General features: G+C 40.1%; 51 protein-coding genes (1 of these 51 cut by a window edge). 42 read left to right on the top strand and 9 right to left on the bottom strand.

The annotated features are described in order from the left end of the window. The 21 genes from P855_RS22580 to P855_RS0116680 all read left to right on the top strand — a co-directional run. Positions 1 to 474: M23 family metallopeptidase (locus P855_RS22580; protein ID WP_037986385.1), on the top strand; the 474-nt coding region annotated here is incomplete at its 5' end. Positions 475 to 489: 15 nt separating this feature from the next. Next, entirely contained in the window at positions 490 to 1,068 is a 579-nt protein-coding gene (locus P855_RS0116585; protein ID WP_028784617.1) for a hypothetical protein, read from the top strand. Continuing rightward, positions 1,065 to 1,928 (top strand): hypothetical protein, encoded by an 864-nt coding sequence (locus P855_RS0116590; RefSeq protein WP_028784618.1) that lies wholly within the window; start codon positions 1,065 to 1,067, stop codon positions 1,926 to 1,928. Before P855_RS0116585 ends, P855_RS0116590 begins: the two co-directional genes overlap by 4 nt. Before the next feature lie 251 nt (positions 1,929 to 2,179). After that, entirely contained in the window at positions 2,180 to 2,437 is a 258-nt protein-coding gene (locus P855_RS0116595) for a hypothetical protein (RefSeq protein WP_014641917.1), read from the top strand. Continuing rightward, a complete protein-coding gene (gene mobP2, locus P855_RS0116600) occupies positions 2,434 to 3,597 on the top strand; it encodes a MobP2 family relaxase (RefSeq protein ID WP_028784619.1) in 1,164 nt (387 codons plus the stop codon). Before P855_RS0116595 ends, mobP2 begins: the two co-directional genes overlap by 4 nt. A gap of 9 nt (positions 3,598 to 3,606) precedes the next feature. Next, entirely contained in the window at positions 3,607 to 4,035 is a 429-nt protein-coding gene (locus P855_RS0116605) for a hypothetical protein (RefSeq protein ID WP_028784620.1), read from the top strand. A 39-nt stretch (positions 4,036 to 4,074) separates the two neighbouring features. Continuing rightward, positions 4,075 to 4,356: a hypothetical protein gene (locus P855_RS0116610; RefSeq protein ID WP_028784621.1), complete on the top strand. Its 282-nt coding sequence runs from the start codon at positions 4,075 to 4,077 to the stop codon at positions 4,354 to 4,356. After that, positions 4,343 to 5,836 carry an ImmA/IrrE family metallo-endopeptidase gene (locus tag P855_RS0116615; protein ID WP_028784622.1) on the top strand — a complete coding sequence of 498 codons (1,494 nt, stop codon included), beginning with the start codon at positions 4,343 to 4,345 and terminating at the stop codon, positions 5,834 to 5,836. The genes P855_RS0116610 and P855_RS0116615 overlap by 14 nt, the downstream gene beginning before the upstream one ends. Positions 5,837 to 5,895: 59 nt before the next feature. Then, positions 5,896 to 6,816: a toprim domain-containing protein gene (locus P855_RS0116620; protein WP_028784623.1), complete on the top strand. Its 921-nt coding sequence runs from the start codon at positions 5,896 to 5,898 to the stop codon at positions 6,814 to 6,816. 312 nt (positions 6,817 to 7,128) lie between these two features. Beyond that, the gene (locus tag P855_RS0116625) at positions 7,129 to 7,650 is read left to right on the top strand and encodes a BrxE family protein (protein ID WP_051353288.1); all 522 of its coding nucleotides are present in this window, start codon (positions 7,129 to 7,131) and stop codon (positions 7,648 to 7,650) included. Continuing rightward, positions 7,640 to 8,431 (top strand): BrxA family protein, encoded by a 792-nt coding sequence (locus tag P855_RS0116630; RefSeq protein ID WP_028784625.1) that lies wholly within the window; start codon positions 7,640 to 7,642, stop codon positions 8,429 to 8,431. The genes P855_RS0116625 and P855_RS0116630 overlap by 11 nt, the downstream gene beginning before the upstream one ends. Continuing rightward, on the top strand, positions 8,418 to 8,990 hold the full coding sequence (locus tag P855_RS0116635) for a BREX protein BrxB domain-containing protein (RefSeq protein WP_028784626.1): 573 nt from the start codon (positions 8,418 to 8,420) through the stop codon (positions 8,988 to 8,990). Before P855_RS0116630 ends, P855_RS0116635 begins: the two co-directional genes overlap by 14 nt. Before the next feature lie 24 nt (positions 8,991 to 9,014). Beyond that, the gene (brxC, locus tag P855_RS0116640; RefSeq protein WP_028784627.1) at positions 9,015 to 12,638 is read left to right on the top strand and encodes a BREX system P-loop protein BrxC; all 3,624 of its coding nucleotides are present in this window, start codon (positions 9,015 to 9,017) and stop codon (positions 12,636 to 12,638) included. 5 nt (positions 12,639 to 12,643) lie between these two features. Continuing rightward, positions 12,644 to 16,783, top strand: a complete 4,140-nt coding sequence (gene pglX, locus P855_RS22150; RefSeq protein ID WP_028784628.1) for a BREX-1 system adenine-specific DNA-methyltransferase PglX — start codon at positions 12,644 to 12,646, stop codon at positions 16,781 to 16,783. A gap of 50 nt (positions 16,784 to 16,833) precedes the next feature. Then, positions 16,834 to 19,335: a PglZ domain-containing protein gene (locus tag P855_RS0116650; RefSeq protein ID WP_028784629.1), complete on the top strand. Its 2,502-nt coding sequence runs from the start codon at positions 16,834 to 16,836 to the stop codon at positions 19,333 to 19,335. A gap of 629 nt (positions 19,336 to 19,964) precedes the next feature. Continuing rightward, positions 19,965 to 20,318: an ArsR/SmtB family transcription factor gene (locus P855_RS0116655; protein WP_419177284.1), complete on the top strand. Its 354-nt coding sequence runs from the start codon at positions 19,965 to 19,967 to the stop codon at positions 20,316 to 20,318. A gap of 10 nt (positions 20,319 to 20,328) precedes the next feature. Next, positions 20,329 to 21,624 (top strand): arsenic transporter, encoded by a 1,296-nt coding sequence (locus P855_RS0116660; RefSeq protein ID WP_028784631.1) that lies wholly within the window; start codon positions 20,329 to 20,331, stop codon positions 21,622 to 21,624. Positions 21,625 to 21,653: 29 nt separating this feature from the next. Beyond that, on the top strand, positions 21,654 to 22,076 hold the full coding sequence (gene arsC / locus P855_RS0116665) for an arsenate reductase (thioredoxin) (RefSeq protein ID WP_028784632.1): 423 nt from the start codon (positions 21,654 to 21,656) through the stop codon (positions 22,074 to 22,076). 464 nt (positions 22,077 to 22,540) lie between these two features. Continuing rightward, on the top strand, positions 22,541 to 23,347 hold the full coding sequence (locus tag P855_RS0116670; RefSeq protein WP_028784633.1) for a 5'-methylthioadenosine/adenosylhomocysteine nucleosidase: 807 nt from the start codon (positions 22,541 to 22,543) through the stop codon (positions 23,345 to 23,347). A 412-nt stretch (positions 23,348 to 23,759) separates the two neighbouring features. Beyond that, the gene (locus P855_RS0116675; protein ID WP_028784634.1) at positions 23,760 to 25,013 is read left to right on the top strand and encodes a benzoate/H(+) symporter BenE family transporter; all 1,254 of its coding nucleotides are present in this window, start codon (positions 23,760 to 23,762) and stop codon (positions 25,011 to 25,013) included. Positions 25,014 to 25,230: 217 nt separating this feature from the next. After that, on the top strand, positions 25,231 to 26,082 hold the full coding sequence (locus P855_RS0116680) for a DegV family protein (protein ID WP_028784635.1): 852 nt from the start codon (positions 25,231 to 25,233) through the stop codon (positions 26,080 to 26,082). A 301-nt stretch (positions 26,083 to 26,383) separates the two neighbouring features. On the opposite strand, the gene P855_RS0116685 is transcribed toward P855_RS0116680, so the two are convergent. Continuing rightward, complete coding sequence (locus P855_RS0116685; protein ID WP_028784636.1) at positions 26,384 to 27,385, bottom strand: tRNA dihydrouridine synthase; 1,002 nt, start codon at positions 27,383 to 27,385, stop codon at positions 26,384 to 26,386. Positions 27,386 to 27,733: 348 nt separating this feature from the next. Here P855_RS0116685 and P855_RS0116690 point away from each other — a divergent pair, with 348 nt between their 5' ends. The 3 genes from P855_RS0116690 (at position 27,734) to proB (ending at position 32,158) form a co-directional block, all read left to right on the top strand. Continuing rightward, positions 27,734 to 28,255 carry a pyridoxamine 5'-phosphate oxidase family protein gene (locus P855_RS0116690; RefSeq protein ID WP_028784637.1) on the top strand — a complete coding sequence of 174 codons (522 nt, stop codon included), beginning with the start codon at positions 27,734 to 27,736 and terminating at the stop codon, positions 28,253 to 28,255. 319 nt (positions 28,256 to 28,574) lie between these two features. Then, positions 28,575 to 30,716: a type IA DNA topoisomerase gene (locus P855_RS0116695; RefSeq protein WP_028784638.1), complete on the top strand. Its 2,142-nt coding sequence runs from the start codon at positions 28,575 to 28,577 to the stop codon at positions 30,714 to 30,716. A 326-nt stretch (positions 30,717 to 31,042) separates the two neighbouring features. After that, on the top strand, positions 31,043 to 32,158 hold the full coding sequence (proB, locus tag P855_RS0116700; protein ID WP_028784639.1) for a glutamate 5-kinase: 1,116 nt from the start codon (positions 31,043 to 31,045) through the stop codon (positions 32,156 to 32,158). 169 nt (positions 32,159 to 32,327) lie between these two features. Here proB and P855_RS21220 read toward each other — a convergent pair whose 3' ends face one another. Beyond that, the gene (locus tag P855_RS21220; RefSeq protein ID WP_051353289.1) at positions 32,328 to 33,515 is read right to left on the bottom strand and encodes an ROK family transcriptional regulator; all 1,188 of its coding nucleotides are present in this window, start codon (positions 33,513 to 33,515) and stop codon (positions 32,328 to 32,330) included. 220 nt (positions 33,516 to 33,735) lie between these two features. Between P855_RS21220 and uxaC the strand changes: the two genes are divergently transcribed. Genes uxaC through P855_RS0116730 form a run of 5 tightly spaced genes read left to right on the top strand, consistent with a single transcriptional unit; the run spans position 33,736 to position 38,689 of the window. Next, the gene (gene uxaC / locus P855_RS0116710) at positions 33,736 to 35,133 is read left to right on the top strand and encodes a glucuronate isomerase (RefSeq protein WP_028784640.1); all 1,398 of its coding nucleotides are present in this window, start codon (positions 33,736 to 33,738) and stop codon (positions 35,131 to 35,133) included. A gap of 16 nt (positions 35,134 to 35,149) precedes the next feature. Continuing rightward, positions 35,150 to 36,184 (top strand): mannonate dehydratase, encoded by a 1,035-nt coding sequence (uxuA, locus tag P855_RS0116715; RefSeq protein ID WP_028784641.1) that lies wholly within the window; start codon positions 35,150 to 35,152, stop codon positions 36,182 to 36,184. A 4-nt stretch (positions 36,185 to 36,188) separates the two neighbouring features. Then, positions 36,189 to 37,040 (top strand): SDR family oxidoreductase, encoded by an 852-nt coding sequence (locus P855_RS0116720; protein WP_028784642.1) that lies wholly within the window; start codon positions 36,189 to 36,191, stop codon positions 37,038 to 37,040. Positions 37,041 to 37,053: 13 nt separating this feature from the next. Beyond that, positions 37,054 to 37,683 (top strand): bifunctional 2-keto-4-hydroxyglutarate aldolase/2-keto-3-deoxy-6-phosphogluconate aldolase, encoded by a 630-nt coding sequence (locus P855_RS0116725; protein WP_028784643.1) that lies wholly within the window; start codon positions 37,054 to 37,056, stop codon positions 37,681 to 37,683. Between the two features lie 4 nt (positions 37,684 to 37,687). Next, entirely contained in the window at positions 37,688 to 38,689 is a 1,002-nt protein-coding gene (locus tag P855_RS0116730; protein ID WP_028784644.1) for a sugar kinase, read from the top strand. Between the two features lie 55 nt (positions 38,690 to 38,744). On the opposite strand, the gene P855_RS0116735 is transcribed toward P855_RS0116730, so the two are convergent. Then, positions 38,745 to 39,938, bottom strand: a complete 1,194-nt coding sequence (locus P855_RS0116735) for a helix-turn-helix domain-containing protein (RefSeq protein ID WP_028784645.1) — start codon at positions 39,936 to 39,938, stop codon at positions 38,745 to 38,747. A 141-nt stretch (positions 39,939 to 40,079) separates the two neighbouring features. Between P855_RS0116735 and P855_RS21225 the strand changes: the two genes are divergently transcribed. The 3 genes from P855_RS21225 to rlmD all read left to right on the top strand — a co-directional run bounded on the left by P855_RS21225 (position 40,080) and on the right by rlmD (position 44,959). After that, on the top strand, positions 40,080 to 41,426 hold the full coding sequence (locus P855_RS21225; RefSeq protein ID WP_051353290.1) for a glycoside-pentoside-hexuronide (GPH):cation symporter: 1,347 nt from the start codon (positions 40,080 to 40,082) through the stop codon (positions 41,424 to 41,426). 28 nt (positions 41,427 to 41,454) lie between these two features. Beyond that, complete coding sequence (gene uidA, locus P855_RS0116745) at positions 41,455 to 43,272, top strand: beta-glucuronidase (RefSeq protein WP_028784646.1); 1,818 nt, start codon at positions 41,455 to 41,457, stop codon at positions 43,270 to 43,272. Positions 43,273 to 43,489: 217 nt separating this feature from the next. Beyond that, on the top strand, positions 43,490 to 44,959 hold the full coding sequence (gene rlmD / locus P855_RS0116750) for a 23S rRNA (uracil(1939)-C(5))-methyltransferase RlmD (protein ID WP_051353291.1): 1,470 nt from the start codon (positions 43,490 to 43,492) through the stop codon (positions 44,957 to 44,959). A 20-nt stretch (positions 44,960 to 44,979) separates the two neighbouring features. Here rlmD and P855_RS22425 read toward each other — a convergent pair whose 3' ends face one another. Next, the gene (locus tag P855_RS22425) at positions 44,980 to 45,144 is read right to left on the bottom strand and encodes a hypothetical protein (RefSeq protein WP_200865968.1); all 165 of its coding nucleotides are present in this window, start codon (positions 45,142 to 45,144) and stop codon (positions 44,980 to 44,982) included. A 142-nt stretch (positions 45,145 to 45,286) separates the two neighbouring features. On the opposite strand from P855_RS22425, the gene P855_RS0116760 reads away from it, so the two are divergent. Further along, positions 45,287 to 45,592 (top strand): monooxygenase, encoded by a 306-nt coding sequence (locus tag P855_RS0116760; protein ID WP_028784648.1) that lies wholly within the window; start codon positions 45,287 to 45,289, stop codon positions 45,590 to 45,592. A gap of 129 nt (positions 45,593 to 45,721) precedes the next feature. Here P855_RS0116760 and P855_RS0116765 read toward each other — a convergent pair whose 3' ends face one another. Continuing rightward, positions 45,722 to 45,946: a hypothetical protein gene (locus P855_RS0116765; RefSeq protein ID WP_028784649.1), complete on the bottom strand. Its 225-nt coding sequence runs from the start codon at positions 45,944 to 45,946 to the stop codon at positions 45,722 to 45,724. A gap of 118 nt (positions 45,947 to 46,064) precedes the next feature. Here P855_RS0116765 and P855_RS0116770 point away from each other — a divergent pair, with 118 nt between their 5' ends. Continuing rightward, positions 46,065 to 46,796: a hypothetical protein gene (locus P855_RS0116770; RefSeq protein ID WP_037986390.1), complete on the top strand. Its 732-nt coding sequence runs from the start codon at positions 46,065 to 46,067 to the stop codon at positions 46,794 to 46,796. Positions 46,797 to 46,921: 125 nt separating this feature from the next. After that, positions 46,922 to 47,509, top strand: a complete 588-nt coding sequence (locus tag P855_RS0116775; protein WP_028784651.1) for a hypothetical protein — start codon at positions 46,922 to 46,924, stop codon at positions 47,507 to 47,509. A gap of 234 nt (positions 47,510 to 47,743) precedes the next feature. Here P855_RS0116775 and P855_RS0116780 read toward each other — a convergent pair whose 3' ends face one another. Continuing rightward, the gene (locus P855_RS0116780) at positions 47,744 to 48,178 is read right to left on the bottom strand and encodes a hypothetical protein (RefSeq protein ID WP_327084788.1); all 435 of its coding nucleotides are present in this window, start codon (positions 48,176 to 48,178) and stop codon (positions 47,744 to 47,746) included. 238 nt (positions 48,179 to 48,416) lie between these two features. Between P855_RS0116780 and P855_RS0116785 the strand changes: the two genes are divergently transcribed. The 3 genes from P855_RS0116785 to P855_RS0116795 all read left to right on the top strand — a co-directional run bounded on the left by P855_RS0116785 (position 48,417) and on the right by P855_RS0116795 (position 51,439). Further along, positions 48,417 to 49,955 carry a BCCT family transporter gene (locus P855_RS0116785; protein WP_028784653.1) on the top strand — a complete coding sequence of 513 codons (1,539 nt, stop codon included), beginning with the start codon at positions 48,417 to 48,419 and terminating at the stop codon, positions 49,953 to 49,955. Between the two features lie 266 nt (positions 49,956 to 50,221). After that, complete coding sequence (locus tag P855_RS0116790; protein ID WP_028784654.1) at positions 50,222 to 50,437, top strand: DUF2187 family protein; 216 nt, start codon at positions 50,222 to 50,224, stop codon at positions 50,435 to 50,437. 225 nt (positions 50,438 to 50,662) lie between these two features. Then, on the top strand, positions 50,663 to 51,439 hold the full coding sequence (locus P855_RS0116795; protein ID WP_028784655.1) for an STAS domain-containing protein: 777 nt from the start codon (positions 50,663 to 50,665) through the stop codon (positions 51,437 to 51,439). Between the two features lie 111 nt (positions 51,440 to 51,550). Here the strand turns inward: P855_RS0116795 and P855_RS0116800 are convergent, their stop codons facing one another. From P855_RS0116800 to P855_RS22430, 3 genes are all read right to left on the bottom strand, one after another. Further along, positions 51,551 to 52,753 (bottom strand): MFS transporter, encoded by a 1,203-nt coding sequence (locus P855_RS0116800; RefSeq protein WP_028784656.1) that lies wholly within the window; start codon positions 52,751 to 52,753, stop codon positions 51,551 to 51,553. A gap of 6 nt (positions 52,754 to 52,759) precedes the next feature. Beyond that, positions 52,760 to 53,185, bottom strand: coding sequence for a MarR family winged helix-turn-helix transcriptional regulator (locus P855_RS0116805; protein ID WP_028784657.1), 426 nt, complete (start codon positions 53,183 to 53,185; stop codon positions 52,760 to 52,762). 116 nt (positions 53,186 to 53,301) lie between these two features. After that, entirely contained in the window at positions 53,302 to 53,445 is a 144-nt protein-coding gene (locus P855_RS22430; RefSeq protein WP_200865969.1) for a hypothetical protein, read from the bottom strand. 129 nt (positions 53,446 to 53,574) lie between these two features. Here P855_RS22430 and P855_RS0116815 point away from each other — a divergent pair, with 129 nt between their 5' ends. The 4 genes from P855_RS0116815 to P855_RS0116830 form a co-directional block, all read left to right on the top strand. Then, complete coding sequence (locus P855_RS0116815; protein WP_028784658.1) at positions 53,575 to 53,844, top strand: hypothetical protein; 270 nt, start codon at positions 53,575 to 53,577, stop codon at positions 53,842 to 53,844. A gap of 150 nt (positions 53,845 to 53,994) precedes the next feature. Further along, the gene (locus P855_RS0116820) at positions 53,995 to 54,960 is read left to right on the top strand and encodes an AAA family ATPase (RefSeq protein ID WP_028784659.1); all 966 of its coding nucleotides are present in this window, start codon (positions 53,995 to 53,997) and stop codon (positions 54,958 to 54,960) included. Continuing rightward, entirely contained in the window at positions 54,957 to 56,222 is a 1,266-nt protein-coding gene (locus P855_RS0116825; protein ID WP_028784660.1) for a DUF58 domain-containing protein, read from the top strand. The genes P855_RS0116820 and P855_RS0116825 overlap by 4 nt, the downstream gene beginning before the upstream one ends. A 62-nt stretch (positions 56,223 to 56,284) precedes the next feature. Continuing rightward, on the top strand, positions 56,285 to 57,671 hold the 5' portion of the coding sequence (locus tag P855_RS0116830) for a transglutaminase TgpA family protein (protein WP_235062674.1). 761 nt of this gene lie beyond the right edge of the window; 1,387 of the gene's 2,148 nt are visible here — the first part of the coding sequence; its start codon is at positions 56,285 to 56,287; the stop codon falls past the right edge of the window.

A 57,671-nucleotide genomic window follows, 5' to 3' on the forward strand; every position in this document is an offset into this window, starting at 1 on the left:
GGCTATGTCGAGGCCGTTTTAAGTCACCTTAAAGGCGGAGTGATTGAAGCAGATTTACAACCAACGGGTAACTGGGTTATGCCCATTGAAGGAGCACTCGCACAAACATCCGATTACGGCATGCGCCCTGATCCTTTTGATGGAACACCGGATATGCATAGAGGTATAGACTTTGCTTGTACGAATGCTGTAACGCCTATTCAAAGCGTAGATAACGGTCAAGTTGTTGAGGTGGAAAGAAGTAACTCTGGATATGGAAATAACGTTCTTATAAAACATGAAGAGGGGCTTTATAGTCACTATGCTCATCTGTATACGATAAGTGTACAAAACGGGGAGATGATCCAAAAAGGATCAAAAGTAGGCAAGTGCGGTTCGACAGGAAACTCTACAGGACCCCACCTTCATTTCGAAGTCATGACCAAAAACCAATATCGTTCGGACGTAGATCCTGCCCCTTATCTTGGGCTTTAAGAAAGGAGAACAGCGATGAATCGACGTATACTTTTTGGGTTGTTTGTTGTTCTGTTAATCGTTCTCACATCGGTTAATATATATGCTACACGCACGGCATCATATGATGATGTACAGAAGAGATTGCAACAATTAGAAGTGAAAAACGAAAAGAATATGGAAGAAAAAACTGCATTAAAAGAGACATTACAAAAACAGGAACCTGCTGACATTCAAGCGAGATATGACGCTTTAGTGAAGCAGGTTTCTACGTTTATAGAGGTAGCTTTTAAACAGGATAAAGAGACTTATCAAGAAAGGAAAAAGAAAGCAAACGAGGTAATGAGCAAAGACTTGGCTGCGACCTTCTTTCCTACAGATACTTATAAAGGAGATAGGAAAACGGAGGTAGATGAAGTAGAAATATTCATCCAAACAGGTAATCTCACAAACAATCAAGCAAGCGTGTTAGTTAAGTTTAAACACACGTTATTTTCTTTGCAGAACGATCAAAAACAGGTGTCTCCCGTGTTCCTCCATATAAAAGTGCATAGGGAAGAAGGACAGTGGAAGATAACAGATTTTCAAGACGTAGAAGAGGAGGGATATACATGAAAAAACAAACGAAACACATCACGGAAGGGACTACAAATAAATATCTTATTGGATTAAGCGTCATGACCATGGCGCTTCTTTTTTTCTTATTTTCTGGTTTTATATTTGGTGATGAAGAGCAGAGCAAAGTTCAGCAAACGCCTGTCAATGAACCTCTGAACTTACAAGGGTCAGGCGAACTGACTATTAAGGATTGGGTTTATAATCCAACGAAAAAGCTGATGGTTGTCACCATAAATATCAATAAATCAACAGCTTTATTAGATGAATCGTTGAGCTTTACGGCACAGGAAAAAGAGCATCCCAAGCGCGACCTTCCAACGCATGTAGAGTACAACGATGAAAGCAGATATGTCATTAGTATCCAACAGGTAAGTCCTTCCTTCGATGTAATGGCCTTAGATGTTAACAAGGAAGAAACCACTAGGCTATTTACGGAAAAGGATGATCAAAATTCCCGGAAAGGGGGTGAGGAAAAGAAAGAGCTGGCACGTATTTATACAGATCAACGCAAAGTAAAAATGGACAAACAATTAAACATTTTAACGGAGCAAGAATATGAAGTTGCTGCTTTATCTGAAGAGATCGAAGAGGCGAAAGAAACTATGAAAGAGAAGAAGGAAAGTATTCGAACGATCGATGAACGAATCAAAGAAATTGATCAGAAAACCGTTGAATTAGAATCAGAGCTTCTTTACGAAACGGAGGAAGAGAAAAGGCAAACGGAGGCTAGAATTCATCACCTAGAAAATGAAAAAGAACAGATCAATCAAGAGGCAGCTGAACATGAACTAACCATCCAAACCATCGTTGAGAAGATCAAGATGTTAGAAGAAAAACGGGATATGATTTCGAACTAAATAGTGATGTAGGTTGTGATAAAGGACAACACAGGGTCCACACATCTCCTGTGCAGGGACCACACTACAAGGTGAATACACGAATGGATGTTCCTGTTTTAGCCACACAGCGACCGCACATCTGGAGATTTTCTTGTTCCCTCGTTTTGCCCGGCTCTGCCGGGATTCACACGCCAAGTGGGAACAAAAACCCCTTATGCTCTTCTCTTTATTCACTATTTTTAGGGACTTCATCAAAAGGAGTGATTGAAATGGAAGTTAGAATTCGTTATATGGACCCGAAAACTGTTCAACGAATTGACGAACTTGCGGAAGAAAAAGGATTAAGTCGGCAAGAGTTTTTACATGCTCAGTTGCATCAGTTAGCTGTCTTTAGAGAAGAGAACCATCGTGAACAAAGACTGCAGCAATTAGTCGATCGCAACATTCAAACGATGGCTCACTGTTATACAGCGATTCGAGAAATGAATGATCTCTTACAGATTGAAGAACCAGGTGAAGAAGCATGAGTGAAACCGTAACGCCTGGAGTGGTTTTAAAAACAAAATTCGTGACCGCAAATAAAAAAGTATTCCAAGATTATGTGCAATACGTAGATCGTGAAGAGGCCAAAGGAAAGGGGGATGCTCATCGGTCCATGTTTAGTTTATATAATCACTATATGGACGATCCAGATAAAACATCTGCCTTGTTTACTCAGCAGTCGGACCATTTATCGGTGGATGGAAAGCAGGGGATTAAATCTTTGTTTGAACAAGCTCAGAAGAAGAACAGTATCATGTGGCAAGATGTTATTACATTTGATAATGATTGGCTTCAAAACCGAGGCGTTTATGATTCAAAGACACACACTTTAGACGAAGACGTTTTGAAGCAAGTAACAAGAAAATCCATGCAGTCGATGATGAAAAAAGAGAGTTTACAGGAGAGTGCTGTATGGTCGGCGGCTATTCATTATAACACCGATAACATTCATATTCATGTGGCTACAGTCGAACCAAACCCGACTCGTGACCGTGGAAAGCGAAAGCCGAAAACGCTAGACGCGATGAAAAGTGAAGTCGTGAATGGATTGTTAAATCGAACGCAAGAACGAAATCAAATTAACTCGTTGATCCGTGACCATATTGTAAATGCAAAGAAAGAAAATAGCAGCATGAAATGGAGCAATAGAGAAATAAAACCTCTGTTCCTCGACGTGTATAATCACTTGCCTAAGGATAAGCGGCAGTGGCACTATGGTTATCAAACGCTGAATCCTATTCGACCAAAGGTTGATGAATTAACGACAAGGTATTTATATAAGTATCATGGCAAAGATATGAAGCAGCTGCATGATAAGTTGGATCAAGAAGTGAACGAATTAAAACAAGCCTATGGGGATGGACCGAAGGATAAAAAACGATTTCAGCATTACAAACAAAATAAGTTAGATGATCTCTATAAACGAATGGGCAATGCTTTCATACAAGAAATGAAACGATACGATCACCAGCAGTATCCTAGACAAACTACCAATACAAATGCCCCTTATCAGTCCATGCCTTCCGGGATTCAATTGCAACGTTCCTTGAGAAGCATTCAACGTTCGTTGGGGCAAACGTATGACCAGTTTATCAATGACTTGGATCATCAAAAGTTGGAACGAGAAATCGAAAGAGAAAGGTAGGGGACATGAATGAGAAAACGTCAAAATGTCACGTTGCATGAAGAGACAATTGCGTTAATTAAAGAGTATCAGGAACAGCACCATATTCGTTATCCAGGTGAAGCTTTGGATCGTATGATTGAGGAATGGGAAGCACAGAATGCGAAGGAACAATCACAAGAATATCTCATGAGTTTGATGGCTCAACATTTTCAAGACGTGTTTTCTGAAGAGATGAAACGGTTGCGGTTAGCAGCCAATCGAAGCGATAAAAATACACAAGTCCTTCTAGAATTAATGAATGGTTTTGCGATGGATCAGAACTTAGAAAGTTGTGTTACCACGCCAATCTTTGAAAGCCAAGCAATGAAGGATGCGAAACAAGCGGTGGAAGAAAGGATCAGTCATCAGCGTCAGAAGAGAATAAGCGCAACAGAGACTCAACCAGCATCAAGCTAATGGTATAAATGAGGAATTTTTCAACAAAGGAGTGAGGATATGCTTTTATTTAATAGCGATTATGAAGTAGGTGTGTTTAAGCGTTTAAGTGAAAATAATGAGCTCGTGATGGACGTGGGCCAGCATGAATATACCTTAACGTTAAGTGCTGAGGAAATGGATGATCTTGAGCAACATTTAGTAAATCAAGAGAATCTACTCATTCCTTTTCATAAGAAAACAAAGGAACTGATATTAAATACAGAACCCAATTACGATGAGGAAGAAATGGAAGAACTCATGAACATCAGTGAAGGAGCTGAAGATCATGGCGAAGGCTAAACAATCCTATAAACAGAAATCACCGGAAAAGGTCAAAGAAGAGATCAATCGACTGACAGAGGGGATGGAAGAAAGTATTTCTCAGCACTTTCATTCTCCTAAACAAATGAAAGAATATCTAGATTTTATGGGAAAGTTCCACCGGTATTCTCCACGGAATACTGCATTAATTGATTCACAGTTTCCAGGAGCAGAAGCTGTAGGTTCTTACGCCTTCTGGAAAGACAAAGGGTTTTCCGTAAACAAAGGAGAGAAAAGTCTAAAGGTTCTTGTACCTAATCGTTTAGGTCAACAGTTTCAAGATGAAGAGGGCGAATGGAAACCTTTGAAATATGCGACGAAAACAGAAAAGCAACAAGTCAAAGACGGCCAACTCGATAAAAGAGATGGCCGTCTTGTTTATTCAACCGGAAGTGTTTTCGATGTTTCGCAGACAACAGCCACTCAAAAAGATCTGCCTCAAATCTTTCCTAACAAATGGATCGATGGGAAGGTTCAAAATTACAGTCAGCTTCGACAAGGGATGGAAGCAATAGCTGATAACAATAACATTAAAATTGTAGAGCCTTATGAAGAGTTAGGAGCAGCTAAAGGCGTAAGTTACACAGGAAGAGGTGAAGTCGCTCTTAATCCGCGTAACTCTGAGCGACAAGATACAAAAACTCTGTTACATGAACTAACCCATGCCAAACTTCATACAGAAGAAAACGTTAATGACTATACCAAGCCGGAGAAAGAGTTTCAGGCGGAAATGACTGCTTATACCGTTGCTTCTTATTTCAACATCGATACCAGTGATTACTCACTAAATTATCTGCATCACTGGACCAAGGACCATGAATTTAAAGACCATGAAAAGCTATTACAAGAAGTTCAGTCTACAGCTAAAGAATTCATAACGACCATTGAAGAATCATTGGACCAAGAAAAGGAAGGGGAGAAAACAATGAATATTAAAGAACAAAAATATGGAGTGGAAGAGGAGAAACAAGAAAAGGAGAAATTACCTTCAGAAAAGCTTCGTGATATGTATAGAAGCCAAGTGAGCAAGTCTGAGAGAGATAAAGGACCATTTGGTAAGGAAGAAAAAACAGAAGAGGAGTATTCCCACCAAGACTTCAAAGACGCTTATAAGAAGGAGCTCATGAATTTTATTGAACCAACAGTCGGAAAAGAATTGGATAAAGAAGAAAACAATGACCGGCAAGAACGTTTAAATCAGATGCGTGCTTTTCAGGAGACCCACAGTAAAGAAGAGGTATATCAACTTAAGAAAGAATCTCTTCAAGAATTAAAAGAACTACCATTAACTGATCGTGGTGAGCAGCGACTATCTCAAATTGAAAGTAAGTTGGACCGAGAGTTCCATGAAGAGAAAGAAAAAGAAAGCACCACTTCAGAAATGAAGAATGGAAAGGGTAATAATGAGGCTTTTCAGCAGAAGGAAAAGCAAAAAGAAAAAGTAGAGGTTGAACGCTAGACAGGGAGTTTTCTCCCTGTCTTTTTTTATATCTAATTTTAGAGAGGAGGAAGTGCTGCATGGCCAAACATGTAAGCGCGGACCAAGTGGAGGTTGCTCGTAATGTGGATCTCATAGACTATCTTGAACGTAAAGGGGAGCCATTGAAGAGAGAGGGGAGGTACTATCGACATAAAGTGCATGATAGTCTAGTGATTAAAGATCAAATGTATGCTTGGAACTCTCGAGACGAAAAAGGAGCTGGAGTCATTAACTTTGCCAAAATGTTTTACGGTATGAGCTTTCCAGTGGCGGTTTTAGACTTAAATGAGCAAGGTTATAAAGTAAAAGACAATGTTCAAGAGCAAAAGCCTAAGGAGCCATATCAATATCCTTCTCATTATGAAGTGAACGATAGGACAATGGCAAAGAATTATCTTACGAATGAACGGAAGATTCACCCTAAGATTGTTCATTGGCTTGATAAAAAAGACTTAATCGCTCAGGACAAGCTAGGAAATGTCGTGTTTAAGTGGAAGCAGCAGGGAGAGGTCGTTGGTGCGGATCGACAAGGTACTTCTCCAATGAAAGATGGGCGAATGTTTAAAGGGATTGATAGGAACAGCCATGGTTCAGCTGGATTTTCCGTTGATATAGGTAAACCTAATTCCATCCACCTTTTTGAAAGCCCGATCGATGCGCTGTCTTATTGGAGTATTAAGAAAGAAAAGCTGCAAGATACTCGCTTGGTTTCCATGTCAGGCCTGAAGCGTCAGACTATGATAGATGAGATCAAACGGATGGGTAAGGAAGGCCATAAGGTGAAGCAGATCACTTTTTGTACAGATAATGATAAGGCTGGGAGGGAGTTTGCAAATAAGTATCAAGGTTTAATGAGTAAAGAAGTATCTAGAATTGATTTACCTATAAACAAAGACTGGAATAGAGAAATAAGTAAAGAGAAGGAGTTAGTAATAGAAAGTAGTGAGAGGAACCAATGAAAGTTAATGGGTGAAAAATTGTTCATTATAATTAAAGTATATATTTAGGAAATACTACTCAAAATCGTGTCAGTTTTTTGAACTGTTATCTTCTTATAACGTAGTGATTGAGAAAGTAGCTTAGCGAGAAGCAAAGAAAGATTGGGAGAGTAATGTCAAGTATAATAACCCTTTCCATATTGGGAGGGTTATTATACTTGATATACTGGGCTAAGAGCATAATGGGCTAAACCATTTTTAATATGATAAAATGGTTTAAATAGGAAATGGATTTGAAAATAGGGAAAGAATTAATATTGAGGGGAAATGTATATGAATAGCAATGATTACATATTTTTAGCAAAATTAAGGATTTTAGTAGGGTATATAGGTGAAAGTCGACAAAGCGGTTGGTGGTCTTCGTCTTTTCTTGATAATAACAGTGAGGTTTTTTTAGCTCCTGTAGCAGAAAATACCACGTTTCTTGCACAATATCATGGAGTTAGAATAGCTGCAGCAAGAGTGCATGATAAGTTTATAGGTGTAGGGAAAGACACTTTTCATTTATTTAGACTTCCTGAAGTGATTGAACAACAGTTGCATAACTATTTATCAAGAGAAGATATCATTAAAGATGTAAGTGATTGTTTATTGGACCCTATTAAGAATTTAAATGATTTATCTCTCCAGGATAAAAACGCTGATGAGATAGGACCAGTATTAATGGGTGAAATAAGTGATATTGAAAAAGTGAAAACCTGGGAGAAAGTAGCTTCTCAATATAATCGGGCATTTAAAAATGGAAATAAAGTCTTTCCTTTCTTTATGGAGGAACAGTGTTCATATGAAAATTAATGCACAGCAAGGCTTATATACGACTAAGCTGCAAGCGGGTTTAGGGGCAATTGAAGAAACTAAGGTACTTTTAAGCTTATGGGAACCGGGCATGAATTCAACAGCCCTTTATCAATATGTACTAAGCATAGGGGAATTTTCGAATATTTCTGCCAGAAGGCTGCGTAATTTAATAACTGAGTGTTTTTCTCCTAGATTCTTAAATTCTGGAGGTTATCCAGCTAACATCCTAAAGCGTTTAATGGAAAACCTTTCTTATACTGAATTTACACAGTTACTACTTATATTCACTTGTAGGGCAAATAATATTCTAGCTGATTTTATAAGAGAGGTTTATTGGAAACGTTATTTAAGTGGTTTTGACTCAATAAATATAGATGACGCAAGGAACTTTGTTTTGAAAGGTATTGAAAGTGGCAAAACGACTAAACCTTGGGCTGACAGTACCGTTAGAAGGGTTTCATCGTATTTAATAGGTTCATGTATAGATTTTGGTTTATTAGATGAAGGTTCTAGGAGAGAAAAACCTATTATTCCGTTGAGGATTGAGTCGAAAGTATCTATATTTTTAGCTTATGATTTGCATTTTAGTGGAGTTGGTGATAATGCAATTATGAATCACCCAGATTGGAACCTATTTGGAATGGAAAAAATTGATGTTTTAAATGAGTTTAAAAAAAATGCCCTCAAAGGCTTTTTTATACTACAGGCAGGTGGAAGTATAGTCAAAATCGATTGGAATCACAAAAAATGGGAGGAGTTAATAGGTGCAATTAATTAACGAAGAATTAAAAGAACTTTTAAAGCACTTGAAATATGGGAGAGACATAGATAATGCAAGCTTTGAACCTATATATTATCTGATATTTAATCCTAATAGAATATTACAAATGAAAAGCCAGTTACCAGCTATTATCGCTAGATTGAATAACAATGGTTGGGAAGTTCACGTGTTTTCAATTGCATCTAATATTTTAACTATACTTCAAAATGCCCCGCTACGTAACCTTTGGTTAAAAGCTGAGAAAAGCGATCCACTTCAATGGGAAAAAACTAATCAATCTTTATCTAATGAAATTAGTAAAGGTGCATTAGAAGAAAAGATTATTAATAAGTTAAATGAAATTGAAGGGGAAAAAAATGTTCTGTTACTTTTCACTGACTTAGAAGCGTTACATCCATATATGAGAATAGGTTCTATTGAGAGCAAGCTCCAGGGGAAATTTAGTGTACCTACTGTATTTTTATATCCAGGTGAAAGAACGGGGAAGACCAACTTAAGATTTTTGGGATTTTACCCAGAAGACGGGAACTATAGATCTGTTCATATCGGCGGCTAATATATTAAGAGGTGAAATAATCTCATGGAAAAGATATTAAATTTATTTGATCAAAACAAAGATATTTATCGAAATATTGAAAAGGTGATAACTTACGGCACTGCTCAAGAAGATAAGTTAAGGGCAGAAATATCGGAGTATATTGTCACTGAAAGTATAGAAGAGCAGTTTCAAAAGTTGCTTACCAAAATGATTATTGCCATGGAAGAAGGAAATGAGAACGAAATTGGTGTTTGGGTTTCCGGTTTCTATGGGTCTGGTAAAAGTTCTCTGACTAAGTATTTAGGTTTAGCTCTTGATAATACAAAGAAAATTAGGGGGATTCCTTTCCTGAATTATTTACAGGATAGGTTTAAGAAGCCTGAAACAAAAGAGCTATTATCTAAAGCTTCCAGTGAATTTCCAGCTAAGGTAGTTTTTCTGGACCTAGCAAGTGAAATGCTGACAGGTGCTACTATGGAAGATGTATCTACAGTTCTTTATTATAAAGTACTCCAGGAATGCGGTTATTCTAGAAATCTAAAAGTGGCGGCTTTGGAGCAAAAATTACAAATAGATGGTCGCTATGAAGAGTTTGAGAATTTAATATTGGAGAAAATAGGAGTTGATTGGGTAGAAGTACAAAATGATCCATTAGTTATTGATGGGTTAATTCCAGAAATAGCTCATAATATGTATCCTAAGTTATTTAAGACCACCACTTCTTTTTCAGCAGAAACAAAGGATTTTATTACTTTTGAAAAAGATAGAGTTGAGGAAATGATTAACATTCTTAGAGAGACTACTGGTAAAGAATATATCATTTTTGTAGTAGACGAGGTGGGACAATACGTAGGGTCACGGCAAAACTTGATATTAAATTTAGATGGTTTAGCAAAAAATCTAAAAAATATTGGTGATGGTAAGGTATGGATCTTAGGTACTGCCCAACAGACATTAACTGAAGATGATCCAAGGACCGCTATAAATTCACCCGAACTATTTAAACTTAAAGATCGGTTTCCAATACAAATTGATTTAGTTTCAAGTGATATAAAGGAGATTAGTTACCGTCGTTTACTGAGTAAGTCTTCAGAAGGAGAAAAGTTACTTCAAAAACTTTTTGATGAATATGGCCAAAGGCTTCGCCAGCATACTAGTTTAGAAAATGCAAAAAATTATTACTCTGATTTTAATGCTAATACTTTTATTAACCTTTATCCTTTTTTACCTGCTCACTTTGATATTCTATTGAATCTATTAGGAGCTTTAGCAAAGTCTACGGGAGGGATCGGATTAAGGTCAGCAATAAAAGTCCTTCAAGATATATTGATTGAAGGCGAAGATGGACGTTCTCCAGTAGTTAAAAAGAATGTTGGTTGGTTAGCTACTACTGTTACATTGTATGATTCGCTTGAGAAAGATATTAAGCGGGCTTTCCCTTCACAGCATGGAGCAGTTGTAAAAACTTTAATGCATTACCAGGATTCTGTTATTCATAAAGATATAGCAAAAACGGTAGCAATACTACAAATGTTAGAAAACATACCTATCTCAATTAAAAATGTAACTAGTTTAATTCAAACTTCAATAGATGAGGGGCCAAAAATTGAAGATGTAGAAGCAGCTACTAAAGATTTAATTAATAACCCTACTGTCCCATTTGGAGAACAACACGGTAACCTCCAATTTTATAGTGAAAAATTAAATGAAATCGAGTTAGAAAGGTCTAGAATTACGTTGCGTTCTGCAGAAACAAAACGTATTTATAATCAAAATTTAGCCGAAAGCCTTAGTCCTTTGCCTACAACAAACCTTGAAGGCGTTCTCACTGTCAAATCTGGCCTCAAGGTAAGAAGTGGTGGGTATAGTAATAACCTTTTGGGAGAAAGGGAAAAAATCCAAACAATAATAGAACTTGTTTTACCAAACGAATATGAAGAGACTAGAAAGAATTTAATTGATGAATCTAGAGAGAAAGCATCTCAAAATATTATATACCTTTTAGGAAGATCTGTTCCAGAGATTAAAGAGATGGTAGAAGAGATTTATAGATGCCAAGAAATTAACAGAAATTATAGAAATGAACCCGACCAAGAAGTAAAAAATTATTGTGCAGCTCAAGCTGACCGAGCTAATGAGTTAAGTAAATCCTTACAACATTTCTTTCAAAGATGTTTTAAACTAGGCTCTTTTATATTCCGAGGTGAGTCATCACCTGTGGAAAAATTTTCAGTTAATATTGGAGAGTCTTTTAATAAATACTTAAAAGGCATTGCGAAGCAAGTTTTTTATCGCTTTTCTGAAGCTCCGATAAGAGTTGATACCTCTATTGCAGAAAAGTTTCTTAGAGTAGAAAAGTTATCAGCTATAACCTCGGAAGTTGATCCATTAGAATTAGTCCAATTGAAGAATGGTAAGCCAACTATTAAAACAGAACATAAGGCATTAATAAGCATACGCGATTATCTACAATATAACGGGGTTGTAGAAGGGAAAAGAGTGATTGATAATTTCTCTGATATTCCATTTGGTTGGTCTCAAGACACCATACGTTACTTAATAGCTTCATTGTTTCTGGCAGGTGAAATAAAATTAAATGTGTCGGGAAGGGATATTTCGGTTGTTGGACAACAAGCAATAGATGCTTTAAAAACAAACAATAAATTTAAAGACGTTAATGTTTCCTTAAGGGAGGAAAGACCTTCAAATGACATTTTAGTTAGGGCTTCTCAACGATTAACAAACCTTATTGGGGATACAGTATTTCCTCTAGAAGATGAAATAAGTAAAGTAGCAGTTAAATACCTCTCAAGGTTGCAGTTGGATATTGCTACATTACACGGGAAATTATCTTCTATGAGTCTTCCTGGGGAAGGGAAAATACACGAAATAAATATGGAAATCGCTATGATTTTATCAAACGATGGGTCTGATGCTACATATAAATTTGGGGCTGAAGAATCAATTCTTTTTACCAACATTAATTGGGCATTAGAAGTTAAGCATTCTTTAAACAAAGAACTTGAAGAGACTATTAGGAGACTTAATAAACATAAAAGTGAAATCGAAGGCTTTCCGATGTTTGGTGTACCTGAAAAATTATATGAAGAGGTAAAGGATGACCTTGAAAAAGTGAATCAGTATCTAAATATGGAGTCCTTTTATAGATTCATACCTGATTTAAATAGTGCTCTAACAGACCTTAAAGTAGCTACTCGTGATGCTGTAGTTGAAATGTTAAATAAACAAAAAAATAATATCCAAAAACAAAAAGAAGAACTAACTAAAATTAAAGTTTGGAATGAATTAACTCAAGAGGAGCAATTAAATATATTAGCGCAAGTTGAAGCGTTAATAATAGAGGTTTCAAAGGATATAGAAGGTTTAAGTAAATTAGTTAAACAAGAATTTGTTATAAACTCAAATTTAGAAGAACTAAAAGCAAAAGTCGAAGATCTGGGGAAAGAACGGGTTCTGAAAAGGTTATATGAAGAAAAAGCAATGATTATTGAAGAAGGAAATACCAACTATAACGGTTCTTTAAAAGTGCCAAATGTATTAAGAAATGCTAATGAGATAGATAGATTAATTAATGAACTTGAAGATTTAAAAAGCAGAATTAAAGTTTATGACCACATAAAGGTAATACTTAAAATTGAGGATTGATAAAAATGGGGTTTGAGCAAGAAACACGAAACCAGGTTCAAAAATTTGTAAATGAGACACGTGATCTTTTAATAAATGAGTTTACTCGACAATTGCAGCATAAATATGGATTAGACCCGCTAAATGGAGAAATAAGCGATTTAACCAATCTTACTAGCTTGAATAATAGCGAGTTAGAAACAGCACGATTACTTCGTGAGACGCTAGATCATTATCTGGCTGGAGGTTATCGTAGTTCCAATATCGAAAGGAAAGAGGGTCTTCAGAGAATTGTTCGCGAACAAGCTTTTACTATCTTAAACCGGCTTTGTGCACTAAGAATGGCTGAGGCAAGAGGCTATATAATTGAGTCTATTTCAAAAGGATATAAATCTAAAGGTTTTCAATTATATACTCATATATCTGGTAATTCTCTTGGGGAAACCGGAGATGCTTATCGTAGTTATATTTATAGTGTCTTTGATGAAGTATCATTAAGTCTTCCTGTATTATTCAATAGATTTAGCCTTCAAGGGCGCTTATTTCCACGAGAAACAGTGTTATTAAAGTTATTGGAGTTAATAAATGACCCTCAAATAATACCTCTTTGGAGTGAAGATGAGACTATTGGATGGATATATCAATATTTTAATGAAAAAAGCGAGCGTGAAGCAATGCGAAAAGCAGCTCGCTCACCAAGAAATTCAAGAGAACTGGCCGTTCGAAATCAATTCTTTACTCCGCGATATATAGTAGAGTTCTTGGCAGATAACACCTTAGGTAGAATATGGTATGAAATGACTAAAGGGAACACAGCATTGGTAGATCGTTGTAAATATCTACATCGTTTCCCAAGTGAAGTTTTTTCAAGTAAAGATATAGAAAATGTGAAATATGGAAGCTTTAATTTAGACACATCTATTATTCCACAAAGACAATTAAAAGATCCTCGTGAATTGCGAGTTTTAGACCCTGCTTGCGGTTCAATGCACTTTGGTCTTTATGCGTTTGATTTGTTAGAGCAAATCTATTTAGAAGCTTGGGATTTAGAAGATGAATTAGGAAAGAATTCTTTTATGCGGAGCAAAGATCTACCTCCATTAAGAGACGTATATTCCAATAAAGAGGAGTTTATTATCGATGTCCCACGCTTAATTATTGAATTTAATCTCCATGGTATTGATATTGATTCAAGGGCAGTTCAAATAGCGGGTTTATCCCTTTGGCTGCGATCTCAAAAGTATTGGAATAATAAAGGGATTGAATCTAAAAGGAGACCTAGAATACAAAAATCTAATGTTGTTTGTGCAGAACCGATGCCAGGGGAAAAAGTATTATTACAGGAGTTTGTCTCAAATATAAAACCATTAATCTTGTCTCCATTGCTAGAGAATATTTTCGATAAAATGAAGATAGCCGGTGAAACTGGTCCATTGCTTAAAATAGAAAAGGAGATAGAAAACTCTATAAAAAAGGCTAAGAATGAATTTAAGGAACTAGAAAATCACGGATCCCAAATTAATTTCTTCAATAATGAAAATAACTCCCACAAAACTGAATTAGACTTTACTGATATTAATGATAAAGGTGAGCTTTGGAACAACTTAGAAAATAAAATCATAAAATCATTAAAAGAATATTCCGAGAAATCTGAAGTGGGAGAACTTAATAAAAGACGGTTGTTTACAGAGGATACGGCCAGGGGATTCGCATTTATTGATATCCTTCTAAAAAAATATGATGTGGTGCTAATGAATCCACCATTTGGGGCATCTTCTCAAAATTCTAAGAAGTATATAGAAAAGAATTACCCAAATACTAAGGGAGACTTATTAGCAACTTTTGTCGAACGCGCTCTATCTATGATAAATAGAAGAGGTAAAGTAGGGGTAATATCAAGTAGGACACCCTTTTTCTTAGGTTCTTTTGATTCATTTCGAAATGAAATACTGACAAAAAAAGGACATGTGAACCTTATGGCTGATTTGGGGGAAGGGGTACTTGACGCAACAGTAGAAACTGCAGCTTACATAATGACCTCAGAAAAACCTTACTTTAGTTATTCAACATTTTACCGACTTTTAATTGAAAGAAAAAAAGAGAATGAATTATATAAATTAATTAATAGTCCGTTGAAAGAAGATAATAGGGTTTTCAGAATAAACCCAGCAACCTTTAATCGTTTGTCAGGGTCTCCATTTGCTTATTGGGTTTCTAGTGATTCGATTAAAAAATTAGAAAAATTTCCTGAAATTGAAGGGAACAAAGCATCAGTTTCAGTAGGATTACAAACTGGCCAAGATTTTCGGTTTTTAAGGCTTTTTTGGGAAGTAGATCCTAGTAAATTAACTTTAAGTCCACCTCTTGAAAATAAAAAAGTAAGTTCTAGCCGTGATAGATGTATAAAAGAATTATCAATAGAAAAAAAGTGGGTCCCGTTTTCTAAAACTGAGATAGCTTCTCCATGGTTTTCGCCAATTACTCTAGTTGTGAATTGGGAAGAGAATGGAAAAGAGTTGAAAAACTTTAAGAATGATAAAGGGAAATTGAAATCTCGTCCACAAAATGAATCTCAATATTTTATACCAGGTTTTAGTTATATGTTACGTTCTACTAGATTAGTACCTTATATTGTTCCGGCAGGTGTTATGCCAACTGCTGGAAGGTCGCAAATATTTCCTAGAGAAGGAGAAAAATACTCTGTTCTTGCAATTTGTGCTTCCAATATTGGTAGTGCAGTTGCTAGGTTTAGTGGTGAAATGTTTGCTAGGCCAAAATTTCAAGCAAGTATGGTCCAAAATCTACCAGCAAGTCAACTTCCTTATGAAACCTTAAAATTAGTAAAAGACCATGTTGATAAAGAATTTAATGAGAGGAGAAAGGTATTCCAATATTTTGAACCATATCAAGAGTTTTCTATCCCCCTTTTCTTATTGGAAGAAACAGTTGGGACAGCTTCATGGAATGTTTATACTCTATTTAACGACGATATAGAAAATAGGATAGCCACATCATATGGTTTAGGTAAAGAGGATTTGAGTGAATTAGAGAGAGATATTCATGAAGCTATACAAATTCGCGAGAGTAAAAAAACAGAAGAGGAAAGCAATGACTTAAGCGAGAGCAACGAAAAAGATCAAGAGTTCGAAGTGGGCTTTATAAATCAAACTACCGAAGAAAAAATCATTGGTTTTTTATCATATTGTATCGGTTGTAGTTATGGACGTTGGGACATTAGGATGTCAAGTAATCATGAGTTAATACCTGAACTTCCTGAACCCTTTGATCCTTTACCAGTTTGTGCTCCAGGCATGCTGGTTAATAATGAGGGTTTACCAGCTCAGCATAATAATATTGCAAGTGAAGAATGGTTGGAGGCACGAAAAGATGCTATAACTTTACCAAATCCAACTTCTATAACTAAAGAAACTATACTCGACTCAGATTATCCCATTAATATTGTTTGGGACGGAATATTAGTTGATGACGAAAATCATAAGAACGATATAGTCATAAAGGTCCGCGAATCAATTGAATATATATTTGACAAAGATGGAGAGAAAATAGAGGAATTTATTTGTAAACAGCTTGGAATAAACTCCCTAAGAGAATATTTCTCTAAACCGAGTAAATTCTTTACAAATCACTTAAACCAATATTCGAAAAATAGACGCCAGGCACCAATTTATTGGCCAATTTCTACGGAGTCTGGCTCTTATACATTATGGTTATATTATCCGCGTATGAGTGACCAAACACTGTACTCTTGTGTGTTAGATTATATAGATCCAAAAATAAAAAATTTAGAAGAAGATGTTAAGATACTTCGGAATAAAGAAAAGAGAGATGCAATTGAAGAAAGAGAATTAGAAAAAAAGCAAAAGTTATCGCAAGAGTTATCAGATCTACGGAAAGAGTTACTTCAAATAACTCGTTTTTGGAAACCCAATACTGATGACGGAGTGCTAATAACAGCTGCTCCTCTATGGAAACTTTTTAAAAACTCGGTGTGGAAAAACAAGCTTAAAAAAACATGGGAAGATTTAAGCGAAGGAAAGTACGATTGGTCCAAAACTGCTTACAACATATGGCCAGAGCGTGTGAGAAAGAAGAGTTTAATAGATGAGTCAATTTCTATTTCACATAATTTACATTCTTTAGATTAATTTGGAGAATAACGAATAATAGTTTATTCGTAAATAAGGTGAGGTATAAAATGAGCGGTATAAAATCTTTCATACAAAATAGGTTAAAGGAAAGGTTGGAAGACAGTGGATTGTTAATTGTATATGATCCAGAAGGGCGATATAAAAAAATATGTACTGATTTAGCTAGTGAAGAAGTGCGTGTAATTGATACCACAAATAGTAGTATCCTAAGTAGAGAATATGCTATAAAAACCTTATGCGATTTGGGAGAGGATAAGACAGTAGCTAAGTCAATGTTAGTTTATGTTCCTAAGCCATTACCTTTCACCGATAAAGAAAAGCAAAAAGATCCTTTTTCAATATATATTATCTGTGGCAGAGTATTTCCAGAGGGAGATCTTGATGAATACATGAGCTTGTGTCTATTAGCATATCCTCACCATAACACGGAGATTAGACGTATATTTAAAGATAATATTAATCCTTCGTTTGAATTAATAGATGCAATAGATCAGCATAGGGGTTGGCCAATTCTTGAAACAATTTTTGGAAGTGACAGTCCGAAAGAAATAATTATTAGTTTTTTGTTGCCTACTGAAAGCCAAGCAACAAAATTACAAAAAAGCTCAGTTTGGATAGAAGAAACTAAAGAACTATTTAAGAAGGCGCTCGGATTAAATTTAGTTACTCGTAGTACCTCATGGAGCGTAATAGCTAATGAGTTGTGGAGATTTTTACTTTTTAGCGAACTAGTATTTGATATATCATATAAAGTTCCAGAGTCGCTTAAACGATACCCACATGCTAATAATGAAGCAGAACTAATTATTAAGCAGATATGTGATCGGCTTAGAAATGATCTAAGAACACAGCCTAAATACATTGAAAAGGCTATAGAGGTTGAGAAGGAATTAAATATTCGTGAAACAATTAAAGATGTTGAGTGTTTGGGAATAAATGATACTTTTCCGTTTAAAGAATTTGTATGTTTCAAACAAGCTGTCAAATCACTGAGTGCTGAAAAAACAAATGAAGTAGAAGAAATATTAAGCGATAGAGCAAATTCAATTTGGGTTGGCAATGAAGAGGATGTAATTCAATGGCAAGTGGTAAAGTCTGGTTTGAGATTATTGAAGGCGATTAAAGAGTTTACTCCTGATAAATATGAATATATTCATGATTTAAAAGATATTACTAATTTTTATATGGAAACACTAAATGACTTAGATAGATACCATAGGGAGTTTGAGCAAACTATTGCAGCTAGTATTAAAATAAGTGATGAGGTGCAAGAAGGGGTAGTTGAGAAAATTCGTTCCAAATATAAGAGTCTAGCTAATGATGTAAACAATATATTTCTGCGTTGTGTAGAAAAGGAAGGGTGGCCACCACTGGGGGGGCAATCTAATGACTCTTTATTTAATCGAGTGGTTTCTCCTCGATTAAATGAAAGCGGGCGTAAAGTTGCTTTCTTTTTAATCGATTCATTACGTTATGAACTAGGGGCTGTTTTAGCAAAACAATTAAGCCAAAATGATGAAGTAAATTTAGAAGGTTCATTTGCTCAACTCCCAACTGTCACTCAAGTTGGAATGGCTAGTCTTCTTCCTGGTGCTGATACTAAACTGAAATTAATGAAGAATAAAAATGGAGATATAGAACCTTTTTTTGGTGACCAACCTATAAATAATGTAAAGAAAAGAATGGATATGCTGGCAAAAATGTATGGAGAGCGTTTCAGCGAAATGCAGTTAAGAAATTTTATAAATCTTCAAGCCCCCCTTTCTAAAACTGTTGAGTTATTAGTTATTAGAAGTACAGAGATTGATTCCCAACTTGAAAACGATGCCGAAGGAGCGATAGGGTTACTGAATAATTCTTTGAAACGTATTCAATTAGCAATTTCTAAACTAAAAGGTATGGGATTTGAGGATGTTATAATTGCAACGGACCACGGATTCGTATTGAATTCACCCACAAAATATACAGAGGTATGTGAAAAACCTTTTGGGGAATGGGTTAATTTACACGAGCGCTGTCTAATTGGTAAAGGGTTTGGAGAAGATTCAAACTTAATTCTCCCTGCCGATCGTCTAGGGATAAAAGGAGAATTTTCACAATTTGCTGTCCCAAGAGCACTCGTTGCGTACCGAAAAGGGATGCAATATTTTCATGGAGGCCTCTCTTTACAAGAAGCTATTTTACCTGTTATAACTCTTCGTCTAAAGAATAAAAAACCTTATAATAATTCGGTTGCCATACAATTATCATATAAGAATAAGGAAAAGTATATTAATTCTATGCAACCTATTATTGATTTTTCAATCGATTGTAATGGGCAATGTGAAATTCTTTTGGAAGCGCAAGATTATAAAGGTGAAGTAGTTGGTGAAGTAAGTTTAAACGGTCCGGTAAACCCTGCTACAGGAACTATTACCATAGATAGTTCAGGGTCCTTTAAAATACCTATGAAAATGCAGGAAGACTTTCAAGGGGAATTTACCGTAAAGGCAATGAGCCCTTCCACCCTAGAGGTTTTTAGTTCAGTAAAATTGAAAACTGCTTATTAATTACTTGTTAAATATCATTGCTTAAACTGATTAGAGTATATTCGCCATTAGAGTGACCACGATTGATTACTAAACATATGTAACCATTTTTCTTTCCATTTAGAAGATGTACTAAGGGGCCTGATGTATCAGGCTTCCAGAAAACGTAGCAGGTTTATACAAGAATTTGTAAGTCATTTTTTCTAAACACACATGATAAGGAAAAAGTTTTTATATCTCATTTTGGAATTAAAAAATCAACATTTCTTTAATGGAAGATGACATACTTTTTGGCATACTACTATTCATATGTGAATAAATTTCTTTATATAACCAAATAGACTGAAGCCTTTAAAAGTTACCAAGTTCCAATTATTTAATTCACTATTTTCCAGTATTTATCTGGATGAATTCATGGGCGGCATGATGTAATAACGCCCAAAACCCTGTTGGAAAGGGGTTTATGGCCTAATGTAATACCTGATTGACATACTTTTTGTCATTCAATTTAAAAAAATATATTTTTGCTAGCCTCTCAATGGTTCATAAAACTTTTGAGAGGTTTTTTTCTTTAGTGTAATTTTATGAGCAGAGGTTGATATATCTGTTGCAAATATAAGCATATGCTAATATACTAATTGTGCGAGGTGATGTTTGTGGGAAAAACAGTGATTGAATTAGAAAAAGTAGCCCAGGTTTTAAAGCTGTTAGGCGATAAAACCCGATTAACGATTATGGGCCTAATAAAAGATGGGGAATGTTGTGTGTGTGAATTTGTCGAAGTGCTTCAAATGAGTCAGCCCTCAATCAGTCAGCATTTAAGAAAGCTGCGCGATGCTGGACTTGTAAAAGAGCAACGAAGAGGGCAGTGGATTTTTTACTCTGTGAACACAAACCACCCATCATATCTAATTGTTCAACAAGTATTAGAACAAATACCTGATCAAAAAGAAAAATTACAGGCATTGGAAGAAGCGGGTTTACGTATTCAATGCGATATGTAGGGGGATTGAAGTGGATTTAGCGTTTGTAGCAACTCTGATTTTTGTATTTACACTAGTGTTAGTAATTTGGCAGCCGAAGAACTTGGGAATCGGTTGGTCGGCATGCGGTGGAGCTATCATCGCGTTGATTTTTGGAGTCGTTAATTTTCAAGATGTTGTGGCTGTAACCGAGATAGTGTGGAATGCCACTCTTGCTTTTGTGGCTATTATCATTATTTCACTCATATTAGATGAGATTGGTTTCTTCGAATGGGCTGCATTACATATGGCCCGTGTTGCGAAAGGCGACGGGAAGAAGATGTTTGTTTACGTTATTCTTCTTGGGGCTATTGTAGCTGCGCTTTTCGCAAATGATGGAGCTGCACTCATCCTTACACCAATTGTCCTTGCGATGGTTCGGAATTTAAACTTTAAAGAAGCGATGATCTTGCCATTCATTATGGCGAGTGGCTTTATTGCAGACACGGCATCATTGCCTTTAATTGTTAGTAACCTGGTTAACATTGTTTCGGCTGATTTTTTCGGAATTGGATTTATAGAATATGCTACACGGATGATTGTTCCGAATTTCTTTTCTATAGGGGCGAGCATTCTCGTGCTCTATCTATTCTTTAGAAAGAGCATCCCGGATAATTATGACTTAGGGCAGCTTAAAGAACCCAAACACGCCATTCAGGATCATAAGATGTTTCGTTTGTCCTGGGGCGTACTTGCAGTCTTATTGATAGGATATTTTGCAAGCGAACCTTTAGGGATACCGGTATCAATCATTGCAGGAATTGTTGCGATATTCTTCCTCCTAATGGCTAGAAGAAGTCCTGCGGTAGAAACAGCCACCGTTATTAAAGGTGCACCATGGGCGATTGTATTTTTCTCCATAGGTATGTATGTCGTTGTTTATGGATTACGTAATGTCGGTTTAACAGATGTGCTAGCCAATGTGATTCAATATACGGCAGATCAAGGATTGTTCGTGGCAACGATTTCAATGGGCTTTATTGCAGCTATATTATCCTCGATCATGAATAACATGCCGACAGTGATGATTGATGCGTTAGCGATTGCTGACACAAATACTTCAGGAACGATGAGGGAAGCGTTAATTTATGCAAACGTCATCGGTTCCGACTTAGGACCGAAAATTACACCAATTGGATCCTTGGCAACATTGTTATGGCTTCACGTCCTTTCATTGAAAGGCGTCAAGATCTCATGGGGGTACTACTTTAAAATAGGGGTTATCCTAACGATTCCAACACTGTTTATCACATTAGTCGGTCTCTATGTATGGCTGCTAATTATATAATCATTTTTAACAAAGAGGAGAAATGCATCATGTCTAATAAACCAATTATTTATTTTCTATGTACGGGAAATTCTTGCCGCAGTCAGATGGCTGAAGGTTTCGGGAAAAAATATCTTGGAAATGAGTTTGATGTCCGCTCTGCCGGAATCGAAGCGCACGGCTTAAATCCCAATGCCGTTAAAGCGATGAATGAAGTCGATATTGACATTAGTGACCAAACTTCAGACATCATTGATCCGGATGTTCTTAATAATGCTGCCTATGCCATTACCCTTTGTGGGGATGCCAATGATAAATGTCCAATGACTCCTCCTCATGTGAATCGTTTCCACTGGGGATTTGATGACCCGGCAAAAGCAGAAGGAACAGAAGAAGAAAAATGGGCAGTATTTCAACGTGTTCGCGACCAAATTGGGGAGCGAATCAAGCAATTTGCTGAAGAGCAGAAGTAAGTAACCTCAAATAGCCAAGAATATCGTTTCAATTTCTATATTTATAAGGATTAGGACCAGCAATCCCTTCCCTTTGGGAAATTGGGTGCAGAAGAAGCAGCTAATCCGGTATCGTTCCTGCTTTCTGATGAATCTCAGTTTATTAATGCGCTGTAATTCCGATTGATGGTGGTCAATCCTATAAGTATTAATAGTAGTTTCTTAAAGCAAGGTCGCTGTTTTTGTCATGAACAGTGGCCTTTTTTATGTGTTATAGTCCTACAATCGAAATTTGGTGCCTCTTACACTAGATAAAGCGATAGTGCGGTGGGGTCAGGCGTTGTCAATGTTCACTAAAATTCGTTTTATATAAATTTGAAAGGAAAGGTTGGCAATTGGCAGTGAGTTGTGTAAAATAAAAAACATACATTATGGTTATTATGTTTGTTAATGTTCGTATTTTTCCAGGCGGGAGGAGTAATAACATGAATTTCAGACAAAGTATAAGCGGTTTAATTGGGGTTATGATTTTAGTTTTCTTATTAGCAGGTTGCGGGAGCCAGTCCGATGCTACAGAAGCGGCTGAAAAAGAAGAAAAAGTAGTAGGAATCATAGGTCCGATGGAAGTGGAAATAGACATTCTGCATTCTCATATGGAAGTGGAAGAGACAACTGAAAAAGGGAATTTGACATTTTATGAAGGAAATTTAGAAGGTCAGCCCATTGTGCTTGTAAAATCGGGGATAGGGAAAGTGAATGCAGCTTCTGCAGCTCAAATGCTTATCAGTGATTTTGGAGCGGATGTATTGATCAACTCTGGAGTTGCTGGAGGAATCCATCCTGATCTAGGGCTTGGGGACATTGTTATTTCTACGAAGACCGTCCATCATGACATGGATGAAACCGCTAAAGATTTCAAGCCAGGACAAATTCCATACATGGACACAAGATATTTTGAAGCTGATCAAAAACTGATTCAGCTAGCTAAGAAAGGTACGAAAGGTCTTCCTGATTACGTTGATGTATTTAAGGGACCGATTGCAACAGGAGACCAGTTCATTGCAAGCGAAGAAAAAGCGAACTGGATATATGAAACTTTTGATGCGTATGTAGTTGAAATGGAAGGAGCGGCAGTTGGACAAGTCGCCTATTTAAATAAAATACCATACGTAGTCATTCGTTCAGCATCCGATGACGCAGGGGAAGAAGCAGCTGGAATTCAGGAAAACTTTGTAGAGGAAGCAGCGAAGAACTCCAGTCATGTAATTGAAGAAATGTTAAAACGCATGTAGGTGTAGAAAAGCATTCCCTGATGACTGGGAGTGAATATATCACCCACTGTTCTTAGAAGGTGGCGAGCGATTGCTCGTCATCTTTTTTAGTTTCTTTTATAAAAACAAGAGGAATGAAGAAAATCTCTCAGGTTATCCTTAATCGACTACCACACAAAAAGAAAAAGAGGCATACATAAAAGGCTGTTGTCACATGGTGCGTTTTAATTGATTGTATTTTCTAAATTATTTTAATTTTTTGCTTTTTGTTGCGTATAGAGAAATTTCAATCTTATATTATCTATTCCATGCCAATATAATAGGTTTATTGATAGGAAGGATTCAAGGATTCCCGAAATGTCATTTTTCTCGGGCTTCTTGCACATCCTCTGATAGATTATTACTTATTTGGAATTATTGGAAAGGAGATTATATGGAGGAGAATCGTTTTCCGACAAATTTAAAAGAGTTACCTCAGAATTTGAATATTAATGCTATTAGTGCGGGATTGGTCGCAGCCATTTTTGGATGTACTGGCCCTGCATTGATTATCATCGGAGCGGCAACAAATGGTGGGTTGACATATACACAAGCGATCAGCTGGATTTTTGCGGTTTATTTTTTTAGTGGATTACTCGGCATATTTATCGCATTGAAGTATCGCCAACCGATTTCCGTAGCCCATACAATTGCTGGAGCTGTACTAATGGCAGGATCCTTAAACCACTTTTCTATCCATGAAGCTGTTGGGGCATATATCATTGCAAATATTCTTGTTATCATCCTTGGCTCTACCGGATTGATCGAAAAAGTCTTGAAATGGATCCCTCTTCCGATTGTTATGGGGATGATTGTTGGTGTCATGATCCAATTTGCGATAGACATGATTACATCGATTACCCTGGCACCGATACTCGCAGGCTCAGCGATTCTCGCGTTTTTGCTCTCAACACGATATATTAGAAAGGTTCCACCTGTGTTGTCTGCGTTAATAGTCTCGGTAGTTGTGGCGACCTTTACAAAGGCATTTGAATTTCCAGCTGCTCAGAATATGTTTGTTTTTCCAGAACTCGTGATGCCCGCATTTAGTTGGAATGCGATTGTGTCGATTAGTATCCCGCTCACACTCTTGATTATTTGTGCGGAAAATGCTCAAGCGACAGGGATACTAATGGCTCAAGGGTACAAACCGCCCACGACGGGCATGGCGGTATATGGATCATCGGTCGGATTATTCGCTTCACTGTTGGGGGGACATGCAATCAGCATAGCCGGACCAATGACGGCCATTTGTTCAGCAGATGATGTTGGAAAAAAAGATAGCCGCTATGCAGCCTCGGTTATAAACGGTGTGTTCTTTGCAGGCTTTGGCCTATTTGCAGCGTTTGTTGTTCCATTTGTCACTGCCATGCCGAGTGTCATCGTTACGGTCATTGCCGGCCTGGCCATGTTAAGAGTTCTCATCAACTCACTGAAAACAGCGTTCTCCGATAACCAGTTTCAAATGGGTGCCTTCTTTGCATTAATCATCGGAATGTCAGGAGTCAACTTCTTCAATATCGGTGCACCATTATGGGCAATTCTTGGAAGTCTGCTTGTCTCCTTACTCGTAGAAAAAAATCACTTTGCATTTAACATAAAGAAAGAGATCGGAGTGAGCAAAGATAAAATAGAAACAAGTGCTTAATCATACACGCCAAAACCAGGTTTAAATCTAGTGCCTGACCCACAGCGCGGTAACTCTTTAGTCAGGCAACATGCAGTAATAATCAAATTCCCGAAATGGGCACTAAAAGTACGGCAAATAAAAGTTATCATAACGCTAATGGTATTTTCTCATGTATAGTTAAAGTATACTGCAGGAAGAATGAACGCAGCCGATACATAACCAAGGGGGAAATAGATTGCGAAGGATAATCTTATCGACCGAAAGCGGTGCCGACTTACCGGGTGATTTAGTTGAAAAGTACGAGGTTCAAGTAGTTCCCATGCACATTATTATGGATGGAAAGGATTATTTGGACGGTTCTTTGCCGGTCCAGGACATTTATGACTATTACAGACGTACGAAGAAAATACCCTCTACTACCGCCACCAATGCTCATGAGTATCAAGAATTTTTTGCAACTATAAGAGAGAATTTCCCAGATTGCATCATTATCCATATTGGTTATACATCAAAAGCGTCTTCTTCTTTTCAAAATGCTGTCATTGCTGCGGAAGATTTTGAAGACATTTTTCTCATTGATGCTCTGAACGTTACTGGAGGGTTAGCTGCGATTGTATTGTATGCCGCTAAGTTATTAGCAAAAGAACCTGGCATTGAACCGGAACACTTGGTTGAAAGAATAAAGGCAATCGTTCCTAAATCAAGGCTGGCTTTCATCCCGGGTAACCTGGAGTTTCTTAAAGCGGGAGGACGGGTAAGTAATACGGCTTCTCTAATAGGGGCTCTGTTGAAAATAAAGCCATGTATAGAGTTGAAGGATGGGAAGCTTATGTCTACAAAAAAATACCGGGGGAAAATGAATAGAGCTACTGAAAAACTCTTGAGTGAATACTTAAATGAATATAACATAGATCGACAGCAGCTTTATTTTATCTACTCAATCGGACTTGATGAAAGGATCAGGCAGCGGATGGAGGAGGTTGCCAATGAAAACGGATTCCAAAATATAAGATGGATCCAAGCTGGAGGTATGATTTCTACTCATTCTGGAGCCGGGGGCTTTGGGGTAGCAGGCCTAGAGCAATAGTACTGGCTAAACTAGGAGTGAGTAGAGTGAGAGGATCTGTCCTACAACCTAATAACACTACTATGTAAAAAGCCAGCTACCAAACTAAAGAGACTATTTCCTTTTTTTAGGGAGTAGTCTCTTTTTAATAGATATCCTGCATTTTCACTGTTTAAAGGGTAAAAATTACAAGCGTCATATAGTAAGCATGATAAGTGTGTCTTTAAGGTAATAACGTGTTGGGGGTTGCCTTAAATTTACTTCCCTGCCAATAAAAAAAGAGAGAAAAGCATCATTGGCTTTTCTCTCCTGAAAAAGACTACTACGAAATAGAAAAACTTTTTTCTTCCTTTACTCCACCATATTCCTCTTTAAACTCATCAAGCAGAGCACGTACTTCATCGGTGGATTTTGTATCCATCAGCTGATTCCTTAACTCACTTGCTCCCCGGAATCCGCGGACATATATCTTGAAAAAGCGAAGGAGCGGTTTGAAGAGTCGCGGCTCGAGTTCTTCAGAATATTTGTCATGAAGGTCGAGCTGCAGGCGAAGTAGGTCGAGAAGTTCTTCGCTTGTGTGCTCTTTTTTCTCTTTTTCAAAAGCGAACGGATTATGGAAGACCCCGCGGCCGATCATTACGCCATCCACGCCGTATTTTTCCACTAATTCCAGTCCTTTCTGGCGGTCAGGAATATCCCCGTTAATCGTCAGAAGCGTATCAGGGGCCACTTCATCCCGGAGTTTCTTAATCTCGGGGATCAGCTCCCAGTGCGCCGGAACTTTACTCATTTCTTTTTTCGTACGAAGGTGAATGGATAGATTGACGATATCCTGTTCCAGCAGGTGCTTCAGCCAGTCATGCCATTCTTCCACTTCCGTATAACCGAGACGGGTTTTCACGCTGACGGGCAGTCCTCCCGCTTTGGCGGCCTGGATGAGTTCCGCTGCGACATCTGGACGACGAATCAGTCCGCAGCCTTTCCCTTTCGTTGCGACATTAGGCGCTGGGCAGCCCATGTTGATATCGACGCCTCGATATCCCATCTCTGCCATGCCGATACTCATTTGACGGAAATACTCCGGCTTATCTCCCCAGATGTGGGCGACGATCGGCTGCTCATCTTCCGTGAATGTGAGACGTCCTCTCAGGCTATCTTTTCCTTTCGGATGGCAATAGCTCTCCGTATTCGTAAACTCTGTAAAAAACACATCAGGTCTTGCTGCCTCACTCACGACATGACGAAACACGACATCCGTCACTGCTTCCATTGGTGCCAGAACAAAAAACGGTCGCGGCAACTCATGCCAAAAGTTATCTTTCATAATATATCTGAACCTTTCCTTAAGGAACGCGGTCGTTCCAAAATTTAAAAGTAAACTATTTCTGACTTCTTATCTATATCCACTTAGGATGGATTTCAACCCATATATACTTTAATGGTATCAAACGAAAAGTGCAAGGGGAATACGACGTTGAGAGCACTGGAAATGAGTGGGGAGGTGCTTGTGGTTCCTTTTTAATAAAAGCAGATTCCATTAATCTAAAGAATCAACGTGTAATTTTATGATTATCTGGGAACAAGAAGAAAAAGATGGGATAGGAGGCAGATTGCTTTGACCTTTTAACAAGAAGAGCAGTAACTGCTAATAATGAGAAGGAGGGAAACATAAATGGCTAACCAAACTTCAGAAAACCAGGAAACTATCAAAAAAATCAAAGACTTGATTAAAGATGAGAAGGTAGCAATGCTGACGACGTTAACTCCGGAGGGGAAACTGATGTCCCGGCCGATGCGTACCCAGGAAGTAGAAATGGATATGGATAAGGAAGAAATCTGGTTCCTTACCGAAAAAGACACCGAAAAATATCGGGACATCGAATTTAATCCTGCCGTTAACCTGGCTTACGCAGGCAACTCCTATGTATCAATCAGCGGCACTGCTGAATTTGTTCAGGATGACGATAAGAAGAAAGATTATTGGAATAAGATTCTCGGACGATTACTGGACACTTCTCCTGATGATCCGAATGTGGTACTGGTCAAAGTGACACCAGAAATCGCCGAATACTGGGAGTCCGGTGTGAACGTCAAGACCGTTAAGGAATTTGTGAAAAAGATGACCAGCAGTAAATCATTAGATGACAGTAATGATTTAAAAGATACGGTCCGTTTTGATGACAACACAAGATAATTTTTTTAGTTGGTTATAATCTGTTTGTGCCTGACCTTCACTTTTATGATTTTGCAAAGTGGGGGTCAGGTTTCAAAAACTAAAATGAATGAAGCAGGAACCTGGCATAGGGGCCTGCTTTTTTTGATTTTTAAAAAAGGTTTCCCTCCCATTCATGATTCATTTATAGTATAATAAATGGGAATGTATGTTCTTGGAATGGTTTTTTTCTTCTCAATTCAAACCCCGGATACCTCAGTAAATACCTTTATCACCATCCCCCTTGATTTATTAATTTCATCGAACCTTCACAGTAATTCATCGAAAGGAGTACGAGGACGTGGCAAGAATAGTCATCTTAGCGGAAAAACCCTCTCAGGCAAAAGCATATGCAGAGGCATTTACGATACAGGAGAAAGCTAAAACTTACATCCAGCTTAAGGCAGACGATACTTTCCCGAATGGGGCGACCATCACTTGGGGAGTAGGACATCTCGTGGAATTAAAGGAACCCCATGATTATAAAGACGAGTGGAAGAAGTGGAAGCTGGATCAATTGCCGATTGTTCCGGAACGATTTTTGGAAAAAGTAGCGAAAGGGAAATGGGAGCAATTCCAGGCGGTCAAGAAACTGTTCCAACAGGCGGATATCATCGTCAATGCGGCGGATGTCGATCGGGAAGGCTCGAATATTTTTTATAGTATCCTTCAACTGACTGGAGTTAAGGGGAAGCCGATTCAACGTTTATGGATCAACTCCCTTGAAAAGGATGAAGTGCGTAAAGGGTTCAGGGAACTGCAGCATAACGAAAAGGACTTACGACTATTTGATGAAGCGAAAGCACGTCAAATCAGTGACTGGATGGTGGGAATCAATGCAAGTCGGCTGTTCACTCTGCTGCTCCAGAAGAAAGGGTATGGAAGCTATCTTACCATCGGGCGAGTACAGTCACCGACGGTTTATTTGATTTATCAACGCTATAAAGAAATAGAGAATTTCAAGCCGGAGCCGTTTTATCAGATTGAGGGACTTTTCCAGTCTCAGGCAGGTACATATAAAGGACTGGCTAAGATAAAGGAAAAGGATAAAGCGAAAGTCCAGGCTGTGCTGGACAAGCATCAGTTGAAGGAGAAGGAATCTTTCCCAGGCATAGTCGAGCGACTGGATAAAAAGACGAAGCGGCAAAAGTCACCGAAGCTCCACTCCCTTTCCACGTTGCAAAGTGTCGCGAACAGGCGTTGGAAATACTCTCCATCGCAAGTACTAAAAACGATGCAGAAGCTTTACGAAAAGCGTCTTGTCAGCTATCCAAGAACGGACTGTAATTTCATCACCGAGAGTGAGTTTTCCTATTTGGTTAAGAATTTACAAAGGTACCAGGGAGCTATGAACATCTCTTTTACAGCTGTGTCTTTGAAACCGAATAAACGGTATGTGGACAGCAGCAAGGTGCAGGAGCACTACGCAATCATTCCGACAAAGAATGTTCCTACCCAAAAGAAGTTGAGTGGGTTAAGCCGTGAGGAGCGCAATATTTATAATGAAATCATGGCGACGACCCTTGCAATGTTTCATAAGGACTATGTATATGAGGAGACGACGATTTTTACCCATGTGAATGATTTACCGTTCAAGTCTACCGGAAAAAGAGATGTCGACAGAGGGTGGAAGGAACTGTTTCCAAAGCCGGTGAAGTCGAAGCAGGAAAAAGAGGCTGACCTTCCTGGGGTTCAAAAAGGGGAGCAGGTAGATGCCAGAATTCATATAAAGGAAAGCATGACGCAGCCGCCGAAGCCGTACACGGAAGGCCAGCTGATCAACATGATGAAGACGTGTGGGAAATTGGTGGATGATGAAGCCGATGTCGAGATTTTGAAGGAAGTTGAAGGGCTCGGTACAGAAGCCACACGCTCGAGTATTATCGAAACAATCAAAGCACAGAAATATATAGAAGTGAAGCGCAACAACGTATCGATCACCGAGAAAGGGATCATGCTCTGTGAGGCGATTGAAGGAACGCTGCTATCCAGCCCCTCGATGACAGCCAAATGGGAGTCTTATTTAAAGAAAATCGGAAGCGGTGATGGATCGAAGCAGGTATTCATCAAGCAAACCCGTCAATTTATAGAAAAACTGATTCAGGAAACGCCGGATGCCATCCAGCAGGTGAACGTGCGGAGTACTGGTGAGTCTGAGAAACGCAAGTGGAACGAACCGATCGCCAAATGCCCTGCCTGTGAGAACGGATCGATAGTAGACCGTTATAAATTCTATGCGTGCTCTGACTACAAAAAAGGATGTAACGTGACTTTCCCTAAGAAACTGGCAAGGAAGACGCTGACACAGCATATGATAAAGACATTGTGCCAGAAGAAGCGTACAAAGGTTTTGAAAGGATTTAAAGGAAAGAAACCATTCAGCACGGCTTTAGTGCTGGATGAAAACTATAAAATCATATTTGATTTCGGGAAGAAAACATGACTATTTCCATTGACGCCTAATTGATTTTGCATCATAATGTTTTATTAACAGAAAATTAAAAATATAAAACTATAAATCCTGCTCCGGTGAAGGGGAGACAAGATGTTAATCTGCATGTTATGCAACCCCGATTTGTGAAAATGGATAGTACTCTTTATAAGTCAATGCTCTTCTGCCTTTGTAAAAGGGCGGAAGGGCGTTTTTTACACCTTATGAAAGTTTAACTTTGTCAGAGGATTAAAGTGTAAGAACATACGAAGGCTTTAACCATAAACACTTGGTGATAAGCCAGGTTTTCTACCAAGAAGCTGGGTGGTGAATGGAAAATGAATAAGAAAAGGATTGTTGTCAAAATCGGTAGTAGTTCCTTAACGAATACAAATGGTGGACTAAGTAGTGAGAAACTGTGTGAGCATGTAGAGGCGATTGCGCGCTTGAAGCAGCTTGGGCATGAAGTGATATTGGTATCATCCGGTGCAGTTGCGGCTGGCTTTAAAGACCTTGGTTATTCTTCGCGGCCCGTCACCATTGCCGGTAAACAAGCAGCTGCAGCAGTAGGACAGGGACAATTATTACAAGGTTATACGGAAGCGTTTAAAAGACATGGGATAGTGGCAGCACAATTATTGTTAACGAGACAAAACTTCCTGTATAAAGAACAATACAAAAATGCCCATGCCACCTTATCTGAGCTATTAAAGCGTAATATCACACCTGTTATTAATGAGAATGACTCCGTAGCCATTGAAGAATTGACCTTTGGCGATAATGACATGTTATCCGCGTTGGTCAGCGGTCTGGTGCATGCAGACTTTTTAATGATACTAACGGATATCAATGGGATCTATGATCAGAATCCACGCACTCATCCCACTGCAAAAAAGTATAACTTCCTTGATTCGATTGATGATCATTTGGTAAATGGTGCTTCTGAATCTGGTTCCAAAGTAGGTACTGGCGGGATGAAATCAAAAATAGAGGCAGCACGCACAGCGTTAGTGTTAGGTGTTAAAGTATTTATTGGTTCTGGAACCGGGAATGAGAAACTTGTTGATATTCTTTCAGGGAAAGGTGATGGAACGTATATCGGAAGCAGCTCACAGGCCAGTATGAACAATTCTAAACAGTGGCTGGCGCTCCATTCCATTCCTAATGGCAAAATTGAAGTTGATCAAGGTGCTGAAGCTGCTATAGTAAGGCATGGTAAAAGTCTTCTGCCTGCAGGCGTAACAAACATCATGGGTAACTTCAGGGTCAATGATGTAGTGGAGGTAGTTAATGTAAAGGGGCAGCTTATTGGAAAAGGCAGTGTGAATTTTTCTTCCAATCAATTATTGAAAATTAAAGGCTTATCAAGCACAGAGGCTATGCTCAAAGCTAATAGTGATCAAAAGGTCGTTATTCATAGGGATTATTGGGTAAGTCATCATAATAGCAAATGAAATTCTATTAAAATGACTGAAGTGGTGAGTAAGAATAAAGAATACTAAAATAAGAACTGTAAAAAAACCAGAAAAGGATTTTAATAATGGCAAAGAAGAAAAATAGTAAGGATTAATGGGGACCCTATTTAATTGCCGAGGGTCCCCGCTTGCTGATAATAAAAGCAGGTTAGTCCCGAATATCTTCTTTTTTTAAAACGGTGGCATTTACATGGTGAACGGTGTTTACCCTGAAGAAGTTTTTTAAGGCCAGGGCTGCTCCTCCTAATGCACACGCTTCTGTCCCTAAGTAAGAGCTGCGAATTTGCTTATAGTTGTTAAATTTTGAACGCAGTCTGTTTTCAAGCTTGGTAAGGATAGTCGAATGTTTGTTGATAAAAGTTCCATTGAACACTATTTTTTCAGGGTTGAAAATGTTAATGATATTATTCAAACCGATAGCGAGGTAATCTAAATAATCGTTCAGAACTTTATCATCTGTGTCCGCTTTTAAAAGTTTTTCAAGGCTTTCATCAATCGATAAGGTAGGATTTGCTTTTGTAAGGTTCTCTTCCAATGCTTTTTCTGATGCATATAACTCCCAGCACCCTTTGTTTCCGCAAGCACACTGGTGGCCGCCAGGTTCCACTATCATATGGCCGATTTCTCCTGCAAACCCTTGAAACCCTCGATAGATTTTATGATCACTAATGATCCCTAAGCCTATGCCTGAATATAGAGTCACACAAAACAAATCAGAAATATGTTCATAGTATACTTGTTCGGCGTACACACTTAAATTGGCGTTATTATCGACGTATACGTTGGTTTGGAAAGCTTCTTCCAACACAGGGATTATATTAACATTCGTCCATTTTTCTTTTGGTGTATAAATGATGTCGTCTTCAACATTTACTATTCCATGAATGCCGACCCCTATTCCGATGAGTCCAATCGGGCATTTCTTTTTGTTAAAATAGGCAATCTCCGGTTCAAGCTGATTAATGATTTGATTGACAACCAGGCTGATATCTTTGCTCTCCATTTTTAAATTCAATTTATGAAAGAGGTTTCCTTTTAAATCGCAAAAAACAACATTCACTTTGTCCTTATCCATATCAATTCCGATACTGTAGCCTGCATTTCCGTTTATTTCTAAAATAATCGGTTTTCGACCGCGGGTGACCGAGGTCCCTGAAGATTTCTCTATCACGATATTATCCTGGATCAAATCATTTATTTGTGCAGAAACCGTCGCTTTATTTAACCCGGTTTTTCTTGCCAGGTCACTTCTTGAAAGGGATACATTCTTAATGATTTCCTCTATCAAAATTCTTCGGTTTAATTTTTTTATATAACTAGCATCTCCTGTATTCAAAACATTGCCTCCTATGACATCATCCCGACTGAAGCCGGAAAGCTGGTAGTTTTATTTTAACAGAATCAAAAACGAGAGAAATGTCCAACAAGCATACGGCACTTTCCAAACATAAGTAATTTTTGAAAACGCTTGAAAAGTATCAAGCTTACATTTATTATTATAATTAATTAATTTGTTTAGTAAACAAACAAAAAGATTTTGAGGGGAGTGATGGTAAATGAAAACATTTATTAACGATGATTTTTTACTGCAAGGAGAGACGGCGAAAGAGCTTTATCATGATTATGCCAAGGGGCTGCCGATCATTGATTACCACAACCATTTGGATCCGGAAGAGATATTACAGGATATTAATTATAAAAATATTACAGACGTGTGGCTTGCAGGTGACCATTATAAATGGCGGGCGATGCGGGCGAATGGCGTCCATGAAGATTTCATTACCGGCAATCAAGGTGATTACGAAAAATTCAAAGCTTGGGCTAAGACAGTGCCGAATACATTCGGTAACCCTTTATACCATTGGACTCATTTGGAACTTCTCCGATACTTCCATATAGATGACCTGCTGGATGAACAAACTGCCCCGAAAATTTGGGAGTCTGCGAACGAACAGCTGCAATCCTCAGAGTTATCTGTAAGATCTATTCTGCAGAAAGAAAACGTGACATTTGTCGGGACGACTGATGACCCTACCGACGACTTGGAAGCTCACCTCAAACTCAAAGAGGAAGGGCTGACCCAGGAGGTGTCCCCGTCTTTCCGGCCTGACAAAGGACTGGCTATAGAAAAGGATGGTTACTCAGGATGGTTAGAAAAACTTGAGCAAGTAACTGATACAGCGATTGAAAATTATGACACACTCCTAAAAAGTCTGGAGCAACGTGTGGAGTTTTTTGATGAACAAGGCTGCCGTAGTGCTGACCATGGTATCAGCATCATGTTTTTTGAGTATGCATCAAAAACAGAAGTCGATGCGATTTTTAAAAAGAAATTAGCCGGTCAGACGTTAACTGCAAAAGAAGCTGATCAGTACAAAACCTATACATTACTGGCACTTGGAGAAATGTACGCCAGAAAAGGATGGGTCATGCAGTTACACCTCGGGGCTTTGCGAAACAATAACACAAAAATGTTTCACCAGCTGGGACCTGACAGTGGCTTTGATTCTATCGGTGACCAGCTTCTGGCAGAACCTTTAGCCCGGCTCCTCGATGCACTGGAAGTAAAAGACCAGTTACCTAAAACAGTTTTATACAGCTTGAATCCCCGTGACTATTATGTCCTGGCGTCGATGGCAGGAAATTATCAGAACAACGAAGTACCTGGAAAAGTACAGTTTGGTACAGCCTGGTGGTTCAACGACCATATCGATGGTATGGAAAATCAAATGAAAATCCTGGCAAATGTCGGGCTGATCAGTAACTTTATAGGTATGCTGACAGATTCACGAAGCATGCTTTCGTTTTCCCGGCATGAATACTTCCGTAGAATCCTTTGCAATCTGCTTGGAAAATGGGCCGATGAAGGAAAAGTACCGAAAGATATTAGGCTTTTAAAGACTTATGTAGAAAAAATCTGTTATTACAATGCAAAAGAATATTTCGATTTATAACAGGAGGTGAAAGAGGATGGAGATGAGTTTTCGCTGGTATGGTCATGAAGATCCTGTGACTTTGGAACATATACGCCAGATTCCTGACATGAAAGGAATTGTGTCTGCCATCTATGATATACCAGCCGGAGAAGTCTGGCCGGTAGAGAAGATCAAAGAATTGAAACAAATGATTGAAAAATATGAGTTGAAACTGAACGTTATTGAAAGTGTCCCGGTACATGAAGATATTAAATTAGGGCTCGATTCACGTGACAAATGGATTGACAATTATAAGCAGACTCTGCGAAACCTGGCTGAAGCCGGAATTCATACCGTGTGTTACAATTTCATGCCGGTATTTGACTGGACGAGATCACAGTTAGACGCTACACTCCCCGATGGTTCAAATTCTTTGCTATACGATGAAGCAAAAGTGAAAGATCTCGATCCATTAAGTGGTGAACTGGCACTTCCGGGCTGGGATTTATCTTATCAAACGGATGATCTTCGACGCATTATCGATCAGTATCAGTCTATTTCGGAACAGCAATTGATGGATAACCTCGTCTATTTTTTAGAACAGGTAATTCCGGTAGCCGAAGAGGAAGATGTACTGCTTGCTATTCATCCGGATGATCCGCCTTGGCCGATATTTGGGTTGCCACGAGTGGTTACTAATAAAGAAAATGTCCAATACATGCTGGACAAAGTAGACAGTAAGCATAATGGAATAACTTTTTGCACGGGTTCTTACGGAGCGAATCCGGCTAATGATTTGCTGGAAATCATCGAGGCTGCTAAAGGCCGGATCCATTTCGTACATGCCCGCAATGTCAAATGGATTGGAGAATTGTCTTTTCAGGAAACATCTCACTCTGTTAACGATGGCTCCATTGATATGGTAGCTGTGCTAAAAAAATTGCGCGAGATCGGATTTGCAGGACCGATTCGCCCGGATCACGGCAGAATGATTTGGGGGGAAGTCGGCAGACCTGGGTATGGCCTGTACGACCGGGCACTGGGAGCTACGTATTTAAACGGAATTTTAGACACCTTAGCAAGGGGGTAGACAAATGGAATTACCATTTCAAATTGATTTATCAGGAAAAGTCGCAGTAGTAACCGGTGGAAGCGGCGTCCTTGGTTCTGTGCTCAGTGAAGCACTGGCAGAAGCAGGAGCCAAGGTGGTTATTTTAGCGAGGAACAAAGAAAAAATAGATGAAGTCGTTGAAAGGATTGAAGAAAAAGGAGGCGAATGCCTCGGCTATAGTGTTGATGTCCTGGACAAAGACGAATTGGAGCGTGTCCACGAGAAGGTACTGGAGAAATTCGGACCTTGCCAAATTCTGATCAATGGTGCGGGAGGAAATCATCCAAAAGCCACGACATCGACAGAGCGATTGAATTTAGAAGACTTAGAGGATGATATGCAGCGAACTTTGTTTGATCTGGAACCAGGCGCAGTCGAGGGGCTGTTCAAACTGAATTTCCTTGGTACGTTACTGCCTACCCAGGTTTTTACGAAAGACATGGTGGAAGCAGGACAGGCGACTGTCATCAACATTTCATCGATGAATGCTTACCGTCCGTTAACGAAAATTCCCGCATACAGCGGTGCCAAAGCAGCTATCAGTAATTTTACACAATGGCTGGCAGTTTATTTTGCAGATGTGGGGATTCGAGTCAATGCGATGGCACCGGGATTTTTTCTGACCGAACAAAATAAAAATCTGATGTTTAAAGAAGATGGGGCATACAGCGACCGTGCGCACAAGATATTATCACAAACCCCAGTAGAAAGGTTCGGTAATCCGGAAGAGCTGGTGGGGACTCTGCTTTGGCTGGTAGATTATCAGTCTTCCAGTTTTGTAAACGGAATTGTCGTACCTATAGATGGTGGCTTTTCTGCTTATTCCGGGGTATAAAGGAGGCTGAAACATGCAAGCTTATGAGATATTGAAACAAATGATAGCCAGAAAATTAGTTGTAGTAATTCGGGGGAATAATGTGGAACAAGCGGAAAAAACAGCCGTAGCCTGTGTTAACGGTGGTGTCGATGCACTGGAGGTCACTTTCACGGTACCTGAAGCTGACCAGCTGTTAAAAAATTTGAAGAAAGATTATCCGGAAGCGGTTATCGGTGCGGGTACTGTGCTGGACTCTGAAACTGCAAGAGTGGCGATTCTGGCAGGTGCCCGGTTTATTGTGAGCCCGCATTTTGAAGTTAGCATAGCGAAACTATGTAATCGATATCATATCCCTTATTTACCAGGATGCATGACGACAAAAGAAATGGTGGACGCTACTGAATATGGAGTGTCGGTCATTAAATTGTTCCCAGGGCAACATTACGATCCTTCCTTCATTAAAAATATACATGGCCCGCTGCCATACTTGAATATCATGCCAACAGGAGGGGTCAACTTGGAAAATGTACAGGACTGGCTTAATGCAGGGGCTGTGATGGTCGGAGTAGGAGGAGAAATTATCAGGCCTGCTAATGATGGGGACTACCTGCAGGTTGAACAGCTCGCACGTCAATTCTCTCAAAAGGTTAAAGGAGCATGATACGATGGCAAATGTTCTAACAATTGGTGAGCTGCTGATTCGTCTTACCCCCCCTGATCATCAACGCCTCCATCAGACAAATCAGTTGAATTTATTTTATGGTGGAGCGGAAGCAAATGTAGCTATGAATCTTAGTCATTTAGGTCACAATGTCCGTTACTTTAGCGCTTTGCCACCTAACGATATCGGGGAGGGGGCTGTCAATCATTTGAAGGCAGGAGGTGTGGATACATCATACTTGCTGCGAAAAGGGGAACGCCTTGGGCTTTACTTTCTGGAAGAAGGTTTTTCTTTGAAACAGGCAAATGTCATCTATGACCGAAAGTACTCGTCTATTTTTGAGCTGCCTGAACAAACCATTGATTGGGATGATCTGTTAAAAGACATAGATCTCCTGCACACTACGGGCATTACCCCAGCTCTTGGAGATGGGATGAAGGAGTTTACAATTACTGCTTTGAAAGAAGCGAAGAAGCGGGGGATCCAGGTCAGCTTTGATTTTAATTATCGAAGTAAGTTGTGGGGAGTAGCCGAGGCAAAAACTGCTTTTCTGGAAATTCTGCCTTATGTAGATATTTGTTTTGCGGGCTACAAGGACTTTATCTATTTATTGGACTATAAAGGCCCGGAGACCTTTGATGCGGAAGTATTGAAAGATTTTTATAAAAGAATGAAGGACCAGTATGAAATTACCTGCATGGCTTGTACGAATCGAACTACTTATTCAACATCGAAAAATGATCTTGCCGCTTATTTGTTTGATGGCACAACATTTTATGAAAGTCCTGTTATTTCTTTTGAAATACTGGACAGAATCGGTGGAGGGGACAGCTTTGCTTCCGGAGTGCTCCATGGCATTCTGACTCAGCTTCCGGCCCAGGAAGTTATTGAATTCGGTCTGGCTTCAGGTGTGTTGAAACATATGGTTTACGGAGATCACAATCAATTTTCGGAACAGGAAGTCAGAAGTTTTATGGCCAACATCGGTAATGATGTGAGCAGGTAAAAGAGAAATTTATAGGGAATTATTAAGGAGCTTTCTACCAGGAAAGCTCCTTTTTCTACTGGCTTTGCTGGCGATAGTTTCTGGGTGTAACCCCTGTTTCTTTTTTAAATATGCGTGAAAAATAAGCGGGGTCCTCATATCCGACAGCCCAGGCTATTTCATCGATTTTCATCGTCTCATTTTCTAACAGATGTATCGCTTCCTGTATTCTGATTTTCTGCTGGTATTCGGTCATGGTACTGCCTGTTTCTTGTTTGAACTTCCTTGCTAAATGGCTTTTATGTGCGAAACAGTAGGCAGAGATTTGTTCAGTATCCATTGGTTTATCATAAAAGATCCCTAGATATTCTAACGCTTTTTGAATCGTTGGGGAATAACGGGAGAGAGAATGACGGGATACTAACTCACAGTAATTATCCTCCATTTCATCCTGTATTTTCTGCAATTCCGATAACTGGCTGGCAGCTTCAATCCGGAGTACGTATGTTTCAGAAATCTGGTCTAAAAAAGGAGCGGGGACTTGAGCATTTTTTGCAGCGACCCGCATAATTGTGCTGTATACGATTGACAGGTTTTTAAGTCGGCGGAGCGGCTGGTTGGGAAAACGATCAGGAAAGGTGAATAAAGCCTGGTGCGGTTTGATGGCAGCCTTCAGCTTTTCCTTATCACCTTGCTCGACTGCATGCATGATATCGCTCTCGATTTTATACCTCAGGTTGACTTCTTTCGTGTCTTGTTCCTGGTCAAATTTTTTCACTTCAAGTTTTTGTGGTTGTTTTGAAGCGGAAACGATGGAAGCTTGTGCATCTTCCATCATCATATGATCGAATACTTTTAATAATTTAATCAGACTATTTATTTCCGTTTCATTTAGTATCTTGCATTGGCTTAAGAAATCAGCTAACTCATTACGCTCATTAGCTGTTATTTTGTAATCCCTGGAAAGATGATAAATGTTCGGTATATTATTCAGAAAGGGACCAATAATGAGCAGGTATTTTTCTTCCTCTTCATAAACAGGTTTAGTTAAGTAATTCACTCCCCAGTCATTTGTGTAATATACCACTTCTTGTTCTGTATGCTTGCTTGCATGATAAGTGTCCTCAAATTGTGCTCCAGACATAAAGAGCGGGAGGTGCAGCCCCTCCTTACCAAAAATGACTTCCTCATTTTGATTCAGTACATACGTATTTAATTTGGATAGGTAAAAGATATCCAATGCATTGGAGATTATAGCAGACTGGTCCATACATTACCCTCCTATCAATCATTTCCATAATTATTTGATATTTGCAATTTCAATCCAACTATTGCAAATGTAATCATATTGGTTACGGTTTCATTTCATTATAATAGTAAATGTAAACGCTATCAACAAGGGAGAGATATTATGGAAAGGCTTAGTGTGAAAGAGAAGGTCTCTTATGGGCTGGGTGATGCGGCCAATAATCTGACATTCAGCATGGTAACCACGTACTTGCTGGTTTTTTATACAGATGTTTTTGGTATAAGTGCGGCAGCCGTCGGGACATTATTTTTGATTGCACGGTTATGGGACGCAATGAATGATCCTATTATGGGGGCTATTGTAGATCGTGTGAATACGAATCATCCGGCAGGTAAATTTCGTCCCTATTTAAGGTGGGCAATGCTTCCGCTAGTCATCCTGGCTGTGGTTATGTTTTTAACACCTGATTTTTCAGAATCCGGGAAACTTGTTTATGCTTATGTAACGTACATTCTTTTCGGCATGGCTTATACGTTCATAAATATTCCCTATGGATCGCTGGCGTCTGTTATGACAAACGATCCTGTCGATCGTTCGTCTTTGGCTACCTATCGAGGAGTAGGTTCCATGTTGGGGATCTTCGTTATCGGAGTTCTGGTAATCCCTGTAGTCAATCTATTCCCTGACTGGTCGGTGGGATTTCCTGCGGTGATGGCAATTTTGGGAGTTGTCACGATTATTTTCTATTTATTAACCTATAAAAATACGAAGGAAAGAATAAGACCTGCCAGGACAAGACCTGAAAAAATGAGTTTCTCAATGTTTACGCGCGTGTTAAAAAATGGGCCGTTCATCGCTCTTTCCATTATGTCATTCTTTATGCTTCTCAGCTTGTTGGTCAATCAATCTGTTGGTGTCTACTTCTTCCGCTACAATTTAGATAATGAAAACTTGTTTGCTGTCTTTAATGCTGTCAATATCGGCTCGATGCTGATCCTGATTCCGCTTGTCCCATATTTGACCAAAAAGTTCGGGAAGAAAAGCGTCACACTTGGTGGTTTCGGTATCGGAGCAATTTTTTTCGGAGCTCTTTATTTCATTCCAGCGGAGCCGGTGACATTCATCATCCTGGCGTTCATTGCCATGAAAGGGCTGATGATTCCGAACATCCTCGTATGGGCATTCATTTCTGATGTCATTGATTATGGCGAATACAAGTCAGGGGTTAGGCAGGAAGGTACAACTTATTCCATGTACAGCTTCATGCGCAAGCTTTCACAGGCTGGTGCCGGCTGGATAGCGGGAATGGGCCTTTCCGTCATCGGATATGTACCAAATGCAGATCAAACACCAGATACACTCCTTGGAATCAAAGCAATGATGGTGTTGCTTCCTGCTGTAGCCAGCATTATATGCTTTCTCATTTTTAAATTCGGTTACTTTTTAGATGATGATACATTAAAACGTATTAATGATGGGGAGTCATCAGAATCATCACAGGCATTATAATTTATATACAGAAAGGAAAGTGTTAACTATGCTATATCCAATTACAACAACAACTCGTGGAGTTATAGATTTAAATGGGGTTTGGAAGTTCAAGCTTGATAAAGGGAACGGATGGGATGAGAAATGGTTTGAATCACAGTTGAAGGACACCCTCAATATGGCTGTTCCTGCTTCTTATAATGATGCAGGTGTAACTGCTGAAATTCGCAATCATGTCGGCTGGGTATGGTACGAGCGGGAATTTGCTGTGCCTGCTTATTTAAATTCAGAAAGAATAGTCCTGAGGTTCGGTTCTGCTACTCATCAGGCAAAAGTTTTCCTGAATGGGGAAAGCATCGTGGAACATACTGGCGGGTTCACACCATTCGAAGTGGAAATCAATGATTACCTCGCGGAAGGGACAAACAGACTGACCGTAGCCGTCAATAATTTGATCGATGAATCTACGATCCCTGTCGGTGACTATATCGAAAAAGATGTAGAAGGAGTCGGAAAAGTAATTAAAAATAATCCCAACTTTGACTTCTTCAATTATGCCGGCATCCATCGCCCGGTAAAAATATATACTACACCTCGTACTTATGTAGAAGATGTCAGTGTTGTAACAGATTTTAACAATGATACCGGAATTGTCGATTATCAGGTTAAGACAGCCGGAGACAGCACGGATGTAAACATAAATATCCTTGATGAAGAGGGAGAGATAGTTGCCGTAGCAAAAGGAAAAGAAGGTAAGGTTGAAATACCGGGTGTTCAACTGTGGGAGCCGATGCATGCTTACCTTTATACCCTTCAGGCAGAGCTTTCAAAGGATGGACAAACCGTTGACGTATATGACCAGCCATTTGGGGTACGGACGGTAGAAGTGAAACACAATCAATTTTTAATCAATGGAAAACCTTTTTACTTTAAAGGGTTCGGTAAACATGAAGATTCACCGATTCACGGTCGAGGGTTTGACGAAACGTTAAACGTAATGGACTTCCAGTTGATGCGCTGGATTGGAGCAAACTCTTTCCGTACTGCTCACTATCCATACTCAGAAGAAATCATGCGACTTGCAGATAGGGAAGGGCTTGTTGTTATTGATGAGACCCCGGCTGTAGGGCTGCATTTGAACTTTGCTGCCACATTATTCGGAGAAAGGGAAAAACGGAATACTTGGGAGCATATTCAAACCTATGAGAACCATAGGAAAGTGATTGAAGAATTGGTAGAGAGGGATAAAAACCATCCGTCTGTAGTCATGTGGTCGGTTGCCAATGAACCAGCTTCAGAAGAAGAGGGAGCTTATGAATATTTCAAGCCGCTAGTAGAGTTAACAAGACAAAAAGACCCACAAAACCGTCCGGTTACGATTGTTACCCATCTTATGTCTACACCAGAAACTTGCAAAGTGGCCGAACTGGTGGATGTGCTGGCACTGAATCGTTATTACGGCTGGTATGTTGAAAGTGGAGAATTGGAGGTTGCCAAAGCGAAATTACGCCAGGAATTCAATGGCTGGCAGGAACGTTGTCCTGGTAAGCCGGTTATGATTACGGAATACGGTGCTGATACTGTTTCCGGTCTGCATGATGTCGACCCTGTCATGTTCACGGAAGAATACCAGGTGGAGTACCTGCGTGCTAATCATGAAATCTTTGATGAATTTGATAACTTCGTTGGCGAACAAGTATGGAATTTCGCGGATTTCAATACCAGCCAGGGAATTATGCGTGTCCAGGGTAACAAAAAAGGTATTTTCACCCGGGATCGCAAACCGAAATATGCCGCACATGAATTGCGCAGCCGTTGGCAGAGTATCCCTGACTTTCATTATAAGAAGGAAACCGTAAAAGCCTGAGGTCGCCATTGAAAATTTAAAAATTGAATCAAAGTCCCAAAGAAAAAATAATATATGTTAAAAGGAGCATGTCATTTGAGTGACATGCTCTATTTCTTGCTCTTACTAATTCTTAAAAGTATAGGATCGCAGGCTTATGGGCGATAGTTCGTTTTACTGCTGACTCTGGCTGGTATATAATGAAATGTCAAGAAAGAAGAGAAGATGGGAAGTGCCTATGAATAAACGAAAGAACAAAGGATATAAAGATTCAGGAAAAAAACGCTTTGATAAAAAGAATGGGAAACAGAACACTAAGCCGGGAAAACAAGCGGGTGGTAACCCTAAAGGCAAGCAGAAAAACGTAACCGCTAAGGTGACCTGCTCTGGTCTGAGCAAAGAGGGCAAGGGCATCATCCAATGGGAAGGAAAGCAGCTGGAGGTACCGCATCTGATGCCTGGTGAAACGGCTGAAGTGCTCGTTTCCAAAAAAGGACGCTATGTGAATGCCGAGCTGAAGCGGGTGATCAAACCATCTGAAGATAGAGTAACGCCGCCGTGCCAATATTACTTTCAATGTGGTGGATGCCAGCTGCAGCATATGAATGAGCAGGCGCAAACGCGCTTCAAGCAGGAAACGGTAAAAGCCCTCATGAAGCCGTTCGGTAAGCCGGAGCCTATTTTGACCATGGACCACCCGTATGATTACCGGAACAAGAGCCATACGACGTTCGGAATGAACCAGCATCGCCAGGTGATTGGCGGGTTGTATGCCCAGCATACCCACCAGATCATACCGATGGAGCGGTGCCTCATTCATGATCCGAAAGCGGATGAGATTGTAGAGACGATCAAGGATATCCTTAAACATTCTAAAATGCAGCCATACAATGAAGACACCGGACAGGGCTTCCTTCGTCATGTCCTGGTAAAGGTCGGCAAGGTCAGCGGTGAAATTATGGTAGTACTGGTAGTAGCTTCGCCTGTATTTAAGGGTAAGAATAATTTTGTGAAAGCTCTGCGAAAAGCTCACCCGGAAATTACAACCCTTCTGATGAACGTCAATAACCGGGGTACAAGCATGGTGCTGGGCGATCAGGAAAAAGTCCTGTTCGGGAAGGGGACCATAACGGACACGCTCTGTGGTTTGGAGTTCGAAATCTCGGCTAAATCCTTCTATCAGATCAACCCTGCCCAAACAGAAAAGTTATATGGTAAGGCGATTGAGATGGCAGAGCTGACTGGAAAGGAAACGGTGGTAGATGCATACAGTGGCATCGGCACCATTAGCCTGATTGCCAGCCGGAAAGCCGGAAAGGTTATTGGTGTGGAGCTGAATAAAGATGCGGTTCGTGATGCCATCCGTAATTCCAAACGCAACGGTGTGAAAAATGCCAGGTTCTATCAGGGAGATGCTGGAGAGTTCATGGTGCAGATGGCAGCCCGCGGGGAAAAAGCGGATGTGGTAATTATGGATCCGCCCCGTAGCGGGAGCGATGAGGCATTTTTGTCCAGTATCGTGAAGCTGGAGCCAAAACGGGTAGTGTATGTGTCCTGTAACCCGGAAACGCAGGCTCGTGATATGAAATATTTGACGGCCAATGGTTATAAAGTGGAAGGCATACAGCCGGTGGACATGTTCCCCCAGACTCATCACGTAGAATCAGTCGCGAAATTAGTAAGAAAAGAAGAAGCAGGTAACCGGTAAAGGTTCCTGCTTTAAATTTATTATTTTTTCCCTTCCATCTCTTCCCGATCAGCGATTCTTGCCCGTTCCTGCGCTCTTGCAGCGTCGACGTCTGTAAATGTTTCCTTACTTTCCCTTTCAGGCAGACTTTCTGCAGGTGTCTGATTGTTTGTTAATGCTCCCTCTCTTAATGCTTTTCTTTTCATTATATTCCCTCCTTCTTACCATTATCTTTTGTCATTATTTGAAAAGAAATCCTTAGTAAAAATATCCTCGGAAAGGCAAGGTAGTAAATTGTTGTGAGGCGTCTCATTGGCTGATAATATGATTGACAAAGGAGTGAAAACAATGGCGTATGTTTTGCAGGTAGACTTTAAAATGGAAGGTCCTTTCGGCAAGGAAATGGCTGAAAGCTTTTCGGGTTTAGCCAAAAGTATCAATCAAGAGGAAGGATTCATCTGGAAAATATGGACGGAGGACTCCGAAGCCAAGGAAGCGGGGGGCATTTATTTATTTGAGACGAAGGAAACCGCTCAAAAGTACTTAACGATGCATACAGAGAGACTAAAAGGGTTCGGAATTGAACCGGTTAATGGCAAGATTTTTGAAGTCAATAAAAAGCTGACAGCTCTCAATCATGGTCCTGTCCGTTAACTGCCAGGCCTGAATTTTCGAAAGAACAAAAGGCTGCGTTTTAATTAGGGGATAACGAAGTATTTTGATGCAGTAATCCTTCATTTCCTTCTGTATATCAAAAACCCGGGCAAATGCTCGGGTTTTTCATTAATAAAGGGGCTGCTGGTCAGGACAAAGTGGAAAACCATATATATCCTGAATCGTAAACCAATCATACTGCATTAAAGCGAATTGAGCTTGATATAGGTATTGCATCACGAGAAGCTTGCCTTCAGAAATTCCACATAAGACTCCTGATGTTCCTGTTCCGTCCACAAACGACACTCCAATTGGCTGACCCAATAAATAGGGCACTTTCTGCTGCCATGGCATAGTTGACACTCCTCCCATATTCAGTGTATAACCCATCGAGCTATTCAGTGCATTGAACATATGTCCCTTCAAAAGCATAGGTTATTGCATCAATAAAATTTTTGCCGGGGAGTTTATGATGTACAGATACCATTACAACTCAAACATAAGAATTACTGGTGTGGTCGCTTCTGCAGCTGGGGATGTAAATGGAGATAACATCCCTGATATTGTTTACGTGACTGGTTATAGAGAATCAGATGTTTCCATCATACAAAATATGACACTGGGTATCCGCGATGGAGCGACAGGTGTTTCCGTCCTTATTCCATTACAAGAAAATACCGGTTACGACCCGATGTTGTTTTTAGGCGATTTTACCGGGGACGGAATCGATGATATTTTAATCACCATTCCTACAGGGGGCAGTGGAGGCACGACGATTAATTATATCTATTCATTTGTTAATAATGAACCGCGGTTGTTGTTCGACTCTGATGCATTCAGCGAGGCTTATACCTATGAGGTCACTTACAAAGATGACTACAAGGTGGAAGTGTGGAGCAGAAAAAATGATACAAAATACATGATCGATCTATCCCTGAGGGGTCCTGATTATTTAGATGAATTATATGATGCCGATGGGAAGCTGAAGACACCTGTCAGTGGGTGGGTAGACCCGATCAGCGGCCTGTATCCTATCGATTTTGGATATGATGGCATGTACGATTTGATTGCTTACCAGCAGGTTGCGGGAACTTACCATGCTGACACTATAGGTACAATTCAAAGCAGGCTGAAATGGAACGGCTACTTGTTTGTTGTTGATAATCAGGATCTGGCTATCTATGGTACTAAGGATAAATTTTAAATAATCGAAGGTTGTAATTGCAACTTTCCTATCATTTTTGACAATGGCGGGCAGTTATTTAAAAACCTGCCTTTTTCTTATGCTATTATAACTATAATCATTCCTTTCAAAGGAGGTACTCTGCCATGTCTATGCTGAGTAAAGCTATCTACATGCGCCTGGAGGATATACAGGAGGAGAAAAAGCAGCTCCGGGAAATGTTGAACCAGCTTACAAAAGAACAGCAGGAACTTATCGTACGGCTGGAGCGGTTAGAGGAGAAAAGAGAGAGTGGTGATCCTTCTGCTGTTTTAGCAAAGTCCGTGGATAATGGTAGCGGCTTGAAGGATATCAGTCTGGATTTGCCCACAGAAAATGGGAAAGAAAAAGCGATGTCAAAAAAGAAAGATGCGTTACCAAACGCAGTGGCGAAAAACGATTATATCCTTCCAACAGATCCGGAAGCCGTTTCCGAGGATGGAACGAAACGAATGAGCTATAAAGAACTGACGCGAATTTTGATTGCCTTTGCAAAAGAACATAACAACCAGGTGGATCACGAAGCATTTGAGCAATATCTGATTGACCATTACAACTTCACCCCGAAGAATTTTTCACAGATCATTTGGCGAGCAAGAAAGGAAGATTCAAGGCTAAGAAGCCTGATCAGTGGCAGTCGGAAGATCACGGTATTAGATACGAGTGCTGAAAATCAAAGGAAGATTTTTGATTAAGCAAGCGAGCTGCTTCATTACTAATTTGAACTTATTATTTATTTTATCAATATTAAAAAGTATGGAAAAAAGGGAACTGCTGCATGGAAGCAGTTCCCTTTCGTTTACTTCATCTCGATTGTGATATCTCCTACCCCGCACACAGCAGCAGAGGAAAGAACCAACTTTTTCATACACATTGCTCCCTTGATCTTCTATCTTTATTATAGCGCCTGGATGGAGAGACTTTGCGATTTATAAACCTTTGATCAGCATGGCGTCTAGTTCCCTTACTTTATCGTAGGAGTCCAGCAGTTCATCACCAGCCAATGACCTTCCATATTCCCACGCGTTCGTTTCTATTTCATGCTTTAGCGCTTCTACTTCCTCATCTTCTCCATACATCAGTGTACGCAGGTCATGTTTATGTTTTTTAAAAGTCAGATAATAGCCGAGTTCGTGATAAATCATGATTTTCACGAGATTCTCATCTGACTCTTTAATTTTCATTTTACTGATATACCCGTTCACTTCCAGGTAATTGAATGTGAGTGTATTGGTCGATACGTTAAAACTCATCGGAGTAGTGAGGCGGTTGTTCGCTTCATAGTGGATGTCTAATTTGTTTTCTTTCAGGGTATGTTCGATAAGGGTTTCAATATCCCGTATATATAACATTTTCCAGATCACAGTCCTTTGTCCTGGTATTTTTTACGTTTGTCGATCGTTAATTTTATTTAATCAGAATTAGCTATGTTTGCAAAGCTATTATATTGCTTTTCTGTTAATTTTTGGTCGGGAGGTATAGCAGGAATCGGTGGATGTAAATGGCAATTTCATTTATTTCGAAGTTCGTTATAAATTTTAGTTTCAGGGTAATAGGAAAGGGGAACCATTACGAGGCGAGAGAAAAATTGAGGAGGATTCGATGAATAAAAAGAAACTGATTGACTATTCGATATTTGTACCATCTTTACTAATCATCTTAGCGATCAGTATTCCATTTGCCTTATACGAAAAAGAGTCCTTGGAATTACTAAATTCTATTTTTGATTATATTGTAAAGGTGTTCAGCTGGGGATATCTCTGGTATGGCATCATTCTTGTTGCAGCAGGACTTTATCTATCTTTTTCAAAATATGGACAAGTGGTGCTGGGCGATCCGAAGGAAAAGCCGCGTTTCAATTTGTTTGAATATGCATCCATCCTGATCGCCATGGGTGTAGGGTCGACTATCATGCGGACAGGGATGCTGCAATGGACATCTGTAGCAAACGACCCGCCTGCCGGTGTAGACCCTGGCTCAGCGGAAGCGATTTTATGGGGGAATTCCTACAGTATGTTCCTATGGGGATTCCAGGTGTTTGCGATATTCGTTATGGCAGCTCCGGCTATGGGGTATATTCTTCATGTGAAAAAACGCCCATTGATGCGGATTTCGGAAGCATGCCGTGACATTTTCGGGGATAAATTCACTGATGGATGGGGCGGCAAGTTCCTTGATATCTTATTCCTGATCAGTATACTTGCAGGTGCTGCCGTAACATTAGGCCTTGGTGCACCAATCATCACGCATAATTTATCTAACTTGTTAGGCATGGAAGTATCATTTACAATGACTATCATTGTTACGATCATCTGGGTATTTTTATTTTCACTTAGTGCCTACTTAGGAATAGAGAAAGGGATCAAGCGCTTAAGTACCTGGAATATGTATATTGCTGGATTTTTCGCTATCTTTATTTTGATAGCAGGTCCTGGTGTATTCATCCTGAACTATTTCTCAGATAGTATTTCATTCCTATTATCCAATTACCTGAATCTTTCATTGAATACAGATTCTGTCCACCAGGGGAAGCCCTCCCACGTACAGAGTAACACCGTATTCTGGTTTGCCTACAGTGCAACCTGGGCCATGCTTCACAGTGTGTTCGCGGCCAAAATTTCGAGAGGGCGTACAATCAAAGAAATGATTCTGACGTATCTGCTGGCGCCTACCTTGATCTCCTGGATTGCTACTGGAGTGCTTGGTGGACTGGGAGTACACAGGTATCTCTCTGGTGATCTATCTGTCTTGAAGATTGTCGAAAATGAAGCTAGAATGGCTGCTATTCCGGAAATACTTGGCACACTTCCACTTGGTAATGTGGCTATTGTCATTTTCATGATTGTCGCAATGATTTTCCTGACGACCACACTGGATTCTACAACCTATACCGTAGCGGCTTATACGAGTACGAGAGATATGAGTAAATTTGAACCGCCTAAAACACTTCGTATCGTAGTCGCCGCTGTAATCACAGGGTTGTCATTGTTATTGATGCGTATTGGCGGCTTACCACCATTAGAAGTAATTTCCGGGCTGATGGGGCTGCCGATTATCTTCCTTCAATTCTTACTGATCTATGCTGCGAAGCGGATGATCGATAAAGACGAGGCATGGAAGCATAATGTACGAAAATCATAGAATGCATAATAAAAAACCTCTCACCCGTTCGCTGGTGAGAGGTTTTTTGGTTATGCATTCTTAAAGAAAAAAGTCCTTATGACACGGGAAAAATGGGAAACATCATCAACGCGCAAGATGGGTAAACGGAGCAGTTTTCGTGAACTGCTTTCTTTGCTATTTAAGCAGTGGAAACCTGTGGTGTATCAAAAAGATGGAAATTTTCTTTGAATTTGTTATAATGTCAGAAAACATCATATTCATTATTGATGGAAAGGATGTTGGCGATGGAAACCCCTGAAGGTCACGAAGCGAATATAGGAGATATCATTTCATTTAAATTAAACGGTGTCGACGCAAAAGGGAAGGTAGTTACATCTTCCTGCCAGCGATGTATCATGGTGGACCTGAGTGTGATGGATAATCTTGAAGATACAGGGTTTGAACATACGCATACGGTAGTGGGTCCAGGAAAATATAAAGTGCTACATTCTTCTAAATAAAAATCTTTATATCAGGAAGTCTGCGTCCCGGTGCTTATCCGGAACCAGGCTTTTTCTTATGTTCATGGGAAGTAACATGTAGTGGATATGGATAAATAAAGGGTTAAGCTTATCGAAGGGAGCCGGGTGTATGCTGGTTTTCTTGCGATAACAAAGCAGGAACATTTCGTGCAGTAAATGAAAAAGTGTATAATAGCACAAAATAAGTGAAGCAAGGTGGGTTTTATGAATTATGTTGGAGATATACCTGAAAATATATCAGTTATCGATACGCTGAATAGTATTGGAGAGAACATCATAGTAGCGGATACCGAGTATAACGTAACATGGATGAATGCCAATGCGGTAAAGCTTTTTACTGCGATCGCTCCTTTATTTGGCAGGAAGAATGCTGAAGATTTCATTGGGATGAATATGGATTATTTCCACACAAATCCAGAATACCAGCGAGAAAAAATGACGGGTTTGAGTGAGACGCATCGTGCACGTATTAATATACGCAATCAATTTGTCGCAGATATTGTCATCACGCCAGTTCATGATCAAGCGGGTGCTGTGGATGGATATGTAGTCATGCTGATGGATGTTACGACAAAAGCGGAAGAGGAGAGAAGAAAAGATAAGCTGATCGAAGAGCTATCGACGCCGCTGATCAAGATTTGGGATAAAACCCTTGCGGTGCCATTGATTGGCACGTTTGACAGTGACCGCTCTCAACGTTTGACGGCGTTCGTTTTAAATGAATGTGCATCAGAGGATATTGCCCATGCGTTGATTGATTTAAGTGGTATCCACACATTTGATGAAGGAATCAGTTACCAGATTCAGCAGTTGACTGAAACCTTGGCACTGGTCGGGACGGAGTGCATCCTTGTCGGCATCACTCCTCAGCTGGCTATGAGTTTTGAGTACCTGGACAGGGACCTGGCAACATTCCGAAATGCGCATGCCGGACTGAAATATATCATTGATAAATCGGAAGCGAACGAAAATCATACTTAACAAAAAAGGCATTGACCAGGCTGTTTACGCATGGAAAACCGGGTCAATGCCTTATTTCAATCAGCTTAGTTAAATATCAGTGTTGATTTCCATCTCCATGATTACTCCCGCTTATGCCAGGTGGTTTTTAGGGGCATAGTTCGTCTGGCGTTTGGACTGGTATACATAGAAAAGACCGATTAATACGAGCACGACGACAGCGCTGATAAGATATAATTGCTGGAATCCTGCTTTTGCAACCACCACTCCCCAAATGAAAGACCCGGCGGCTATCCCGGTATCATAAAACATAAAGAAGGTAGCGGTCGAGTGCCCGCTTCGCTCGATCGGTGCGGATTGAACAGCCATCGTCTGGAAACTTGGCAACAATGTGCCATAGCCCAGCCCGATAATCGCTGCAGAAACCAGCAGCATCCAGGCCGTACTAGTAAAGCTGATGAACACAAGACCGAAAGCGAAGATAAATAGACAAGGAAGAATGACAAACTTCGGTCCCTTGATGTCATAGGCTCTTCCCAGATATGGTCTTGAGAACAGCATGGCCATGGCAAATACCAGGAAGAAATAACTGGCTGCCGATGAAAGTCCGATAGCATTGGCGTAAACGGACAGGAATGAAAGGATGCTCGAGTAAGATAAGGCGGCCAGGCTGCTGATCAAGGCAATCGGGACTGCCTTTGTTTCTATCAGATCGTGCAGGGAAAACTTCAATCTGGCCGTTTTTTGGCTGGTTTCAGTTGCGTTTGGTACATTCACCAGAAAAGCAGATAGAGTTCCACTGACCATGAAGACACTTAACAGAGTAAAGAGCACCTGGAATGGGGCGAACTGCAATACCGACAGGCCGATGAACGGCCCGGCAACAACAGCAAGGTTCATCGCCATAGCGAAATATCCGATTCCTTCGCCCCGGCGTGATTCAGGGACGACATCGGCAGCGATCGCTCCGCTTACGGTAGTGAACAGACCGAATGACAGTCCGTGAAACAGCCGCAGCCATAACAAAGGTATAAATTCGCTAATTCCTATATAAAGGAAGGTGGTTATCGTAAACAACGTGATGCTTGCGATCAATGTCTTCTTCTTTCCGAGCACATCTATTATTTTACCTGAAAAGGGACGAATTAGAATGGCTGTCACTAACATGGCAGTGACCGTCAGTCCGCCTTGGGCTTCTGTTCCGTTCATATCCTGGATGACGTAGATAGGCAGCGTGGTCAAAAGGGAGTAAAAAGCCAGAAAGACTGTAAATTGCGTCAATGAGATACTAATGAAGCTCTTCGTCCAAATCGGTTCGCGCTTGCTTTGTTGCATGATGGGTTACTCTCCTTCTTTAATGGCTAATTTCTTTAGCAGATATTGTAATTGTTGAACTTCCTCGCCGGAAAGAGGCTGTGCCATTTCCTGCTCTACCTGTTCGACTGCTTTATTGACAGCAGTAAACTTTTCCTTGGCGGCATCCGTCAATTCGATGACGCGCTCCCGCTTATCTTCACCTTGTTTCCTTATGATCCAGCCGTTCTTTTCCATCCGGGATATCGTGCGGGTGACCGTGGGAGCTTCTACATGCAAGTACTTCCAAATTGCTGTTTGGGTCATTGGACCGAATTGATCCAGACAAAAAATAATGGACCATTGGGAATGATATAACCCATGGCCGCTCAATATGTTGTTCATTTCTTTTGTTATTAGTCGGACCCGCTGATTCAATAAGTGGAATAATTCGCGAGTTTCGTTATTAGACAATACGTTCACCTCGATTATTTACCTAGCTAAATAATATATTGTTTTAGTTTAACGCTTATTATAAAAAATGTAAACAAAAAGAGAAGCTTCCATTGTAATAAGAAGCTTCTCTTCGATCATTTAAATAACTTTCGCATGATTTTTCCAGTTACTTTTCCTGCTGTTCTTCTACCAATTCTGCGGCCGATCTTACCTTTCCTGACAGCATCGACATCATTCCAGACGCGCAACACTTTGTAGATGGTGGATTTCAAACTCAAGATAGCCCTCCTTTTTGGACAAGTTATAACGAGTAATTGGTTAATCCTATGGTATAATTTATGGAGTTTATTGCAAAGAACTTAGCTTTTAAAAACTCCGTTAGAAACTGACGAAAAGTAGGAGAGAGAATGAGATATTTTTCCACAATGAAAATTGGCAGTAAGTCCTATTCTATAACAGGCACCTATGTCAGGGAATGTAGTACGATTAAAATTAATGGTTCTTCCTGTTCCTTACACAAAATAGGGCAGCTATTGGAAGGAACCTCCCATCTATGGCGGTTGGAATTTGAAGGAAAAGGTTACCGGGAATCCATCCGGGGGAAATTCCAATTAGAAATAGATGACAATTTTATCCTTGTAAAAAATTATCGTAACATCAAGCTGAAAAATGTGTGAAAAAGCCTTATTTATTAGGCTTTTTTGTATTTTTCCATGTACAGTCCAAAGAGCGGTGAACTTTGTCCCATGAGACAGGATATAGTATAGTTGAAATATACGGAAAATTTAATCTTTCCAGGAGTTATCGAAGGTGAGAGGAGTCGACAAATGACCCAGCAACTATCCTTATACGAACCGAAAATTTCTGAAGTATTGAAAAATGTGAATAAAGTAATGGTAGGAAAAGAGGAGGTCACCCTTCTAAGCATGGTGGCCCTTTTAGCAAAAGGACATGTCCTTTTGGAAGACGTACCAGGTGTCGGAAAGACCATGATGGTGCGGACAATCGCCAAATCATTAGACTGTGAGTTTAAACGGATTCAGTTTACCCCGGATCTGCTGCCTTCCGATGTGACTGGTGTGTCCATTTATAACCCGAAAGAAATGGAATTCCAATTCCGTCCAGGCCCGATTTTGGGGAATGTAGTCCTTGCGGATGAGATCAATCGGACCTCTCCGAAGACGCAATCCGCTTTATTGGAAGGGATGGAAGAATCCAGTATCACAGTGGAAGGTTCCCCTGTGCCATTAAAAGAGCCTTTCTTTGTCATGGCGACCCAGAACCCGATTGAGTACGAAGGAACATATCCTTTACCGGAAGCGCAATTGGATCGTTTCCTTCTTAAATTGAATATGGGGTACCCAACCGTACAGCAGGAACGGGAAATGTTGAGCCGTACATCTGGAGACCATCCATTGACCATGGTAGAAGCTGTGCTGACCAGGGATGAGTTGATTGATATTCAAAATAAAGTGAAAGATGTCTATGTGGACGATACAATTCGCAGTTACATCGTTGAACTCGTAACAGCCACACGGGAACATGAGGGTGTCTATCTTGGAGTAAGCCCCCGTGGTTCCATTGCGTTGATGAAAGCTGCTAAAGCCTATGCATATATTCAGGACCGGGATTACGTTATTCCGGACGATGTGAAATACTTAGCCCGGTTTGTGATGCCGCACCGGATCATCTTGACATCAGAGTCGAAGTTTGAAGGGTTTACGCCGGAAGGAATCACCGACACCATCCTTGAAAATATTTCCATCCCTGTGCAAAGGACTAAGCATGAATGAAACGCTGGTTAAGGTTTACCCTTCAGCTATTGGTGATTCTGCTGCTGTTTGCAGTGGTGTTTTCCTATGCTATGTTCCAGGGAGGTTTTGTCAGCTGGTTTTTGTTTACGGCTTTCCTGCCCTTTATCCTCTATATGCTGCTGCTATTGGTGTATCCGCTTGATAATTGGGCTGCTACCCGTCATCTCTCTAAACGGATTGTCCAGGCAGGTGACTCTGTGGAGGTGGAAGTCCTGTTGACCAGGCGGACTCCTTTCCCGCTATTTTATTGTGTGCTGGAAGAATATTTCCCTGCGTCTTTGAAAAAGCGTGATACCCATATCGACAAATTCCGTTGGATGTCTAAGACTCAAGAATTAATGGATGAACGAGTGATGAAACGCGTGGCATTTCCGTGGTTTCAACGATCCATCCGTTATCGATATACCCTTGATCATATACCTCGAGGCGAACATCATCTGAAATCGATCCGGATAAAAACCGGGGATTTTTTTGGTTTCATCAAAAAGGAACATGTGTTTGAATCCGCTCACATGCTGATCGCATATCCCTACCGTCGTGATCTGCAATTCAAAGAACAGGCGTACAGCTACCAGCAGGGGGCCAGTCCATCTTTATCCCTGAGTAATAAAAACACAAACATTGTGGCCGGGGTACGGGAATACATGCCGGGTGACCGGTTCCAGTGGATCGACTGGAAAGCGACGGCTCGTAAAGATGCTATTATGACGAAAGAATTCGAACAGGAAAAGAGTGTGGATATGCTGGTGGTTTTGGATGCCGGCAGGCGAGCGTCACAAAATATGATCGCATTTGAAGGTGCGGTGGAATTGACCGATTCATTGCTTGCTGTGCTGCAAAAGAAATCTTCCCAATTGCTGGTGAAGACGATGGCTGATCGTACTGCTACCTTTTCTTTTCAGCAGAATAAGGTCCAAATGGAGAATATCCGGCGTCACCTTTCGACAGTCATGCCCATCGGTCAGGCTTCTTTTTCAAAGCGTTTAGCAAAGGAGCAGCACCAGCTCCCCGCGGGAGTCATAACGATGCTGGTGACCACCACGCTCGATGACGAGCTCGTAGATGCGCTTGCCCGCATGCAGCATAAAGCTAAGCGAGTAGTTTTGTTTTTTATCAGTCCATCAACAGAAATCACTGCTCATACTCGCAAGCTGATGAAACAACTGGATCATCGGGCTGTCATCGTCAATCTATTAACCGAAGATGAGCTTAGCAGGAAGAAATTCGAGGTGAAGGTATGACACTCTCTCGCAGCCAACAACAATATTATTATCAACTGGTTTTGTACCTATGTGGTTTTCTGTTGTTTTGGGAATGGATGCGCCCGTTAGAAAAAGTGACAGACACACATAACCTGACGATTTTCGTGATTTACGCAGCATTCTGTTTCTTTATTTCTTTTTTACAGGTTAATTGGTGGTTCTCCATGCCAATAAAGTTCCTGGGACTTGTGTTCATTTTAGATGGATTGTTTCTTTACGAAGGGTTGTTCAGTAAAGAATGGTTCATCATTGTTTATCAGCAGTTCGCTTATAACTTCGAAGTGATACTGGCTCAGTCATGGGGGGAGATGACAGGGTTTTTCAGAAGCTTTTTGTTTCTGGTTCTGCTTTGGCTGATGAGTTACCTGTTATATTTCTGGTTTGTCGTCGCGAAACGAATCTTCCTTTTCGTGCTGATGACCTTCATCGTCATTACGGTAATGGATACATTCACTGAATATAACGGTCAATGGGCGATAGTACGGACATTTTTAATTGCGCTTGTCGCCCTTGGAGTATCCAGTTTCTTTAAAGAAATGGAAAAAGAACAAATCACCTTGCTCGGGATGAACCGGTTGCGACGTTGGGTTATACCGATGACAGGCCTTATTTTATTATCAACGGTCGTGGGTTATGCCGTTCCGAAACCGGGGCCGCAGTGGGCTGACCCTGTTCCTTATCTGGAGAGTGCGGTCGGAGGCAGCGGTGGTACAGGCGTTGGAGGAAAAGGCATACAGAAAATAGGTTATGGAGAAGATGATTCCGAGTTAGGCGGGGCCTTCATCCAGGATGAAACACCGGTCTTTCAGGCAGCCGCTAAACAAGAAAGGTACTGGAGGGTAGAAACAAAGAATTTTTACACCGGTAAAGGGTGGGAGAATACCCTTGAAGAAGATATCCGCCAAGTGAATGGCGGTGATCTCGGAATCAGGACATTCACGGATGAAGTGGAAACCGAAGAACAATTTACCATTGTCAACTTCACCAATGAAGCGGCGCTGAAAAAAATGGTGTACCCTTATGGGGCAGATAAAGTGATCGCATACGCGGAAGGATTTCAATTTTATGTCAACCAGCCGAAAGGGGAAGTCGAAACCCGTTTGAATGGCAATGCCGAGCAGATTCCTGGTTACCGGATGAGGATTGATGTCCCTTCATATGAATATGACCAGTTAAGGGAAGCGGGAGAAGAGGACCCGGAGGAAATTCGTACGACCTATCTGCAGCTCCCGGATAACTTGCCGAACCGGGTCAGGAATCTTTCCAGGCAAATCATCAAGGATGAGGATAACCGCTATGATGCGGTAAAAGCGATAGAAGATTACTTTTCTTCCAGTGGTTTTGAATACAACACCAAAGACGTAGCTGTCCCTGGAGAAAACGATGACTATGTCGATCAGTTTTTATTTGAAACGCAGAAAGGCTATT

The organism is Thalassobacillus devorans MSP14 (assembly GCF_000496835.1).
GTDB classification, from domain to species: domain Bacteria; phylum Bacillota; class Bacilli; order Bacillales; family Halobacillaceae; genus Thalassobacillus; species Thalassobacillus devorans_B.

Bases quoted from the DNA above. Each gene is read 5' to 3' on its own strand.
- P855_RS21225 (WP_051353290.1), top strand. From the start codon at position 40,080: ATGGAAAGGCTTAGTGTGAAAGAGAAGGTCTCTTATGGGCTGGGTGAT.
- uxaC (WP_028784640.1), top strand. From the start codon at position 33,736: ATGAAAACATTTATTAACGATGATTTTTTACTGCAAGGAGAGACGGCG.
- P855_RS0116625 (WP_051353288.1), top strand. From the start codon at position 7,129: ATGAATAGCAATGATTACATATTTTTAGCAAAATTAAGGATTTTAGTA.
- P855_RS0116775 (WP_028784651.1), top strand. From the start codon at position 46,922: ATGTCTATGCTGAGTAAAGCTATCTACATGCGCCTGGAGGATATACAG.
- P855_RS0116615 (WP_028784622.1), top strand. From the start codon at position 4,343: ATGGCGAAGGCTAAACAATCCTATAAACAGAAATCACCGGAAAAGGTC.
- P855_RS0116815 (WP_028784658.1), top strand. From the start codon at position 53,575: ATGAGATATTTTTCCACAATGAAAATTGGCAGTAAGTCCTATTCTATA.
- pglX (WP_028784628.1), top strand. From the start codon at position 12,644: ATGGGGTTTGAGCAAGAAACACGAAACCAGGTTCAAAAATTTGTAAAT.
- arsC (WP_028784632.1), top strand. From the start codon at position 21,654: ATGTCTAATAAACCAATTATTTATTTTCTATGTACGGGAAATTCTTGC.
- P855_RS0116820 (WP_028784659.1), top strand. From the start codon at position 53,995: ATGACCCAGCAACTATCCTTATACGAACCGAAAATTTCTGAAGTATTG.
- P855_RS0116760 (WP_028784648.1), top strand. From the start codon at position 45,287: ATGGCGTATGTTTTGCAGGTAGACTTTAAAATGGAAGGTCCTTTCGGC.
- mobP2 (WP_028784619.1), top strand. From the start codon at position 2,434: ATGAGTGAAACCGTAACGCCTGGAGTGGTTTTAAAAACAAAATTCGTG.
- P855_RS0116670 (WP_028784633.1), top strand. From the start codon at position 22,541: ATGAATTTCAGACAAAGTATAAGCGGTTTAATTGGGGTTATGATTTTA.
- P855_RS0116655 (WP_419177284.1), top strand. From the start codon at position 19,965: ATGTTTGTGGGAAAAACAGTGATTGAATTAGAAAAAGTAGCCCAGGTT.
- P855_RS0116585 (WP_028784617.1), top strand. From the start codon at position 490: ATGAATCGACGTATACTTTTTGGGTTGTTTGTTGTTCTGTTAATCGTT.
- P855_RS0116790 (WP_028784654.1), top strand. From the start codon at position 50,222: ATGGAAACCCCTGAAGGTCACGAAGCGAATATAGGAGATATCATTTCA.
- P855_RS0116765 (WP_028784649.1), bottom strand. From the start codon at position 45,946: ATGCCATGGCAGCAGAAAGTGCCCTATTTATTGGGTCAGCCAATTGGA.
- P855_RS22425 (WP_200865968.1), bottom strand. From the start codon at position 45,144: ATGAAAAGAAAAGCATTAAGAGAGGGAGCATTAACAAACAATCAGACA.
- P855_RS0116610 (WP_028784621.1), top strand. From the start codon at position 4,075: ATGCTTTTATTTAATAGCGATTATGAAGTAGGTGTGTTTAAGCGTTTA.
- P855_RS0116795 (WP_028784655.1), top strand. From the start codon at position 50,663: ATGAATTATGTTGGAGATATACCTGAAAATATATCAGTTATCGATACG.
- P855_RS0116730 (WP_028784644.1), top strand. From the start codon at position 37,688: ATGGCAAATGTTCTAACAATTGGTGAGCTGCTGATTCGTCTTACCCCC.
- P855_RS0116620 (WP_028784623.1), top strand. From the start codon at position 5,896: ATGGCCAAACATGTAAGCGCGGACCAAGTGGAGGTTGCTCGTAATGTG.
- P855_RS0116690 (WP_028784637.1), top strand. From the start codon at position 27,734: ATGGCTAACCAAACTTCAGAAAACCAGGAAACTATCAAAAAAATCAAA.
- rlmD (WP_051353291.1), top strand. From the start codon at position 43,490: ATGAATAAACGAAAGAACAAAGGATATAAAGATTCAGGAAAAAAACGC.
- P855_RS0116800 (WP_028784656.1), bottom strand. From the start codon at position 52,753: ATGCAACAAAGCAAGCGCGAACCGATTTGGACGAAGAGCTTCATTAGT.
- P855_RS0116785 (WP_028784653.1), top strand. From the start codon at position 48,417: ATGAATAAAAAGAAACTGATTGACTATTCGATATTTGTACCATCTTTA.
- uidA (WP_028784646.1), top strand. From the start codon at position 41,455: ATGCTATATCCAATTACAACAACAACTCGTGGAGTTATAGATTTAAAT.
- P855_RS0116595 (WP_014641917.1), top strand. From the start codon at position 2,180: ATGGAAGTTAGAATTCGTTATATGGACCCGAAAACTGTTCAACGAATT.
- P855_RS0116720 (WP_028784642.1), top strand. From the start codon at position 36,189: ATGGAATTACCATTTCAAATTGATTTATCAGGAAAAGTCGCAGTAGTA.
- P855_RS0116735 (WP_028784645.1), bottom strand. From the start codon at position 39,938: ATGGACCAGTCTGCTATAATCTCCAATGCATTGGATATCTTTTACCTA.
- P855_RS0116725 (WP_028784643.1), top strand. From the start codon at position 37,054: ATGCAAGCTTATGAGATATTGAAACAAATGATAGCCAGAAAATTAGTT.
- uxuA (WP_028784641.1), top strand. From the start codon at position 35,150: ATGGAGATGAGTTTTCGCTGGTATGGTCATGAAGATCCTGTGACTTTG.
- P855_RS0116675 (WP_028784634.1), top strand. From the start codon at position 23,760: ATGGAGGAGAATCGTTTTCCGACAAATTTAAAAGAGTTACCTCAGAAT.
- P855_RS0116650 (WP_028784629.1), top strand. From the start codon at position 16,834: ATGAGCGGTATAAAATCTTTCATACAAAATAGGTTAAAGGAAAGGTTG.
- P855_RS0116825 (WP_028784660.1), top strand. From the start codon at position 54,957: ATGAAACGCTGGTTAAGGTTTACCCTTCAGCTATTGGTGATTCTGCTG.
- proB (WP_028784639.1), top strand. From the start codon at position 31,043: ATGAATAAGAAAAGGATTGTTGTCAAAATCGGTAGTAGTTCCTTAACG.
- P855_RS0116590 (WP_028784618.1), top strand. From the start codon at position 1,065: ATGAAAAAACAAACGAAACACATCACGGAAGGGACTACAAATAAATAT.
- P855_RS0116770 (WP_037986390.1), top strand. From the start codon at position 46,065: ATGTACAGATACCATTACAACTCAAACATAAGAATTACTGGTGTGGTC.
- P855_RS0116605 (WP_028784620.1), top strand. From the start codon at position 3,607: ATGAGAAAACGTCAAAATGTCACGTTGCATGAAGAGACAATTGCGTTA.
- P855_RS0116685 (WP_028784636.1), bottom strand. From the start codon at position 27,385: ATGAAAGATAACTTTTGGCATGAGTTGCCGCGACCGTTTTTTGTTCTG.
- brxC (WP_028784627.1), top strand. From the start codon at position 9,015: ATGGAAAAGATATTAAATTTATTTGATCAAAACAAAGATATTTATCGA.
- P855_RS0116630 (WP_028784625.1), top strand. From the start codon at position 7,640: ATGAAAATTAATGCACAGCAAGGCTTATATACGACTAAGCTGCAAGCG.